The sequence below is a fragment of the Aromatoleum tolulyticum genome, from assembly GCF_900156155.1.
GTDB lineage: Bacteria > Pseudomonadota > Gammaproteobacteria > Burkholderiales > Rhodocyclaceae > Aromatoleum > Aromatoleum tolulyticum.
Window position 1 is genome coordinate 280,830 of record NZ_FTMD01000005.1, and the last position, 55,929, is coordinate 336,758.

The window sequence follows — 55,929 nt, forward strand, 5'->3', positions numbered from 1 at the left end:
TGGCCGAGAATTTCGCCATCGGGTTGTGGCAGTCGGTACAGGCCAGCCCGTTGGTCTGGTGCGTAGACGAGCGCCAGAAGATGCGCTGGTTGCCGTCATGGCACTGCAGGCATACCGCGTTGCTCTGGTCGGGGCCGTTGCTGTTGGCCGCCTCGCCGGGTTTCGTCGCCTCGCGGGTGAAACCGACGATCAGGGACTTGTCCTTTTGCTGCTCGCCGGCTTTCGTCGATTCGCGCGTAAAGCTGACGATGAGCGACTTGTCCATGTAGTTTTCGTTGGCGTGGCGCGAGCCGGGCCCGTGGCAGGCCTCGCAGCCGCGGCGCTCGAGATCGTTCTTCGGATTGAGGCGGAAAGCCTTGGCGTGAGTGGTGTGCGAGAACTTGTCGTTCTCGACGGTGTGGCATGCGAGGCAGCGCTCTTCACCGATGTATTCCGCACCTTCGGCAAAGCGGATCAGCGGGGCGTTGGCCGCGCTGGCCGGCGGTACGGCCGCCTGCGCGAGGCCTACGCCGAGATGGATGAGCAGCAGGCCCGCCGTGAGGCGGACGCCGCGACTTGCGAAAAGCCGCGTGAATCGTGTTCCCGTTTTCATTGAACTCCCCGATAGGCTGACCAGGCAGATCCGGATGGATACGCTTTGTTACATGCCTGGCGTCGGGCGGATTCTCGTGAATTCGGAGGTGCGGAAAAATGAAGCGCAGCGAAAGGGTATCCCCCGCAATTCGGGATGATCGGCGGATGCCCTTCACCTGCAGCCGTGGTGCTCCGGCCATTGGCCGGGGCGACAGGCGGGTGCCGTGCTTACGGGATGGCGTGCTCGAGGGTGACCGGTATCAGGCCCGAAGCCCGGCATCCGTCGAGCACCCGTGGGAGCGCTTCGAGGATCACCGCCCGCCCGCACGGCGTGCGCGCGGCGTTGCCGTCGTGCAGCAGCAGGATGTCGCCGCTGCGCATCTTCCCGTCGCGGCCGCCGAGCAGCCGGGACGCAACCGCATCGGCGTCGCCGTTGCGGGTGTCATACGCCCGGCGGGTCCACGATGCGAGTTGCAGGTCGAGCCGGGCGAGAACCGGCTCGAGGAAGGGATTACGCAGGCCTGCCGGGGCGCGGAAGAAGCGTGGCACCCGCCCGCAGACTTCCGCGATGGTGTCCTGCGCGGCGCCGATCTCGCGGGCGAGCCAGCGCGGGCCGCGCAGCGAGAAGGTCTTGAGGTGGTGTTCGCTGTGGTTCTCGACGGCGTGGCCGCGGGCGACGATCTCGCGGGCGAGCGCCGGATGTTCGCGCACCAGCCGGCCGATGACGAAGAAGGTTGCCCGCGCGCGATGGGCATCGAGGAGATCGAGCACGCGCGGCGTGACGTCCGGATCGGGGCCGTCGTCTATCGTCAGCGCAATCTCGCCCCGCGCGGCCGCGGTGCCGGGCAGCCGGGTCCAGTTCGTCCCGAGCAGCGCGCAGCGCGGCAGCAGCCCCGCCGCGGTGAGCAGGCCGTGGTTGGCGGCGAGGGCGCCCGCAGCCCACGGCCACGCTTCGGGGCGCAGGGCGATGCCCGCAGCCGCGGCGGCGTGAAGCGCGGCCGAGACGTGGATCAGCGCGCCGGGGTGCCAGCGACGGGGCATGGGGACGTGCGGGCGAAGGCGGCTGCGAAGACCAGGGCGAGAAGGGCGCCGGGGCCGACCGTGCCACCGATCGCCTGCAGTACCGGCACCGAGGAAAACGCGAGGACGCCGAAACCGGCGACCGTCGTGAGGTTCGCAAACAGCATCGAGGCGAGGGTGGCAGGTGGGGGGGGGGCGTTGCCGCCCCTGCCGTCGAAGAACAGGGCGTAGTTCGAGCCCACCGCGACGATCAGCAGCAGCCCGACGAGATGCAGGATCGTCAGCGCCACGCCGGCGAGCACGAGGCCGGCGACGACCGTCAGCACGGCGGCCGCGAGCGGCAGCAGGACGCGCATGACGCGTCGCGGCGAGCGCAGGGCGACCGCGAGCAGCGCGACGATTGCGGCCACCCCCGCGAGCGACAGCATGATCGCTTCGCGCAGGTAGCCCGCGTAGAGCCGCCCGGACTCGCCCTTCATGTCGATGAACATGGGGCTGGCATCCGCCGCCCTGTCGAGCGCGCGGCGGACGGCCGCGGGATCGATCTCCTTCGCGTGCCCCCCGGCTGCAGGTGCGCGCAGCGGCAGCAGCGCGGTCCACTGCTCGCCCTGACGCAGGAGCAGCGAATCGACGGCCATCGCGAAGCTCGTTCCGTCGAGGTCTGCGCGCGTCAGCGGCGCGCGCGCGCGGGCGGCGGAGATGTCGTCGAGGAAGGGCGCGAGTCGGCCGGCCGGCAGGGGCAGGCCCGCGGTTGCGGCGGCGAGCCGTTCGCGCAGCTCGCGTGGATCGGGCAGTGCGGCGCGGCGCTCGAGCTGTCGGCCCTGCGATGGCAGGTACAGCGACGGACTCTCGAAGCCGCCGATCTCGCCGGCGTCCACGAGCGCCTGCAACTGCGTGGATACCGATTCTGCGCGCTGCAGCGTCGTGTCCGCATCGGCAGCGCGCACGACGATCATGTAACGCAGGTCGGGTGCCCCGAGATCGCTGCGCAATGCCGCGTCGACCGCCTGGGCTTCGGGCGGGACCGGGCTCAGTGCCCCGAGCTCGTGGTTCCAGACGCGGTCGTGCTGTGCGAACACCAGGGCCCCGGCAAGCGCCGCCAATCCGGCGAGGAACCAGCGCAGCCTGCCGACTGCGACAACGACACGTTGCAGGCGCAGGCCGAACGGCGTCACATCGCGGATCGCGAAACCAGCAGGCAGCAGGTGCGGCAGGAGGTAACGGGTGACGAGCGCGGCGACGATCAAGCCCGCGATCGAATACAGGCCGAGCTGCGCCAGCCCCGGAAATCCCGAGAACATCAGCGCGCCGAAACCGCAGATGGAGGTCATCACGCCGAGGCGTATCGTCGGCCAGAAGGCGTTGCGCTCATCGCCTCCTTTCATGGGGCCGGACTGCACGAAAAGGTAGATGGCGTAATCGACGGCCTCTCCGATCAGGGTGGTGCCGAAACCGAGGGTAACCCCATGCATGACGCCGAACCCGAGGCTGACCGCGACAATGCCGGCCAATGCGCCGGATACGACCGGCAGCAGGCCGAGCACGAGAGCCGTCGGCGAACGGTAGATGAACAGCAGCAGCGCAGCGATGATCGCGGTCGAGACCAGCGCGAGCCGCGTCACTTCGCCCTCGATGGTAGAGCGAGAGTCGACCGCGAACACTGCGGCGCCCGAAATCAGCAGCTTCACATCCGCTCCGGAAGGCAACTTCGACGCCTCACCCGCAAACGCGTTACGCAGGGAGGCAATGGCCGCCTGCTGGCCGTCGAGATCCGAGCCCGAGGCGCGCGTCTGGGCGAGCAGCAAGGCGCGCTTGCCGTCCCGAGACGCCCATACGCCCTCCTGCATTGCTGGGCGCGCCCCGCCGTCGAGTCGTTCCAGCAGTTGCAGCAACTCGCCGGTGGGGTCGCGCGGCAGCAGCGTCTTCGTGAGCATGCCGAGGGGGGAGGCGAGGAGATCGACCGACTCTGCGATGGCTTGCCGCAGGCCCGTCGCCGTGAAGCGTTCCGCGCTCACGGCGGGGCTGAGGACATAGCGGTGCGTGAACAGCAGGGCGTGATCCCGCTCGCGATGGATGGGTTCGCCGTTCGCGACCATGCTGAAGGCCGCATCGGCGCGTAGCTTCCCGGCGAGATCGCGCGACAGTTGTGCCCGCTGTGCCGCGTCGCCGCCCTCGATGCCGACCAGCAGCAGGCGGGACACCATGCCGTCGCGCAACTGCTCGACGAGCACGCGCTGCTCGGCGGTGGGCGCTTCCGGCAGGAAAGCCGAGAGGTCGGCCGTGAAGCGCGTCTGGCTCACGACGGCGACGCAGGCCGCGACGAAGGCCAGCCACAGCAGCAGGGCCGGCACGAAACGGCGTGTCACCGCGCCTGTCCCATCGCCACGATCTCCATCACCGAGCGGTCGCCGTCCGCCTGAAGGATCTCGATTTCGCGCAGCAGTCCGCGCGTTCCGGCGATGTTGATGCGGGTGACGACCTCGGCCATGCGCGTGTCGCGCGGCAGCAGGGTCAGGGTCCAGCGTTCGGCGTTGCCCGCGAGGTGCAGCGCGTAGGTACGCTCCAGCGTGTTGCGGTCGCCGGCCAGCGTCGCCCGGATGCTGTCGATGAAACCGGCGACTTCGCCGTAGTCCGACAGGCGGACGTTGAACTGCTTCTTGCCGCGCGTCACGCTCAGGTTGTTGCCTTCGAGGACCAGCGATTCGGGGCGTGGCTTGAGCGTGATCTTCTCCAGCCGGTCCGGTGCCTGGAAACGCAATTCACCCGACGATTCGACGGGCTGGTCGAGGACCGCCAGATACTTCCGTTCCAGGAAGGTGGCCTGTCCGCTGCGATGCTTTCCCAGGGCCTGCATCAGCTGGGCGACCGTCCAGGCCTCGGCGGCGACCGCCTGCGGGCCGTGCAGCAGGGAAGCCGCCGCGAGCAGGGCGGCAACGAGCAGACGCGTGGAAGCTTTGAACACGGATACTCCAGGGTACGGTCAAGGCGCGGCGCGACGGCGCGCGCTCTGCCAGAAATCGAAAAAGTTGAACCAGTTGTACGGCGCCTGCCCGGCATAGTGCGCAAGGCGTGCGGCGTAGCGTTCGACTGCGGCGTGAATCAGGCGTGCCCGGTTCTCGCGCGTTGCCGCGGAGAAATCGGCGAGTTCCTCGAAGTGCACGTCGTAGCGGTTGCCCCCGCGATACAGGCCCACCATCAGGATCACCGGGCGCTTCAGCATCGCGGCGATGCGCCACGGGCCGACAGGGAAATCCGCGGGTTCGCCGAAGAATTCGACCGGTTGCGAAGGATCGTCGCCCAGGCTGCGGTCCGCGAGCACGCCCACGAGCGAACCGTCGTCGAGCCGCTCCTTCAAGTGCAGCATCGAATCCAGATGTCCCAACGGAATGATGTCCGCGCGTGCGGCCGGATTGATCGCAGCCAGCGTGTCGTTGATCTTGTGTGCGTTTTCCTGGTACATGACCATCGCTACGCGCATGCCCGGTTGCTGCCGAGCGATCGCGCGCATAACCTCGAAGCTGCCGAGGTGCGCGCCCATCAGGAACACGCCCTGACCGCCGGCCACCGCCGCCCGCACGAGTTCGCCGCCATGCACGCGGATGTCGAAGAGGTCGAAGCGGTCATTGACCAGATAGATGCGGTCGTGAATCGTGCTGGCGAAGCTGAACACGTGCCGGAACCGTTCGCTGACCGTGGGACGCCGGCGCAGGGCATGTCCGAGCCATTCGCGCGAGGCCCTTCGCGCGGCCGGCGCGAAGAGCAGGAAGTAGGCCGAAATCAACACCAGCACCGCACGTCCCACACGGCGACCGAGCCGCAGCGAGATCCAGGTCATCAGCCGCAGAGTCGCGTAATTGCTGCGCTCCGGCCGGCTCGCCCATTCGGCCGTGCCGCGCCGGGGCTTCGTGTGCGACGCGTCGCTCACGCCGGATCGACCCGCAGGGAGCCGGTCGCGACGCAGTCTTCGCCGGCGAAGATGTCGAACCGCCAGTTCGCGCCTGCTTCGGCAAGGCGGATACGCAGCTCGGTACCGGGGCCGACCGGGCGCAGGAATTTGGCCGATGCGACGCCGCACGGCGGCACGGCGCGCCCGATGGCGTCCCCGAGCGCACGCGTCGCGAGGCCCAGCAGCACCACGCCCGGCAGGATGGGACGGCCGGGGAAATGTCCCGCAAACGACGGATGCTCGGCGGGAATCCTGACGCTCGATTCGTGGATCATTCGCCGCCCAGCGTGCGCCGCAGTTCTTCCAGCGCCGCGCGCGGAAGCTTGCCGGTCGCGTTGCGCGGTAGCGCGTCCGCGAAGATCAGCGGGCGGGGCAGGAACAGCGGATCGATGCGCTCGCGCAGCGCCTGCAGCAGCGTGGCGCGGTCGAGGCCCGGCGCCACGACGACCGCCGTCAGGCGCGTCACCCCGTCGCTCTGTTCGTCGTCCGGCATGAAGAAACTGCCGTCGACGACGCCCGGGATCGCATTCAGCTGATGGTTCAGGTAGCCGAGCGAGCTGCGCTTGCCCGCAATATTCACGAGATCGGCCGAACGTCCGTGGAGCAGGAAGCGGTCGCCCGAGGTGGGCTCGATGATGTCGCCCAGCATGGTCGGCGTCTCGACATGGCCTCCGTGCGCCCACACCTTCCCGTCCTCGACGCTGAGCCTGAGGCCGCGCATCAGCTGCCATTCCGCAGTCTCCGCGGTGCGCCGGGTGGCCGTCTGTCCCGTCTCGGTGCAGCCGTAGATCTCGATCAGCGGGCACTGCAGCTGCGCCTCCACCGCCACGGCGAGATTGCCCGACAGCGGCGCGGTGGCGGACACGACGAGATCGGCCGGCGGCACCGCGGCATCGGCGGCCAGCAGGGTGCGCAGGTGGAACGGGGTGGATACCAGAACACGCGGGCGGGGAACGGCGTCCAGCGCTCCGGCGATGTCTGCCGGGTAGAACGGCCGCCCCGACCAGATCGAGCCGCCCGACAGCAGCGCCAGCAGCACGGTCGATTCGAATCCGTACATGTGCTGCGGCGGGACGGTGCCGATCAGCGTGAACGGCGTGCCGACCACCCCGAGCCTGTCCGCTTCGGCTGCGATATTACGCACGAGCGCGCCCCAGGTCTTCGGGTGCGGCATCGGAGCGCCCGTCGAGCCGGACGTGAAGACGTAGGCCACGGTCTGGTCCACGTCGATCATCGGCACCGCGCAGCCTTCCGGCGAAGGGGTCGCCTCCTCGAAATCGGGGAAACGATGTTGCGGCAGGTCGATGTCGCAGGCCGGGCTGTCGGTCAGGCAGAACGCGTCGGGTGCGAACACCCGCAGTTGCCGGACGGTCTCGGGCGTATGCGTCGAGGGCAGCAGGCTGATCTTGCCGCGCACCAGACTGGCGGCCAGCCCGACGGTGAAGCGGTAGCGGTCCGCGCACACGTTCAGGACGTGCTTGCCGTCCGGCAGTCCTGCGGCGAGGCGCCATACGTCGCCCAGGAAGCGCTCGACCGTCACCGGGCCGTCGTGCCGCCAGGCGACGACGGCGTCGGGTTGCGTGTGCGCGAGAAGCGGCAGCGTTGCGGGGCCGGGGTGCGTCATTGCTCGTTGACCGGGGTTGCGGTGGGCGAGGTGCGCCGGTACGCGCGGACGGCGTCGAGGATGCTGCTGCGATCTTCCGGGAGCAGCTTGAGGCGCACGAGATACTCGGCGAGGAACATCAGTCCGACCAGCGGCATGGTCAGGAGATTTGCGAAGGTCGACCACGCCCCGATGGTGCCGAACGCGAACAACAGACACGAAATCGCTACGGTTCCTGCAAAGAACATCGTCCATGCGGCCGTCACCTGCCGCGTATAGCGCGCGAGCGCCGGGCTGACGGTGCCGTGCATCGTGCGTGCGATGCGCGTGCACATCGGCTCGCGCCCAGCGGCGAGCGTGCGGCCGAAACCGAGCCCCAGCAGGGCATTGGTGCCGACATGCTGGACGAAATACAGCCAGCCGACGTTGCGTGCGAGCGTCGGCCAGGCGAGGGCGAGCGTCACGATTGCGGCGGCAAGCAGCGCGAGCATCAGGCCGCGGCGCGCCGATTGCCAGGCGAAGGCCGCGGCGATCATCGCGAAGGGCGCGATCGCGAGGAGCGCTCCCCAGGACGATTCATCGACGAGCGCGCTCGTGTAGTGCGCAGCCATCGCCCAGGCGACGACGGCGACGCCGATCGCCAGTCCGCGCCCGAGGCGGGCGACTGCGGGCCTCATTTCGTGCGGTTGGCCGCGACGTATTCGGTGAGGCTGCGCAGGGAGCGGAAGATCTTGACGTTGTCCTCGTTGTCGGCGCGCAGCTGGAAGCCGTAACGCTTCGAGACGACGAGCGCGACCTCGAGGATGTCGATCGAGTCGAGGCCCAAGCCTTCGCCGAACAGCGAATCGTCGGCCGGGATGGATTCGGGCGCGGTGTCCAGGTTGAGGGCTTCGACGACGAGGCCCGCTACTTCGAGACGCAGCGCGTCGAGATCGGCGGAAGAGGGAGTGGCGGCTTGGGTCATGAATCGGCGAGAAATGCGTTGAGGTCGCGGCGACGCGCGTTTCGCAGGGCGATGCGCGCGCGGGTCGCGAGACTGCCGAAGTGTCGCCCAAGGGCGCCCGACCGCGGTAGCGTCTCGCGATTGCAAGATGTTCGTGAAAACCCTGCAGTTTATCGGATTGAATCGATCCGTGCAGCCGCGAGCGGTCGTATCGTGCGCGGCCGAGGCACTTGTCCGTTATCATGAAGCGGCCACGGCGCGGCCGCGGACGCGGTTGCATACGGTGACAAAACGGGTAACGGGGCAGGTAACGGAACCCCCGCAACAGGATGGACTCGCAAGGTGAACAAGGCTTTTACGAAGGAAGGCGACGGCGAGGACGATGAGGACGACGTCCCCGCATCGGTACGCCTTCCCGCCGGGAGCAAGAACTACATGACGCGGCGCGGCTACGACGCGCTGCGGGTCGAACTCGACCAGCTGGTGCGCATCGAGCGGCCCAAGCTCGTCGAAACGGTCGCCTGGGCGGCGTCGAACGGCGACCGCTCCGAGAACGGCGACTACATCTACGGCAAGAAGCGCCTGCGCGAGATCGACCGCCGCATCCGCTTCCTGATCAAGCGCATCGAATCGGCCGAGGTCGTCGATCCCGAGCGCCAGCAGGGCATGGAACAGGTCTTCTTCGGCGCGACCGTGACCGTGCTCGACGTCGAGGACGAGGACGGCGAAGGCGAGCAGACCTGGCAGATCGTCGGCGTCGACGAGGCCGATGCCAGTTCCGGGCGCATCAGCTGGATCTCGCCGCTCGCACGTGCCCTGATGAAGGCGCGCGAGGGCGACGTCGTGCGTTTCCAGAGCCCGGCGGGGCCGCGCGAGATCGAGGTCGTCGAGATCCGCTACGAATGATTGCTGCGGGCGGTGCTTGAAATTCCCGGAACGCGCCCCATATGCAGGCGCGTTCCTGTGTAAATGGAGTTTCAATCGATGACCACCGCCGCCGGCGCCCAGACCCTCAATTTCCAGGCCGAGGTGAAGCAGCTGCTTCACCTGATGATCCACTCGCTGTACTCCAACCGCGAGATCTTCCTGCGCGAGCTCATCTCGAACGCGTCGGACGCCTGCGACAAGCTGCGCTTCGAGGCCCTCGACAGGCCCGAACTCTTCGAAGGCGAGGGCGATCTCGCGATCCGCATCTCGTTCGACAAGGACGCGAAGACCGTCACCGTCGCCGACAACGGCATCGGCATGAGCCGTGACGATGCGATCGCGCACCTAGGCACGATCGCCAAGTCCGGCACCAAGGAATTCTTCTCCCAGCTCACCGGCGACCAGAAGAAGGACGCCCACCTGATCGGCCAGTTCGGCGTGGGCTTCTACTCCGCGTTCATCGTTGCCGACAAGGTCACCGTCGTCACGCGCCGCGCGGGCCTCGCGGCCTCGGAAGGCGTGAAGTGGGAATGCTCGATGGTCGGCGATGCCGCCGGCGAATACACCGTGGAGCCCGTCGACAAGGCCGGACGCGGCACCGAGATCACGCTGCACCTGCGCGACGACCAGGGCGACCTGCTCTCCGGCTGGAAGCTGCGCAGCCTGATCCGCAAGTACTCCGACCACATCGTCCAGCCCATCCTGATGAAGAAGGAGGAATGGGACCAGGACAAGAACGAGCAGGTCACGACCGACGAGGACGAGACCGTCAACCAGGCCAACGCGCTGTGGACGCGCGCGAAGAGCGACATCACCGAGGACGAGTACAAGGCCTTCTACAAACACGTCGGCCACGACTTCGACGAGCCGCTCGCTTGGAGCCACGCGCGCGTCGAAGGCCGCCACGAATACACCCAGCTCCTGTACGTCCCGTCGCACGCGCCGTTCGACATGTGGGACCGCAACGCCCGTCACGGCATCAAGCTGTACGTGAAGCGCGTGTTCATCATGGATGACGCCGAGAAGCTGATGCCGATGTACCTGCGTTTCGTGCGCGGGGTCGTCGATTCGAGCGACCTGCCGCTCAACGTCTCGCGCGAGATCCTGCAGGAAAGCAAGGACATCGACACCATCCGCGCCGGCTGCACGAAGAAGGTGCTGGGTATGCTCGAAGACCTTGCGACCAGCGAAGATGCCGCCGAGAAGGAGAAGTACGCGACCTTCTGGAAGGAATTCGGCAAGGTGCTGAAGGAAGGCGTCGGCGAAGACCACGCCAACAAGGAGAAGATCGCCGGCCTGCTGCGTTTCGCCTCGACGCATAACGACACGCGCGACGAGACCGTCTCGCTTGCCGACTACATCGGCCGCATGAAGGAAGGCCAGGACAAGATCTACTTCGTCACTGCGGAAACCTTCAATGCCGCGAAGAACAGCCCGCATCTCGAGATCTTCCGCAAGAAGGGCATCGAAGTGCTGCTGCTCTCCGATCGCGTCGACGAATGGGTGATCGGCAACCTGACCGACTTCGACGGCAAGCCGCTCGTCTCGGTCGCCAAGGGCGGCCTGGACCTGGGCAGCCTCGAGGACGAAGCCGAGAAGAAGGAAGCCGAAAAGGCCGCCGACGAGTACAAGGAACTGCTCGAGAAGATGAAGGCGAGCCTCGGCGAGCGCGTCAAGGAAGTGCGCGTCACGCACCGCCTGACCGATTCGCCGGCCTGCATCGTCGCCGACGAGCACGACATGGGGATGAACCTCGCGCGCATCCTCAAGGCCGCGGGCCAGCAGGCGCCGGTGTCGAAGCCGATCCTCGAGATCAACCCGAACCACCCGGCGGTGATGCGCCTCAAGTACGAGGAAAAGCAGTTCGACGACTGGGCCGCGGTGCTCTTCGATCAGGCGCTGTTGGCCGAAGGCGGCACGCTCGACGACCCGGCGACCTTCGTCAAGCGCATCAACCAGCTGATGATGGCGATGAGCGGCAGCTGATTCGCACTCGCTGCCATTCAGACATCACCGAAGCCGCCCGCCTCGCGGGCGGTTTTTCGTTCACGCCTCGCCCGGTTATCCGCGGGCTGCGGAGCCTGTGCCGACCGCCACTTGGGCGCGGTCCAAGGCCGGTGCCGCAAGCGCATCGTAGAGGGCGCGAGGCGACACCGATTTGGAGAAGCCGTACGCGATCACCGATGCGGCCATCAGCGGGATCAGCATCTCGTGACTGGCGGTCATCTCCATCACGATCACGAATGATGTGATCGGGGTGAGCGTCATCCCTGAAAGGAAGGCGACCATCCCCAGGATCATCAGCGCCGGCGCAGCGTTCCCGGGACTCAGGCCGGCGAGGGCCGAACCCACCCCTGCCCCGACCGCAAGTGCCGGGGCGAAGACCCCACCGGGAATCCGGCTGACGAAGGCCAGCCAGATAACCAGCATTTTCGCCGCGAAGAAGTAGAACGGCAGCGGGGTGGTGCCCTCCAGCGCCGCCTTCGACTCCGCGTAGCCGGTCGCGTAGGTGGCGCCTCCCGTCACGAGTCCGACAAGCGCTGTCGCGAGTCCGCAGCCGGCCGCGAAGGCGATCGGGCGCGCCGCGGCGAAATTTCCCAAGCGGCCCGGCAGGCCGGGCGCCGAAGCAACGAGCAGCCGGCTGAACGTGCCGCCCAGGATGCCGCCCGCGGCGCCGCACATCAGTACCGGCCAGATGCCGCCGGGCCAGCTGAGAACGGCGGGAGTGCGGCCGAAGTACGTGTAGTTCCCCAGGATGCCGAGCGACATCAGGCCCGCGAAGATCACCGCCGTCAGCGTCGTGCTGTTCGCGCGGAAGGCGTGATGGCGGCACATCTCCTCGATGGCGAACATGATGCCGCCGAGGGGAGTGTTGAATGCAGCCGCGATGCCCGCCCCGCTGCCCGCGACGATCAGGTTTCGGCTGGACGCGATGCGGCCGAAACGTCGTCCGGCCAGCGAATGCATCACCGATGCGCCAATCTGGACGGACGGCCCCTCGCGACCGATGGAGGCCCCGGAGAGCAGGCCGCCCAGCGTCAGAATGACCTTGGCCAAGGCAATCTTCAGCGACAGCAGCCGGCCGCGTACCTCAGGATCGGGGCTGAGCGAAGCGGCAATCGTCTGCGGGATCCCGCTGCCCTGGGTTGCGGGGAAGAAGCGGCGGGCGACCCACGCCATGCCGGCAAAACCGGCAGGGGCGACCAGGAGCGACAGCCAAGGCGATGCCACAACGATCCGGGCGTGCAAGTCGATTGCATGCTCAGCCCCGATTGCGAAGACGATGGCGATGAGCCCGGCAAGCAGCGCCGCGCCGACGAGGAGGGCGCGTCTGCGCCAATGGCCCACCGAGACGAGTGGCTTAGTGTAGCGGCGGCCTGTGCGTGCGATCTGGCGGAACGTGCGAGAGGGGCGTTTCTCATCCGTTGGGGGGGTGGGGGGCGACACAGTCCTCCGTTGCGATCGAAGTTCGGAAGGTCCGGATTTGTTGGGAATGAGCGGCGTTTCCGCTACGATATCCGTAAAAGACGGTATGCGGGCATCGACCGTCCGCAAAAACATTTGCAAGAATATTTGCCGGGTTTCCCGGCATTGGGCAAAGGGGAGCTTCAAGCGTGAGCAAGCCGTCTGACCGCAAGCCGCAGGCACAAGTGTCGCCGCTCTCCGTGCTGCAACGATTCCGCGTGTTGATCCGCACGGCGCAGCGCCATTCCCAGTGGATCGAAAAACAGAGCGGTGTCACCGGTGCGCAACTCTGGGCGATGCAGGAATTGCTCGAAGAGCCCGGCCTGCGTGTCGGCGAACTCGCCAAACGGATGGCCCTGCATCAGTCGACCGCCTCGAACATGATCGACAAGCTCGAGACCAACGGCCTTGTCGCAAAGGCACGCAACAGCGCGGACCAGCGGGTCGTGCGCCTGTCGCTGACGGCGGCCGGGCGCGAATTGCTGGCACGGGCGCCGTCGCCCGCCCGCGGAGTCCTGCCGGAGGCCCTGCGGTTGCTCGATAGCGCGTCCCAGGCACGCCTTCAGGAAGAACTGGACGGCCTGCTGCAGCAGATCAAGGACCTCGACGAGGGCTTCGGCATGCAGCCCTTGCCCTTCACCGAGTAAGCCGCGCGTTCCGCTGCGCCGTCGATCTGGCCGTCAGGTCTTCTTCGACAGCTGCCGCATCGCGCGTTCGAGCCCTTCGAGCGTCATCGGGTACATGCGCTGGGCCATGATGCCGTTGATGATCTCGATCGACTGCCGATAAGGCCACAACCGCTCCGGTTCGGGATTGAGCCACGCCGCGGCCGGCCAGGCGTCGAGCAGGCGGCGCAGCCAGTCGGCGCCCGGTTCACGGTTCATGTGCTCGATCGATCCGTGCTGGTGCAGGATCTCGTACGGGCTCATCGTCGCGTCGCCGACGAAGATCAGCTTGTAGTCCGGCCCGTACTTGTGGATCAGGTCATGGACCGGGATCCGCTCCGCATGGCGACGGTGACTGTCGCGCCACACCGACTCGTACACGCAGTTGTGGAAGTAGAAGTGTTCAAGGTGCTTGAATTCGGCCCGGCAGGCGGAGAACAGCTCCTCACAGGCCTTCACATGGTCGTCCATCGACCCGCCGACATCCAGGAACAGCAGCACCTTGACCGCATTGTGGCGTTCCGGTCGCATCATCAGGTCCAGCCAGCCGGCATTGCGGGCAGTCGCCGCAATCGTGCCGTCGAGATCCAGCTCGTCCGCGGCGCCCTCGCGCGCGAAGCGCCTCAGCCGCCGCAGCGCAACCTTGATGTTGCGCGTGCCGAGTTCCAGCGAATCGTCCAGGTTGCGGTACTCGCGCTTCTCCCACACCTTGATCGCAGTGCGGTTGCCCGCGGACTCGCCGCCGACCCGGATCCCCTCGGGGTGATAGCCGCTGTTGCCGAACGGTGACTTGCCACCGGTACCGATCCACTTCGAACCGCCCTGATGGCGGCCCTTCTGTTCCTCGAGGCGCTTGCGGAACTCCTCCATCAGCTTGTCCCAGCCAAGCTTCTCGAGCTGCGCCTTTTCCTCGGGCGACAGGTGCTTCTTCATCATCGCCTGCAGCCACTCTTCCGGCAGCTCCTTCTCGAGGCCCGGAATCTCCGTCACGCCCTTGAAGTACGCGGCGAAAGCCTGGTCGAAGCGGTCGTAACGCGACTCATCCTTGACCAGACAGGTGCGGGCGTAGAAGTAGAAATCGTCGATCGCATGGCCGCACACGCCGTCGCGCAGGCCTTCCAGCAGCGTCAGGAACTCCCGCGTCGACACAGGCAGCTTGCTCGCCTTCAGATGCAGAAAAAAATCGATGAGCATGATCCTTGCCCTTCCTCAGGCCTTTCAGCCGTTGATCTCGAACGCCCAGGAGAACGCCTGAAAGGGCGCATCCTTCCTGTCGCCTGCGCCATCGCGCGCCTGCGACCCCAGCATCGCGCCGCGGACGACGGAGATGAGTCGCTCGAACATGGCCGACCGGCTGCCCGTCAACGGTTGTTGCGCGCCATGAATACGAGCCGCTCGAACAGATGGAGGTCCTGCTCGTTCTTCAGCAGCGCGCCGGCAAGGGGGGGTACGACCGCCCGCTGGTCCTGGGCGCGCAGCGCCTCGGGCGGGATGTCCTCTGCCACCAGCAGCTTGAGCCAGTCGATCAGTTCCGAGGTCGTAGGCTTCTTCTTCAGGCCCGGAACGTCGCGCAGGCCGAAGAACACCTCGAGTGCCTCGCGCAGGAGATCCTTCTTCAGGTCCGGGAAATGCACGTCCACGATCCGCTGCATCGTGTCGCGGTCGGGGAAGCGGATGTAGTGGAAGAAGCAGCGGCGCAGGAAGGCGTCGGGCAACTCCTTCTCGTTGTTCGAGGTGATGAAGACGATGGGCCGATGGCGCGCCTGGATCGTCTTGCGCGTCTCGTACACGTGGAATTCCATGCGATCGAGTTCGCGCAGCAGGTCGTTGGGAAATTCGATGTCCGCCTTGTCGACCTCGTCGATCAGCACCACGCACGGGCTTTCCGATTCGAAGGCCTGCCACAGCACGCCCTTGACGATGTAATTCGCGATGTCCTTGACCCGGTCGTCGCCAAGCTGCGAGTCGCGCAGGCGCGAAACGGCATCGTATTCGTACAGGCCCTGCTGCGCCTTGGTGGTCGACTTGATGTGCCACTGCAGCAGCGGCAGGCCGAGCGCTGCGGCCACCTCTTCGGCCAGCATGGTCTTGCCCGTGCCGGGCTCGCCCTTGATCAGGAGCGGTCGCTGCAGCTTGATCGCCGCGTTCACCGCGAGCATCAGGTCGGGGGTGGCAACGTAATCGCGTGATCCTTCGAAGCGCATGGGGGTTCCTCTCGTTGGCGAACCCCGATTATATGGGCTCCACCAACTCAGGACACCAGGTCTTCAGTAGTATCGGCCGGTATCGGCCATTCGAGATGGAAGGTTGCGCCCTGTCCGGGAGTGCTTTCGGCCCAGCAACGTCCCTGCATGCGCGCGGCTGCCTTGCGCACGATCGCCAGTCCGATCCCCGTGCCGGGGTACTCGTCGTCGCGGTGAAGCCGATGAAATAGCTCGAAAATGCGCTCGTGGTGACGCATGTCGAAGCCGATGCCGTTGTCGTGCACGGAGATGCGGCACCGGCCGGCCTTGCTGGCGCACGTGATCACGATGCGTGGACTCGCCGCCCCGGCCGAAAATTTCAGCGCGTTGCCGAGCAGGTTGCGCAACGCATGCATCAGGCCGCTGCGGTCCGCCACGATCGAGGTGCAGGAAGGCGCAAGCTCCACCACGGCGCCGCTGCGGCCGATTTCGTCGCTGAAGTCCGCGATCAGCCATGACGTCAGTTCCCGCACGTCGATCTTCTCGAAGGCCGCCGGAGTGCGTTCGACGCGCGAGTATTCGAGCAGATCGTCGATCAGGAGGCCCATGCGCTCGGTACCCTCCAGGATTCTTTCCAGAGAGGACCGGCCATCCGCGGAAAGCCGCGCGGCTTCGCTCGAAGCAAGCAGGCTGCCGTAGCCGTTGATGGCGCGAAGCGGCGACTTGAGATCGTGCGCGACGGCGTAGGTGAAACTCTCCAGCTCGCGATTGGCCCCACGCAGTGCCGCGTTGGTGCGCTCCAGTTCGTCGCGCGATCTTTCGAGATCGCGGTACAAGCCCAGCGTGCGCATCGCCGACCGAAGCTTCGCCTCGAGAATCTCGAACTCCACTGGTTTCACGAGGTAATCGTCGCCGCCGGCGTGAAGTCCTTCGACCAGATTGGCGCAACCGCCGAGTACGGTCATGTAGATCACGGGCACCCAGCGGCCACCGCACATCGACTTGATCCGCCGCGTCGTCTCGAAACCGTCGATGCCCGGCAGCATGACGTCCATGAGCACAAGATCCGAGGGCGCGGTGGCGAACAGGTCGAGCGCCATTTCCCCGGTTGCCGCGAGCTGGACCTTCTGCCCGAGGCTCTGCAACAGCATGACCATGCGTTCGCCCTGGAGCGGATCGTCTTCCACGAGCAGGATCGAAAGTTCCGGTAGCGCTTCCATGTCCGGCAGGACTCCTCGGGAACGCGCCCGTGAGCTGGGCTGCGTCAGCGCAGTCTACACCGCATCAACCGGCGCGACGAAGCACGCAGCTGACATATGCCTCGCCGTCGGGTTGCCGGTTGTTCCGCTGTGCATCGAACATCGTCTCGCCGAGGCACTCGAGGACGTCGTGCAGGGCAGCGTGGCGATCGCCGCGGCGCGCCTGGCAGGACTCGAACGCGGCGCGCAAGCCGGGGGGCTGGTCGATAGAGAGCTGTTCCTCGATTGCGAGATGCAGCGAGAGATGCAGGAAGGGATTGAGCTGTCCGCCTTCCGGTGGAAACTCCTTGCTGACTGCGTCGGGATCCTCGAGCAGCGCGTGGTATTCCGGGTGGAGCAGGACAAGGTCGTTGGCCATGTGCTCGATCGGCGTCAGGACCTCCTTCGCGCGGTATTTCCGCCAGCTGTCGATGAAGAAGGTACGGACCTGATCGCGGGATGGATTGAACATTTGGTCTCGGTCGGTGGGGGGTTAGACGGTCTTGTCGCGGTACTCGCACAAGTCGCGCACGAGGCACTCGCCGCATTTGGGCTTGCGCGCGGTGCACACGTAGCGGCCGTGCAGGATGAGCCAGTGGTGGGCGTCCCGCAGGTAGTCCTTGGGCACGCGTCGCATCAGCGCGTGCTCCACGGCCAGAACATCCTTGCCGGGCGCCAGCCCGGTGCGGTTGGCAAGGCGGAAGATGTGCGTATCGACAGCCATCACCGGCTCGCCGAATACCGTGTTCAACACCACGTTGGCAGTCTTCCGCCCGACGCCGGGCAGCGCCTCCAGCGCGGCGCGGTCGCGCGGCACCTCGCCGCGGTGGCGTTCGAGCAGCAGGTGCGACAGCGCGACCACGTTCCTTGCCTTGTTGCGATACAGGCCGATGGTGCGGATATGCGCGGCGACGCCTTCCTCGCCCAGGGTGATGATCGCCTCCGGCGTCGGCGCATCCGCGAACAGCCCTCGCGTCGCGAGGTTCACGCTCTTGTCGGTCGCCTGGGCGGACAGGACCACGGCCACCAGCAGCTGGAACGGCGATCCATATTCGAGTTCGGTCGTCGGATGCGGATTTGCTTCGGCGAGACGGCGAAAGAACTCGCGAATGGACTCCCGCTTCATGCCCGCTGCCGGATTCAGGCCGCGGACGCCGGCTGGTCGGCTGCCGGAGCCATGGGGCCCTGTGCTGCGGACTTCCGTTTCGCGGCGCGAGTGCGGATCACGTTCGACAGCGCGATCAGGCACGCGAGAGTGAAGAACGCGCCGGGAGGAAGGATGCCGATCAGGAAGCCCGGATAGTCGGGGCCGAACACGGAAATCGGGGAAAGGCCCGGAAAGAGCATCTCGATACCGGAGAACAGGGTGCCGTTGCCCGCCAGTTCGCGCAGTCCGCCGAGGACGGAAAGAAGGCAGACGAGGCCCAGGCCCATCATGATGCCGTCGACGGTGGACGAAACCGGATCGTTTTTCGCTGCATAGGCCTCGACGCGCGCAAGGACGATGCAGTTCGTCACGATCAGCGGGATGAAGATGCCCAGCACGAGATAGAGATCGTGGAAGTACGCATTGAAGGCGAGGTCGACGACCGTCGTCAGAGCCGCGATGATCAGGATGAAGACCGGGATGCGGATCTCGTAGGGGATGAAGTTCCGCAGCGACGCGACGGCAAGGTTCGATACCGCCATCACCATCACGGTGGCCAGTCCCAGGCTCGCCGCATTCACGATACTCGTGCTCACGGCGAGAATGGGGCACAGGCCGAGCAACTGCACGAGGCCGGTGTTCTGGCGCCACAGGCCGTTCCAGGCCGCTTCGCGAAAGCTTTGCAGATTCATTGAGCGTTCTCCGTCAGAGTCTTCCGCCCGCCTGTACGGCGAACAGCGCATCGCGTTGGCGGATTGCGTAGTCGACGGCCCGTGCGGTCGCGTTCGTCACTGCGCGGGCGCTGATCGTGGCGCCGCTGCGGTAGGTGAAGGTTCCGCCGTCGCGCTTGACCTTCCATTTTTCCGTCCCGACGTCCGTGAACGACACGCCGCTAAACTGTCCGATCCACGGTTGCGATTTGTTGCGGTCCTTGTTCGGATCGATGTAGTCGCCCAAGCCCGGTGTTTCTCGGTGTCCCGTGACACGGACGCCGCTCACGCGTCCATCGACGCCGACCGCGATCACCAGCTGGATCCGTCCCGCGTAACCGTCGGGTGCCACAACCTCCATCACCAGTGCGGCGGGCTGGTCGGCCAGGCGCGCACGATAGATATGTCCGCCCTGATCGAGGCCGAGTTCCGGGGTCGGGCCGAGCGTGACGGAATCGTCCAGCAGCATGTTGTCGTAGGAGGAGGGCGGCAGCACCTCCCTGATCAGGCGCATCTTCCCTTCCAGCGCAGAGGCCTCGATCGCCGGACGGGTGAGTTCGAAGGTCGCCGACATGAGCGCCGTGAACACGACGGTGAACAGCACCATGATGCCGGCCGTTCGCACGGAAGTCCGCGCTGCAGTGTAACGGGCGCTCATCGTGCCTTGTCTCCCCTGTGGCCGAAGACCCGCGGTTGCGTATTCATGTCGATCAGCGGTACGCAGATGTTCAGCAGAAGCACCGCGAAGGCGACGCCTTCGGGGAAGGCGCCGAAGCTGCGGATGATATAGGCCACCAACGCAATGCAGGCGGCGAAGATCAGCTTGCCGCGCGGCGTGGTCGCGCCCGAGACCGGGTCGGTGACGATGAAGAACGCACCCAGCATGGCGCCGCCGCTCGCGAGATGGAACAGCGGGGACGCGTAATGCGCGGGATCGGTGAGCCAGAATGCCGCCGAGATCGCCGCGAGCGTGCCGAGGAAGGCCGCGGGCATGTGCCACGTGATGATTCCCCGTGCCAGCAGATACAGCCCGCCGAGCGCATAGGCCGGTGCCAGCCATTCCCACCCGCGACCACTGACGAGGCCGAAGTTTCCGCCCTGGCTCATGATGGATTGAACCGTCGCCCCTGCAGTCCGCAGGCCGGTCTTGATCGTGTCGAGCGCAGTGGCGCTCGTAATGGCGTCGAGTTCGCGTGCCCCGCCGAGCACCAGCCCCAGCTGCGTCGCGAAGTCCAGCTGGCCGGCGGCCGGCCACTGCGACATGAGGGCAGGGAAGGCGACAATCATCGCGCAGTACGCGACCATCGCGGGGTTGAACGGGTTCTGTCCGAGTCCGCCATAGAGATGCTTGACCGCAATGATCGCGATCAGTACGCCGAGCACGGTTGCCCACCAGGGCAGGATGGGCGGAAAGCACAGCGCAAGCAGCCATGCGGTGACCACGGCCGATAGATCGGACAACGCGGGTGCGAGGGGCCTGCCGCGCAGCTTGAGCACCAGTGCCTCGCCGGCCAGTGCCGCGATCGTCGCGATTGCGAGGTTGACGAGCACGACCGCGGCGATCTGTGACGCATATACGATGATTGCGGGAATCAGCGCGGTGAGGACCGCCAGCATGACCCCCTGGACGCTGGCCGGTTTGCGGATATACGGAGAATTGATCATGTCACGGCGCCTTGTCGGCGTCTTGCGGGTTGAGCTTCTCGCGGCGCGCCTCGATATCGGCGATCTCCGCCTGCACGTCGGCGCTCAGGCCATCGGTGTTCTTGGGCATCACCGCGGCCTGTTGTTGCTTGGCGCGGGCCAGCGCCGCAGCGACCAAGGCCTTCTTGGGGTCTTCGGCCTCGGCTGGCGGGGCCGGAGCCTCCCCCGATTCGGCGAGTTTCGCGCGCGTTTCTGCGGCCTTCGCCGCCAGCTTGGCGGCCTTTTCCTCCTTTTCGCGTTCCTGGCGGTAATTGCGGAACTCGAAACGCTCGCGCGCCTGGTCGGAAGCCTGCCGTTCGCGCTCGCGGGCCCAGATCTCGCCCTTGGCGAAGCGGTAGTAATCGACCAGCGGAATGCGCGAAGGGCACACGAATGCACAGCAGCCGCACTCTATGCAGTCGAACAGGTGGTACTCCTGCGCCTTGCCGAAATTTTTCGCACGCGAGAACCAGTACAGCTCGAACGGCTGCAGGTCGGCGGGGCAGGCGCGCGCGCAGGCGCCGCATCGGATGCACGGCAGTTCGGGCGGCGGCGGCGGAAAGAGCGCCGGCGAGGCGGCGATGATGCAGTTCGTGCCTTTGGTGACCGGAACGGAGAGGCTCTGCAGCTCGGTTCCCATCATCGGGCCGCCCATGATGTAGCGGTCCGTATCCGCCTTCGGGCCGGCCAGCGCCAGCAGCTCTGAAACCTGGGTGCCGAGCAGCACTTCATAGTTCCCGGGACGCGCGACGTTGCCGGTCAGTGTGACCACGCGGGAAACGAGCGGCTCGCCGAAGCGGATGGCGCGGTGCACGGCGTTGGCGGTGCCGACGTTGAAGCACTGCACGCCGAAATCGGTGCCGAGCTTGCCTTGCGGGATCTCCACGCCGGTCAGGACCCGGATCAGCTGCTTTTCACCTCCCGCCGGGTAGAGCGTGGGCACCGGCACTACCGCGACGTCGTCGCCCAGGCCGCTCGCCGCCGTCTGCATCGCGGCGATCGCCTCCGGCTTGTTGTCCTCGATGCCCACCAGCACCCGCTTCGCTCCGATCAGTTCGCGCAGGATCATCGCGCCCGACAGCACGTCGGGCGCACGCTCGCGCATCAGGCGGTCGTCGCAGGTGATCCAGGGCTCGCATTCCGCACCGTTGATGACCAGCGTGTCGATTCCCCGTCCGCCTCCGAGCTTCACGTGGGTCGGAAAACCCGCGCCGCCCATGCCGACGATGCCGCAGCCGCGCAACCAGGCGAGGGCCTCCTCGCGCGACACAGTGCGCAAATCGAGCGACGTATGGTCGATCCAGCGATCCTCCCCGTCCGGTTCGATCACGACCGAAAGGGTTTCCAGACCCGACGCGTGTGCCATCGGATATGACGCGATCTCCACGACGGTACCGGAGGTGGATGCGTGCACGCTCGTTCCGAGGCCGCCTTCGCCTTCGCCGATATGCTCGCCCTTGAGCACCTTTTGCCCCGGTTCGACGAGGCAGCGCGCGGTCGAGCGGATGCTCTGGCGCAGCGGAATGACGAGGCGCTTCGGCAGCGGCGCCGTCAGGATGGGCGTCCCGGACGATTCGTTCTTGTGCGATTCGGGCTTGACCCCGCCCTTGAAGCTGAAAAGGCGGGTGATCATGCCGCGGACCTCAGTTCGTGCACCGGATATTTCCATTTCCACGTTTCAACGGTCGCCGCGACCGGCACCATCGAGATGCAGTCGACCGGGCAGGGCGCCACGCACAACTCGCACCCGGTGCAAAGCGGCGCCACCACCGTGTGCATCTGCTTTGCGGCACCGACGATCGCATCCACGGGACAGGCTTGAATGCACAGCGTGCAGCCGATGCACACCTGCTCGTCGATGCGCGCGACCGATTTCGGCTTTTCGGTGCCATGCTCTTCCGATAGCGGCTTGACCTCGCGGCCCAGCAGGTCGGCGAGCTTGCGGATGCCCTCTTCGCCGCCCGGCGGACACTGATTGATGTCGGCCTCCCCGTTGGAGATGGCTTGCGCGTAGGGCTTGCAACCCGGGTAGCCGCACTGGCCGCATTGCGTCTGCGGAAGAATCGCGTCGATCTTCTCGACCAGCGGATCGCCTTCGACCTTGAAGCGGATCGAGGCATAGCCAAGTGCCGTGCCGAGCACGATGGCTATGCCTGTCATGACGAGGATGGCGGTCAACATTGAGTGAGTGCCGGGTTGGAGGCGCCGGGAAACAATCCGCTGCCGGAATGCCCCGCTTGCGCCGGATCAGATGGGGACAAGGGTTCGACGACCGGTCCTAATGAAAACGGTCCAGTCCGGCGAAGCCCATGAAGGCCAGGCTCATGAATCCCGCCGTGACCATTGCGATGGCCGTACCGCGGAACGGTACGGGAACGTCAGCGCCGTCGAGACGTTCGCGAATGCCCGCGAACAGTATCAGGGCCATGGTAAAGCCGATCGACGAACCGAAGCCGAACAGAAGGGATTCCAGCAGATCATGCCGGAGGCCGACGTTCAGCAGCGGAATGCCCAGCACCGCGCAGTTCGTCGTGATCAGCGGAAGATAGATGCCGAGAACCTGGTGAAGAACCGGGCTGGTCTTCTGGATGACCAGTTCGGTGAGCTGCACGATCGCTGCGATGACGACGATGAACGCAAGCGTGCGCATGAACGCGAGATCGAACGGTTCCAGCAGGTAATGATCGATCAGGTAGCTCGTTCCGCACGCCAGCGTAAGCACGAACGTCGTCGCCGCGCCCATGCCGATCGCCGTCTCCAGCTTCTTGGACACGCCCATGAACGGGCACAGTCCGAGAATCCGGACGAAGACGACGTTGTTCACCAGAACAGCGCCGATGATGATGAAGATATAGCTGGTCATGTTCGAGAACCGGTTGGTATCCGCGGAATTATGTCCCGCCGTTATGTCCCGCTCAACCCTGAACGGGTTATAGGCATATGCCCTGGGGGGCCATCAAGCGGCGTCCTCAGCGGTCCGCGCCGAAATCGGCGGTAGCCCGCACACACTCCTGCACGAGTGCCGGTCCGCGATATATCAGGCCGCTATACAGCTGTACCAGTTGCGCCCCGGCTTCGAGCTTGGCCCGCGCGCCACGCCCGTCCAGCACGCCGCCGGCGGCGATGATCGGGAGCTCGCCGGCGAGCGCCTGCGCAAGCTGGGCGACGACCGCCGTCGAGGCTTCGAACACCGGCGCGCCGGACAGGCCGCCCTGCTGCTCGCCGTAACGCACGCCCTGGACCTTTTCGCGCGAGATCGTCGTATTGGTAGCAATCACCCCGTCGATGCGATGGCGCCGCAGCGCGTCGGCGATGTTGATCACCTGGGCGGGCTCCAGGTCAGGGGCGATCTTCAGGGTCAGTGGCACGTATCGGCCATGTTTGTCCGCCAGCCGCGCCTGCCGCTCCTTCAGTCGTCCAAGCAGGTCGTCCAGTTCCGATTCGCCCTGCAACTGGCGCAGGTTCTTGGTGTTCGGCGAGGAAATATTGACCGTCACATAGCTCGCCAGCGCATACACCTTGTCGAGGCAGGCCAGGTAGTCGTCGGCGGCATTCTCGATCGGCGTGTCGAAATTCTTGCCGATATTGATTCCCAGAACGCCCTTGAATTTCGCCGCACCGACGTTCGCGACCAGCGCGTCGACGCCATGGTTGTTGAAGCCCATGCGGTTGATGATGCCGCGCACTTCGGGGAGGCGGAACAGCCGCGGACGGGGATTCCCCGGCTGCGGGCGCGGGGTGACCGTGCCGATCTCGATGAAACCGAACCCGAATCGCGCGAGACCGTCGATGGCTTCGCCGTTCTTGTCCAGTCCGGCGGCAAGGCCGATGCGATTGGGGAAGCTGAGTCCCATGACCTCGACCGGATCGGACGGGGCCGGCTTGCCTGCGGGAAGGAAGCGGCCGGCGAGGTTGAGGGTGGCAAGGGAAAATTCGTGAGCGGTTTCCGCGTCGAGCGAGAACAGGATGGGGCGGGCGATATCGTAGAGCATCCGCGAATTCTACCGTTTCGCGCGGGACCTCGCCCCCCGGATTTCCGAATCAGGCGCCCGCCCGCGGCGGGCATGCATCCCGTTCGCTATTCCGATTCCGAATCCGTCAGCGGATCGAGGGGGCGCCATTCGCCCCGGATGCGCCCTTCGAGGGGCCTGAAGCGGATCTTGTACGTCATCTTCCGGCTGTCCTTGATCCAGTATCCCAGGTAGAGATAGGGGAGGTGCAGCCGGCGGCACACTTCGATCTGCCAGAGCACGCCGAAGGTTCCGTAACTGGCCTTGGGGTCGTCTGGATCGAAGAACGTATACACGCTGGACAGGCCGTCGCTCAGGCGGTCGATCACGCTGACCATGCGCAGGACGCCCTGTTCGCGGAATTCGACGACGCGCGTATCTACCTGGCTCTGCAACAGGAAGTGCGCGTACTGCTCGCGGTTGTCCTGATCCATCCCCCCGCCGGCGTGCCGCGAACCCTGGTAGCGCTGGTAGAGGGCGTAGTGCTCTTCCGAAAACGAGAGATCCCGCTCGCGCGCCTCCAGCGTACAGTGCCGCGCCCAGCTTCGCCGCTGGCTGCGGTCGGGAACAAACGCGTCCACCGGAATCCGCACCGGCACGCAGGCACGGCAATGGTCGCAGTAGGGCCGGTAGGTGAACATGCCGCTGCGCCGGAAGCCGTTCCGGACGAGCTCGCTGTATACGGCTGTGTCGATGAGGTGCCCGGGCGTCGCGACCTGGGAGCGCGCCACTCGTTCCGGAAGGTAAGAGCAAGCATAAGGCGCCGTCGCGTAGAACTGGATGAGTGCGTACGGGTAGTCTTTCTGCATGTCTGCGAGTGTGTGCTCAGAACAATCCCCGGCCCGCGTGTTCGGGCCAGCGTCCCGGTCCGTCACCCTGCCGCGTCCAGATTTCCAGACCGGCGCGGAATTCGGCGCGAGCCATTTCGAAGGCGCCGAGCGATAGCAGATGCGCGGTCGTCATCTGGCAATCGATCACCGCAAAATTCCTCGATTCGAGATAGCGGGCCAGGAAGGCAAGGGCGACCTTTGATGCATCCGCGCGGCGGCTGAACATCGATTCCCCGAAGAATGCCCTCCCGAGCCCGATGCCGTAAAGCCCCCCCGCAAGCGAGCCTTCGTACCACGCTTCGACACTGTGTGCATAGCCGAGTTCGTGCATGCGACGGTAGGCTGCCTGCATCTCCTCGGTGATCCACGTACCCCCTCCGGGTTCCCGCGGTGCCGCGCATGCGGCGACGACTTCGGAAAACGCCGTATCGAAACGCATCTCGAAGCGCTGCTGGCGCAAGGTCCGGCCCAGCGAGCGGGAAATCTTCATCCTCGACGGGGCGAGCACCAGTCGGGGATCCGGGCTCCACCAGAGTATCGGCTCGCCTGCGCTGTACCACGGAAATATCCCCTGGCGGTAGGCGGCGAGCAGCCATTCCGGGTCAAGCGCGCCGCCCGCGGCGAGCAGGCCTGGCGGATCGTCAAGTGCCGACTCGACCGGGGGAAACCGCGGAGTACCCGTGAGCCAGGGAATCATCGCTTGCGATTACTGCGTCCGGAGTGGGCCGATCAGTGGCCGCTCCTGCACCGCGTCGTCCGACCCCTCGTGAAAGGTCACCACGTGATCGACATCCAGCCGGATACCGATCCGCTCGCCGAGTGCATGGTTGTGGTGGCTCGGCACCAGTGACAGTACCTTTGAGCCGCTTTCGAGTTTCAACGTGTACAGGATGTCCGCGCCGCGGAAGGCCTTGTGCACCACCTCGGCCTGCAAGGCGCTCGTGTCGTCGTGCACGATGTCGTCCGGCCGCAGGAGCACCGACACGGTGCAGTCACGGTCGCAGTTGCCGCAACCGATACCGCATTCCACCGGAATGGCGCTGTTCAGCGTGCCGAGCTCGACCTTGACCTGGTGGTCGTTGAGTACCAGCCCCTGGAGAAACACCCCCTGTCCGACAAAATCCGCGACGAAGCGATTGGCGGGGCGGTGATAAAGGTTATACGGCGTATCCCATTGCTGGATGCGCCCTTCGTTCATGATTCCGATCTCGTCCGCGACCGCGAACGCTTCGTGCTGATCGTGGGTGACCAGAATCGCCGTTGTGTTCGTCGCCTTGATGATGTCGCGCACCTCGAACGACAGGCGTTCGCGCAACTCCACATCGAGATTCGAGAAGGGTTCGTCGAGCAGGAGAAGGCTGGGGCGCGGGGCAAGCGCGCGCGCGAGAGCGACCCGCTGCTGCTGGCCTCCGGACATCTCGTGCGGATACTTGTGCCCCTGGCCGGCCAGTCCCACGACACGCAGCAACTCGGCGACGCGGTCACGACGCTGCTGTGTGTCGAGATGGCGCAGGCCGAACCCGATGTTTTCTGACACCGAAAGATGCGGGAACAGCGCGTAATCCTGAAACACCATTCCGATGCGCCGGCTCTCGGGCGGAACATGCAGGTCGCTCCTGCTCACCACCTTGCCGTCGAGCCGGATCTGCCCGGCCGTGACGGGTTCGAACCCCGCGATGCAGCGCAAGACAGTGGTCTTGCCGCAGCCGGACGGGCCCAGCAGACAGCCGATGCTGCCCTGTTCGAGACGGAATGAAAGCTTGCGGACGACCTGATGGCCGCCGTACGCCAGATCGATGCCGGCGAGCTCGAGATGGGACATGGGGAATCCGATACTGCGTTGAAAAGTGCGATGGCCATTATTGCATCGCGGTAACCGAAATGGGATGAATTATAATTCTCGATAGCCTGCCGCGTGGAATGGACCTAGCGGCGTGACCCCGTCGGGAGCGAGATGAGATTTCTGGAAGGGCTGGAAAAGTTGCGCGAGCGCTGGTCGTCCTTGACGGCCGGGTCACTGCTGATCTCCGTTCTGATCGCGATGCCGGTGATTTCCGTGTTCTCGAACGTGTTCGTCGGAGGAACCTCTGGAACCTGGAGTCACCTGTCGTCCACCGTCCTGCCGGAGTTCATCCGTAACACGCTGATCCTGTGTGCGGGTGTCGGTCTGGGCGTGTCGACCATAGGGGTGGCGACGGCCTGGCTGACCACCATGACCGAGTTTCCGGGGCGCCGCTTCTTCCAGTGGGCCCTGGTCCTGCCCCTCGCCGTCCCGGCCTACGTGATGGCCTATGTCTACACGGATTTCCTCCAGTTCGTGGGTCCCCTGCAAAGCGGGCTGCGCGAGCTCTTCGGATGGAAGGCGGGTGACTACTGGTTCCCGGATGTCCGGACCGCGGGCGGTGCGGTTGCGATGTTCATGTTCGTCCTGTACCCGTACGTTTACCTCCTGGCACGAACAGCGTTTCTCGAGCGGGCGTCCGGAATGCTCGAAGCAGGACGCTCGCTGGGCCTCGGCCCCTGGGGCAGCTTTTTCCGTGTCTCGCTGCCTTTGGCCCGACCCGCCGTGGTAGCCGGTTCCGCGCTGGCGCTGATGGAAACGCTTGCGGATTTCGGCACGGTCTCGTACTTCGGCGTGCAGACGTTCACGACCGGCATCTACCGTGCCTGGTTTTCCCTCGGCGATCGCGTCGCCGCCGCACAGCTTTCCGCGATGCTGCTGGCTTTCGTCGTGCTGGTGCTCGTTCTCGAACACGCCAGCCGGGGGCGGGCGCGGTTCAACAACACCTCGCGCCAGCAGATGGTGCCGACGCCGGTCCGGCTGTCGCGTCCGATGGGCCTTATTGCCACACTCGCCTGCCTGCTGCCGCTCCTTCTCGGATTCCTGCTGCCGGCCTTTCTGCTGGTGCGCATGGCGCTCGTGGAGGGCGATGCGCAGTTCGGCGCGCGCTTCGTGCAACTGGCGCGCAACAGTTTCGTGCTCGCTCTGGTAACGGCGCTGCTCGCCGTGCTGCTGGCGATCCTGCTCGGCTATGCTGCGCGGCTGGCACGCACGCGCCTGCCGCGAGTGCTGAATCGCATCGTCGGGCTCGGTTATGCCGTTCCGGGATCGGTCATCGCGGTCGGGGTGCTGATTCCGGTGACGAGACTCGACCATGTGATCTCGGCTTGGTGGCAGGGCGTGACCGGCGTGAATCCAGGCCTTGTGCTCACCGGGGGAATCGCCGCGCTCGTGTATGCTTATTTGGGCCGTTTTCTTTCCGTCGCGCTTCATACGGTCGAAACCAGTCTGGGCAAGATCACGTCGAGCATGGATGATGCGTCCCGCAGTCTCGGTGTCGGAAAGTGGGCCACGCTGCAGCGCGTCCATGTCCCGATCCTGCGGGGCAGCCTGCTCACTGCCAGCCTGCTCGTCTTTGTCGACGTGATGAAGGAATTGCCGGCGACCCTCGTGATGAGACCGTTCAATTTCGACACCTTGGCGACGCAGGCTCACACGCTCGCATCGGATGAACGGCTGGCCGAGGCATCCACGGCTGCCGTGACGATCGTCGCGGTCGGCCTGCTGCCGATGTTCATCATCTCGCGCCAGATTGCGCGCGGAAACCGGCGCACAGTCGAGGAGACGGAAGTCTAGAGTGCAGTTCGAATGCGAAATACGGCCGAGGAGGCGGGATGACAATCAAAATATTATTGTGGTGCGACGATCTGATGAACCGCATGCGGCTCGAGTCGGAGTGGAAGGCAGCCGGTGCGACGATGCTCAAGAAGCGAGGTACGGAAACACCCGACTGCATCGTGGTGGATCTTGCGGTGCGTAAAGCGTGTGATCACATTGCACAGTTGCGCGCGACCTTTCCCCAGGTCGATATCATAGTTTTCGGTCCGCAATACGACCCCGACGCGTTCGAGGCGGCAAAGCGGGCCGGAGCAACCGAGGTGGCAGCGCGCGGATCGATCGTGGAGCGAGTGTCGCGTCGTTTTCCGAAGTAAGGAGTTCGCTTCGTTGGATCTGCGTCCCCGTCACCCGCTGAACACACGACTTTTTGAGCAAGAACAGGAGCGGGCACGCCCAAACGATGGGATAATTCGACCATGAATGCACCGCAATCGACTTCTCCGCGTCGTCGCCTGCAGGAACTGCTGGCGATTCCTGACAATCAGCGCACCGACGCCGAATGGGACGAACTCAACGAACTCGAGATCAGTCTTGCTCCGGGAAATCGTGAAGGCGCTCCCGATCCCAACCTCAGGCGTCCGACGCCCTCGACGGGACTGGGCCCCAAGCCCTCCCGTGGCCCGCGGCCAGGGGGGCGCCAGCAAAAATCTGGCGGACAAGGCAAGACTCCCCCGCAGCAGAAGCCGCCAGTCCAGCCGAAGAGCGCTGCTGCTGCGCCGGCACTGGCGGGCGAAGATGTACCGGCCAAGAAGCCGGCGCGGAAATTCCGCAAGCGTTCCCCGAAGCCGAACACGACGCCTACCCCTCAGTCGGAGTAGGTGCGCTGTCCGTAGCGGGTTCCTCCTGAAGTCGCTGCCAGGCTTGCATGAAAGGACGACGCCTTCCGGGTAAACCGGAAGGCGTCGTCCTTTTCCTGCGGGGGCTCTGACCTACACTGGTGTGCGGCGGGGCGGTCGCCCCGACGCAGACCGAACGATCAACGGAACCCGGCGCGGTCGTAGATCTTTTGCGCTTCGGCAGCGGTGTTGGCGAGTTCGCCGACGGGCAGGCTGTCCGCCTTGAATTTGCCGAGCGTGTCGAGCGCGGGGTTGGTGACTTTTACGTTCGCCACGACCGGCCATTCATTGTTTCCATTGGCGAAGTAGCCCTGCGCCTCGTCCGATGCGAGGTACTCGAGGAACTTGACCGCGGCACCCTTGTTCGGGGCGTTCTTCAGCATGCCCGCGCCCGAAACGTTGATGTGCGTGCCCCATGTCTTCTGGTTCGGCCAAACGGTTCCGATCTTCGCGACGACGGCCTTGTCCTCGGCCTTGTCCGAGTTCATCAGACGCGCAAGATAATAGGTATTGGCGATCGTCACGCCGCACTCGCCAGCTGCCACCGCCTTGATCTGGTCGGTATCGCCGCCTTTCGGCGCGCGAGCAAAATTCGCAACCACGTTCCTGGCCCAGGTCTCCGTCGCTTCGGCTCCATTGTGTTTCACGAGAGCCGCCCCGAGGGAAATGTTGTACGGGTGGCTACCGGAGCGCGAGCAGACCTTTCCCTTCAGTGCAGGAGCCGCAAGGCTCTCGTAAGTCTGCACATCTTCCGCCTTGACCGAATCCTTGTTGTAAATGATCACGCGGGCGCGCGTCGAATATGCGTACCAGTTTTCGGCGCGCAGATTCGCGGGAATGCGCTCTTCGAGAACCTTCGACTTCACCGGCGCGAAGATCCCGAGCTCGTCCGCCTTGGCCAGGCGCGACGCATCGACGGTGATGAAGACGTCGGCCGGGCTGTTCGCACCCTCGTTGCGGATGCGCTCGAGCAGTTCGTCTTCCTTGGCCTCGATTCGGTTGATCTTGATGCCGGTCTGTTTCGTGAAGTTCGAATACAAGGCCTCATCGGTCTGATAGTGGCGGGCCGAATACAGATTGAGCTCCGTGTCCGCTGCGATTGCGTGAGTGGAGAGCGCACCGATACTGGTGACGATGGAGGCGATAAGCGTCTTGTTCATGTGGTTCCCTTGCGTTGTCATGGGGCGATGGCGCAATACTATCGAGAACAATTCTTACTTGCAAATGGTTCCCATTGCAGGCAGTATAGTTGCGAATGATTCGCAATACCGATGAGGGATGATATGGATGCACTGATTGTGGGAGCAGATCGCCTCGGCAACATTCCGAATGTCTTGTCGGAGTTCGGCATTCGCATTGCGGGGCACGTAAGCGGCCGTGAAACCGCGCATCAGCGCCGCACGGCGACTCTGCCTGCCGGTATCGGCATGGTGATTCTCTTCACGGATTTCCTTGGCCACAACGTGATGCAGCGCTTCCGCGAAGCGGCCAGCAAGGAGGGGGCAGCGGTGGTGTGCTGCAGGCGGTCCGTATGCGCACTCCAGCAGGCGCTCGGAAAGCGCGTGGACAGGAGCGACTGCGCGGCGTGCCGTGCCGACTGCGCCAGGCACTGAGGTGGCGCGGAGGAGGGGCGTCAGCGCTCGAACGAGAACCTTACAGGCAGGCGAATTCGATGACGTCGTGGCTTTCCGAGGACGATCGGCCCAATGCAATCTGGCCGCGTTTTCTCAGGACCACTTCCTCGTGCGACAGAACGAATTCACGTTCTCCGTCAATGGCGACAAAGGTGCCGTTGCTGCTCCGGTCGACCAGAACGAACTTGTCGCCGCGCAGTTCGATGTAGGCGTGTTCGCGGGAAGCCCGCGTGTCTGTAACGCGTATCTCCGCGGAAGCCGCACGGCCCAGCCGGGCGCTCGGCATCTGGGCGTTCAGGGTCAGCCAGCGATTCGCAATGCTCAGCCGCAACTCGGGCGCGTCTTCGGCGTCGAGTTTCACGCTCTGTACTACTGTCAGATCGCCCGCTGATTCACAAACGAGCTCGAACGGGGCAGTCAGACGCGACACGCCCCGCAGGCTTCTGCTCTGGAGCGGATGCAGGAGATTGCGCCATTCGGGCTTCAACTCCTGGACGCATTGTTCGGATGCTATCGCACGGCCCGGAGTCGCCAGTTCGAGCAGACGGGCCGCGACATTCACCGTATCACCGAAGACGTCTTCTTCGCTGACGATCACCGTTCCGGTGTGGAACGCGACGCGAACGGCCATTTTCTGTCCGGATACGCGCGGAAGATCCTGAACGACGTTGTGGATCCTTATCGCCGCCTCGGGCGCGTCGTTCGGATCGGAAAAAACCGCGAGCAGTCCATCTCCGGTGTTCTTGATGACTCTGCCGCCGCAGGCCTGGATCTCCTGTCGCATCCCGAGCAGGCATTGCTCGACAAGACGGTAGGCGGCGGCGTCCCCCGCACTCTCGTAAAGCCTGGTGCTGCCGGCCAGGTCGGCAAAAAACACCGTGCAAGTGTCGGGGAAGGTTTCGGAGACCGTCATCTTTTCATTATAAGGAAACCCGGGCGGTACAGCGCACGTACGTCCCGGGAATGGGTCGATTTGGGGCCCGGTGATGCATTCCGCTATAATTCATGTATTGGAGTTCCCGGCCGGACCGGATCGTCTTTCCGGCTCATTCTCCGCCGGTTGTGCCGGTCATTCCCGACGTCACAGCGAAAACATCATCGCCCTCTCGGCCTTGCATATTTCCGTTTGTCCGGATCGTTCCGGTGTCTCCTGAGTGCAGTCGTGCGCAATGGGGGGCCATGTCGCCATGCCGAGGACGATCGCGGAGCGGAGTGTGGCGCCGGAAGTTCTCGCGATGGATCGTCGTGCAGCCGGATATTGCCTGTTTTCGAGGAGTTGAAATGGCGAAGGAAGAACTGCTGGAAATGGAAGGTGTTGTGAACGAGGTGCTTCCCGATACACGGTTCCGAGTGACGCTCGAGAATGGCGTGGAAGTCCAGGCATACGCGTCAGGCAAAATGCGCAAGCACCGCATCCGGATTCTTGCCGGCGACAAGGTGAGTGTCGAGTTGTCACCCTACGATCTGACAAAGGCTCGCATCAGTTTTCGCCACAAGGAAGAGCGGAGCGACGCGCCTGCCGCGCGCCCCCGCCAGTTTCGCAGTCGCTGAGTTCTCGTTGTCAGCGAAAGAAGCGCTGTTCGGCTTCGTCCCCGATGGTCATCCCTGTCGCCTTGGCCCTGGATAGCAGCTCCCAGAAATAGCGATACGAGGCCCGATCGTGGAGTTTTCCCTCGTGCTGGGTCGGACCCCAGCCAACCGCCTGCGCGTTGACGAGGATCTCGACGGCGGCCTCCACCTCGGAAAAGTCCGGGCGCATCGCCTCGACGATGGGCCGGATCTGGTTCGGGTGGATGCTCCACATGCGCAGGTAGCCGAATTCGCGGCGCGCGCGTTCGGCGTCCCGGCGGATGTAATCGAGATCCTTGAGTTCCGTGGTGACGTTGTGAGACGGGACGACGCCGTTGCCGAGCGCCGCCGCAGCGATCTCCGTTTTCGCCCGGACGACCAGCGGGTGAGTGAACTGGCCCGGACTGGTCATCGCGTTTCCCGGGATTGCTCCGTGGTGCCCGGACACGAAATCCATGAGCCCGAAATCGAGCGACTCGACGCTGTCCAGGGCTGCGATTTCCCATGCTTCGCGCAGTGCGCCGTGTGTTTCGATCAGCACGTGCACGGGAATGGCCTTGTCGATTCCGTGTGATCTCTCGATCGCGCGCAACGCCTGAATCTGTTCCGCCGCGTCCGTCGCAGAGCGCACTTTGGGCAGGGTGATGAAAGCAAGGTTCCGGCCCGCCCGTCCGACCAGAATGTCGAGATCTTGCCTCCAGTGACTGTGCGTGATGTCGTGAATGCGCGCCCCAACCCGTCCGAAACGATTGTCCGCTGACAGGATCATTTCGGCTGCCATCGCGGCGTGTTCCGCCTCGGCTCCGGCATGTGCACCGTCCTCGCAGTCGCATGTCACATCGAAGATCGGCCCGAACTCCTGTTGGAGTTGCAAGGCCTTTCGCATCAGCTTCTCCGAGCCGGCATAGTGGTCGACAGCGGGCAGGGCCGGGAAGGGTTTCTCCCCGGCGAAAAGAACGTCGGCAGGGTGTTGCATGAAGTTGTCCATAAACGTGTCGGGAGCCCGATTTTGCTGAAACTCGCGGGCAAAAAAAAGCCGCGGCGCACTGCCGCGGCTTTCCGTAGACGTCTTGCGTCGTCCGGTTACTTCAGCATGTCGGCAACTGCAGCGCGCTCGTCTTCGAGTTCGGCGAGGGTCTTGTTGATCTTCTCGCGCGAGTACTCGTCGATCTCGAGGCCCTGGATGATCTTGAATTCGCCGTTCTTGCACTCGCACGGGAAGCCGAACACGACGCCGACCGGAATGCCGTAGGAACCGTCGGACGGAACACCCATGGTGACCCAATCGTCGGAGCCGAGGGCCCAGTCGTGCATGTGGTCGATCGCCGCGTTTGCAGCCGAGGCGGCCGACGACAGACCGCGTGCGTCGATGATGGCAGCGCCGCGCTTGCCGACCGTCGGCAGGAAGACGTCGTTGTTCCAGGCGTGATCGTTAACGAGCGCCTTGACGGAGTCGCCGTTCGACGTGCAGAAGCGATAGTCGGCGTACATCGAGGGCGAGTGGTTGCCCCACACTACCATCTTCTTCAGGCTCGACACCGGGCGGCCGGTCTTGGCAGCGAGCTGGGACAGCGCGCGGTTGTGATCCAGGCGCAGCATGCCGTGGTAATTGTTCGGGTTGGTGCGACCAACCTTCTTGGCAGCGGCAGCGGCGATGTAGGCATTGGTGTTGCACGGGTTGCCGACGACGAGGACCTTGACGGTCTCCTTGGCGTTCTCGGCAATCGCCTTGCCCTGGACGGTGAAGATCGCGCCGTTCGCGGTCAGGAGGTCAGCACGCTCCATGCCGGGGCCGCGCGGGCGGGCGCCCACGAGCAGGCAGTAGTCCGCGTCCTTGAAGGCGACGTTCGGGTCGTCGGTCGCAACCATGCCGGCGAGCAGCGGGAAGGCGCAGTCTTCCAGCTCCATCATCACGCCCTTGACCGCCTTCTGGGCTTGCGGCAGATCGAGCAGTTGCAGGATCACGGGCTGATCTTTGCCCAGCATTTCGCCGCTGGCGATGCGGAACAGCAGGCTGTATCCGATCTGGCCGGCAGCGCCGGTGACGGCGACACGGACGGGGGCTTTGCTCATCTGAGTACTCCCTCTAAAGCGAATTGAAGAGAAGACGGTTTTGATTGTAGATCTTGCGCCCGCGATTGCAGCTCGGCGTTCGACGTTGGCAAACCGGAAAACGGTTTCCGGGGCGGGAGGATGGTAGAAGCAAGTCCGATGCGTGTCAATTAATGTCACTTGTCTTATATAAGACAACAGACCGATAATGGACGCTGAAAAAAATTTGTGATGAAATGCGCCCATGGCACAGGAATCCCCAACCTTCAGTCCGCTTTACCGGCAGATCAAGAGCTTGATTCTTCAGGCACTTGAGTCGGGTGAATGGCGTCCCGGGCAGGTGATTCCGAGCGAGCAGGAGCTCGCCTCGCGATTCAGTGTTTCCCAGGGGACGGTTCGCAAGGCGATCGACGAGATGGCAGCCGAGAACCTTCTCGTGCGCAAGCAGGGCAAAGGCACCTTCGTTGCGTCGCATAACGATCCGCGTGCGCTGTTCCGGTTCCTGCGTCTCGTTCCGATGGATGGCGATCTCGCCCATCCCCAGAGCGTGCCGATGGACTGCTGGCGCGCCAAGGCGGGGCAAGAGGCATCGCGCATGCTCGGTATCGAGCAGGGCGAGCCCATCATCATCGTGCGGCGTCTTCTCAGGTTTGCGCAAAAACCGGTGGTGATCGACGAGATCTATCTCCCGGGAGAGATTTTCCAGGGCTTGACGCTCGAGGTGCTGCAGAGCTGGAACGGCTCGCTCTACAGCCTGTTCGAGACGCGCTTCGGGTTGCGCATGATCCGTGCCCAGGAGCGGATTCGTGCCGTCGCGGCCGATCGGTCGACGAGCGAGACGCTGCGGGTGCAGGAAGGTACCCCGCTTCTCTCGGTCGAGCGGGTGACCTACACCTATGGCGATAAACCGGTTGAGTGGCGGCGTGGCCTGTATTCCACCGCCGAGCATTTTTATCTGAATGAATTGAATTGAGCGCGCGGGGCGGCGGAATGAATACGTTCCGCGTATATAATTCTCGCGCTTTGCAAGTTGGGAGAACCGCGTCGGGAAACCGTCGCCAAACTAGGGGTAAAACAATATGTCAGAAGCCATAGTGCGAAAGCAGCGGCCCAAATTCCTGGCCCTGCACGAAATCCGGCTCCCGTTGCCGGGAATCGTTTCCATTCTTCATCGGGTCAGCGGGGCGGGGCTGTTCCTGATGCTGCCTTTCCTCTTGTACCTGCTCGACCGCAGCCTCGCTTCGCCCGAGTCTTTTGCGGCGTACAAGAGCGTTGTCGGCAACCCTCTCGTCAAAATTCTCCTGCTGGGCCTTCTCTGGGCCTACATGCATCACTTCTGCGCGGGCATTCGCTTCCTTCTGCTCGATCTTCACAAGGGCATCGACCTCCAGTCTGCCCGTAACAGCTCGCGCATCGTGCTGGCTGTCAGCATCGCGCTGACCGTGATCATTGGAGTGAAGCTATGGTAAATCGTATTGTCGTCGGTGCTCACTACGGGCTGCGTGACTGGATTGCGCAGCGCGCAACGGCGCTGTTCATGGTGGTGTTCACCATCTTGTTCGCTGCGGCTGCACTCGGTCTGCCCGAGATGAGCTATCAGACATGGTCCGGCCTGTTCCGTAACGGCATCGTGCGGTTCTTCGCATTCCTGTTCTTCCTGGCGCTCTTTTATCACGCCTGGATCGGGGTGCGTGACATCTACATGGACTACATCAAGCCGGTCGGCGTGCGTCTGGCCCTGCATCTTGTAACGATTTTCCTGCTCGTCGGCTACGCCGGCTGGGCTGCGCAGATTCTTTGGAGGCTGTGAGCGTGACTGTCGCTAAGCGTACTTTTGACGCAGTTATCGTTGGCGCCGGCGGTGCCGGTTTGCGTGCGGCCCTGCAACTTTCCGAGTCCGGTCTGAAGACTGCCGTGCTTACCAAGGTCTTTCCGACCCGTTCGCATACCGTCGCCGCGCAGGGCGGTGTTGCCGCGTCGCTGGGCAACTCGACCGAGGATAACTGGCACTGGCACATGTACGACACCGTCAAGGGGTCGGACTGGCTGGGCGACCAGGATGCCATCGAATTCATGTGCCGCAAGGCTAACGAAGTGGTCGTCGAGCTCGAACATTACGGCATGCCCTTCGATCGCACCGACAACGGCAAGATCTACCAGCGTCCGTTCGGCGGTCACTCGCAGAACTACGGCCAGTCGCCCGTGTCGCGCTCCTGTGCCGCCGCCGACCGTACCGGCCACGCCATGCTGCATGCGCTGTATCAGCGCAACGTGCGCGCCAACACGCAGTTCTTCGTCGAGTGGATGGCGCTTGATCTCATCCGCAACGCGGACGGCGACGTCCTCGGCGTCACCGCGCTGGAAATGGAAACGGGCGAAGTCTCGATCTTCCACGCCAAAGCAACGATCTTCGCCACTGGCGGCGCCGGTCGCATCTTCCACAGCTCGACGAACGCGTTCATCAACACCGGCGACGGCCTCGGGATGGCTGCGCGGGCCGGCGTTCCGCTCGAGGACATGGAGTTCTGGCAGTTCCACCCGACCGGTGTGTTCGGTGCGGGCGTGCTGATCACCGAAGGCGTGCGCGGCGAAGGCGGCATTCTGCGCAACGCGTCCGGCGAGCGCTTCATGGAGCGCTATGCGCCTAACCTCAAGGATCTCGCATCGCGCGACGTCGTTTCGCGTTCGATGGTCACCGAGATCAATGAAGGTCGCGGCTGCGGTCCCGACAAGGATCACGTGCTGCTGGATATCACGCACCTGTCGCCGGAAACGATCATGAAGCGGCTGCCGGGTATCCGTGAAATCTCGATCCAGTTTGCCGGCGTCGATCCGATCAAGGCCCCGATCCCGGTCGTGCCGACCGCGCATTACCAGATGGGCGGTATCCCGACGAACTACAAGGGCCAGGTCGTAGCACCGAAGGGTGGCAATGTGAACGCACCGGTCACTGGTTTCTACGCAGCCGGCGAATGTGCCTGCGCATCCGTGCATGGCGCGAACCGGCTCGGTACCAACTCGCTGCTCGATCTGCTGGTGTTCGGCAAGTCGGCGGGCGAGTCGGTCGTTGAGGATTTGAACAGCGGGAATCTCAGCCTCAAGCCCCTGCCGGCCGATGCCGCTGACGTGTCCCTCGCGCGTCTCGCGCGCCTCGAAGGGCAGACGAACGGCGAGAGCGTGTTCGACGTCGGCCTCGACATGCGCCGCACGATGCAAAAGCACGCGGGCGTGTTCCGGTTCGACAACCTGCTGAAGGAAGGCGTCTCGCAGATCCTGTCAGTGGCTGAACGGGCCAAGCGTACCGAGATCAAGGACAAGTCGAAGGTCTGGAATACGGCACGTACCGAAGCGCTCGAACTCGACAACCTCATCGAAGTCGCGAAGGCGACGATGGTGTCGGCAGAGGCGCGGAAGGAGTCCCGCGGCGCCCACGTGCGCGATGACGCACCCGATTCGCCGGAATTCCCGAATGGCCGTAACGACAATGAATGGCTCAAGCACACGCTGTGGTTCAGCGAGGGGAACCGGCTCGAATACAAGCCGGTGACGATGCGGCCGTTGTCGCAAGATGTCGAGCCGATTGCGCTCGCGAAGCGCACCTACTGAGCGCGGGAGAAATACTGAAATGACCAAGCGCACCATTCAATTGAAGATGTACCGCTACGATCCGGACAAGGACGACAAGCCGTACATGCAGGACTACACCCTCGAACTGGAGCCGTCGGACAAGAAGCTGCTCGACGCGCTGGTTCGCCTGAAGTCGAAGGACGATTCGCTGTCGTTCCGTCGCTCTTGCCGCGAAGGCGTTTGCGGTTCGGATGCAATGAACGTGAACGGCAAGAACCGGCTCGCGTGCCTCACCGACATCGACAGCTTGCCGCAGCCGATCGTGCTGCGTCCGCTGCCGGGGTTGCCGGTGATCCGCGATCTGATCGTCGACATGACTCAGTTCTTCAAGCAGTACCACTCGATCAAGCCGTACCTGATCAACGATGCGCCGGCGCCCGAGCGCGAGCGCCTGCAGTCGCCGGAAGACCGTGAGGAACTCAACGGTCTCTACGAGTGCATCCTGTGCGCCTGCTGCTCGACGTCGTGCCCGTCGTTCTGGTGGAACCCCGACAAGTTCGTCGGTCCGGCGGGCTTGCTTGCAGCGTACCGCTTCCTCGCCGACACGCGCGACGAGGCCACGACCGAGCGTCTGGATAATCTTGAGGATCCGTATCGCCTGTTCCGCTGCCACAGCATCATGAACTGCGTCGACGTGTGTCCGAAGAGTCTGAATCCGACGCGCGCGATCGGCAAGATCAAGGACATGATGGTCAGCCGGGCAGTATGAGCATCAACCGGGGACGCGTGCGCTGGCAGTGTCGTCGGGCTCTTCTGGAGCTCGATCTCGTCTTCGCACGCTTTCTGGAAAGGGACTTCGACCGTCTTACCGACGGTCAGTTGGCGGACCTCGAGGATTTGCTCCGTTGCGAGGATCATGACCTGTGGGCCATGGTCAACGGGAGCAATCCTTGCGAGGTCGACCGCTGGAAGGAGATGATCGGACTGCTGAGTCAACGCTGACTCGGCAGGACGGTCGTCACAGGGAGCTAGTAGTTAATACGGGCACGCATAAGGGATGACCTATGAGCACTGAACGCACCGCAACGCTTACCGTCGATGGCAAGACCGTCGAATTCCCGGTGATGACCGGTACCCACGGGAACGATGTCATCGACATCCGCACGCTGGGTGCCAAGACCGGTCTCTTCACCTACGACTCCGGGTTCCTTTCGACCGCGAGCTGCAAGTCCACGATTACCTTCATCGACGGTGACAAGGGCGAGCTGCTGTATCGGGGTTATCCCATCGAGCAACTGGCGGAGAAGTGCAACTTCCTCGAAGTTGCGTATCTCCTGAAGAACGGCGAGCTGCCGAACGCCGTGCAGAAGGGTGAGTTCGAGACGACGATCAAGAACCACACGATGCTGCACGACCAGATGACGAAGTTCTACTCGGGCTTCCGTCGTGACGCGCATCCGATGGCGGTCATGGTCGGCGTGGTCGGCGCCCTGTCGGCGTTCTACCACGAGGCGATGGACTTCTCGGATGCTGCACACCGCAACATCTCGATCAACCGTCTGATCGCCAAGCTGCCGACGATCGTTGCGATGGCCTACAAGTACAACATGGGCCAGCCGTTCATGTACCCGCGCAACGACCTGGACTACACGGCGAACTTCATGCACATGATGTTCGGTACGCCGTGCGAGAAGTACGAGCCGAACCCGGTGCTCGTGCGTGCGCTCGACGTCATCTTCACGCTGCACGCCGACCACGAGCAGAACGCCTCCACCTCGACGGTCCGTCTGGCCGGCTCGTCGGGCGCAAACCCGTTCGCCTGCATCTCGGCGGGTATTGCCTGCCTGTGGGGCCCGGCACACGGCGGCGCGAACGAAGCCTGCCTGAACATGCTGGAACAGATCGGCGACGTGTCGCGCGTCGGCGAGTTCATCAAGCGCGCGAAGGACAAGAACGACAGCTTCAAGCTGATGGGCTTCGGTCACCGCGTGTACAAGAACTTCGACCCGCGCGCGAAGCTGATGGGCAAGGTCTGCGCCGATGTCCTCGGCGAACTGGGTCTCGAGAACGATCGCCTGTTCAAGCTGGCGAAGGAACTGGAGAAGATCGCGCTGGAAGACGAGTACTTCGTCGAGAAGAAGCTGTACCCGAACGTCGACTTCTACTCCGGCATCGTCCAGAAGGCGTTGGGCATCCCGACGTCGATGTTCACGTGTATCTTCGCGCTGGCCCGTACGGTGGGTTGGATCACCCAGTGGGAAGAAATGATCACTGATCCCGAGTACAAGATCGGTCGCCCGCGCCAGCTGTACATCGGTGCGGCGCGCCGGAGCGTTCCGGACCTGGCCCAGCGTCCGTAACTGATGATCAAGGGCGGGAGAGAATCCCGGCAATGATCTCCGCGGGATGGTCGTTCGACGCGGCCATCCCGTTTTTGTTCGGAGATGCCGGGCATGTAGCGTCGAGTAGCCCAAGCAATGCAATAAGACTACAGGTGGCATAACAATGACCATTCAACAACGATCCACTTCTCACTTGTTCGGCAGCAATGCGCCGTTCATCGAGGAGCTCTACGAGAATTACCTGTCCGATCCGGCGTCGGTGCCGGAATCGTGGCGTGCCTATTTCGACAACCTTCAGTCGCAGAGCGGTGCAGCATTGCGCGATGTGGCGCATGGCCCCGTGATCGCGGCGTTCGCCGAGATGGCCAAGCGCGGCCCGGTCCGCGCGGTTACCTCTGAGGGTGACGACAAGCGTCAGGTGAGCACGCTCCAGCTCATCAACGCCTACCGTTTCCTCGGCAACCGCTGGGCAAATCTCGACCCGCTGCGTCGTACCGAACGGCCCCACATCGCCGAACTGGAGCCGTCGTACTACGGCTTTACCGAGGCCGACCTGTCCCGCAGCTTCAATACGGGTTCGTTCCACGGTTTTTCGACCGACCACGCCACGCTGCGCGAGATCCTCGAAGCGGTGCGCCAGACCTACTGCGGTTCGGTCGGCTCGGAATACATGTACATTTCCGACATTTCGCAGAAGCGCTGGATCCAGGCGCGCCTCGAGAGCGTGCGCGCGACCCCGCGTTACGACGCTGCGAAGAAAAAGCGCATCCTGGAGCGCACGACTGCTGCGGAAACTCTCGAGCGTTATCTGCACACGAAGTATGTCGGACAGAAGCGCTTCTCGCTGGAAGGCGGCGAGTCGGCGATTGTCGCGATGGATGAGCTGATCAGCGTGGGCGGTTCCCTTGGCGCGCAGGAAATCGTCATCGGCATGGCTCACCGCGGCCGTCTGAACGTGCTCGTGAATACGCTGGGCAAGTCGCCGTCGATGCTGTTCTCGGAATTCGAGGGCAAGGCTGCTGCGGACCTGACCGCGGGCGACGTGAAATACCACATGGGCTTCTCCAGCGACGTCATGACGTCGGGAGGTCCGATGCACCTCACGCTGGCGTTCAATCCGTCGCACCTCGAGATCATCAATCCGGTGGTCGAAGGTTCCGTATACGCCCGTCAGGTTCGTCGCAACGACGAGGCCAAGAGCCAAGTCATTCCCGTCTTGATCCATGGTGACGCTGCGGTGGCGGGGCAGGGCGTGAACCAGGAAATGCTGAATTTCTCGCAGACCCGCGGCTATGGCACGGGCGGCACCGTTCACATCGTCATCAACAACCAGATCGGCTTCACAACCTCGGACCCGCGCGACTACCGCAGTTCGCTGTATTGCACGGACATCTTCAAGATGGTCGAAGCACCGATCTTCCACGTGAATGGTGACGATCCCGAAGCCGTTGCGTTTGCCACTCAGCTGGCCGTCGAATTCCGCCAGGAATTCAAGAAGGACGTGGTCGTCGACATCATCTGCTTCCGCAAGCTCGGCCACAACGAGCAGGACGAGCCGATGGTGACGCAGCCGCTGATGTATCGCACCATCCAGAAGCATGTGGGCACCCGCAAGCTGTATGCCGACCGTCTCGTCGCCGAGGGTACGTGCCAGGCGGATGAACCCGAGCGCATGATCGCCGAGTATCGCGAGCATCTCGATCGCGGCGAACTTCTGTCCAATCCCGTTCTGCCCGGTCACAATCGCCAGTTCTCGGTGGACTGGACGCCGTTCCTCAAGAAGGCGTACAGCGACGAATGCGACACCGCGATCCCGGTCAGCGAGATCAAGCGCCTTGGCGAGCGGCTGGCGACGATTCCGCAGACCTTCACGCTGCACTCGCGCGTGAAGAAGATCATCGACGACCGTGCGGCAATGGCCAGCGGCGAGCAGGCGCTGGACTGGGGCATGGGCGAGAACCTCGCTTACGCGAGTCTGCTGGCTCAGGGTTTCCCCGTGCGGCTCTCCGGTGAAGACGTCGGTCGTGGCACTTTCTTCCATCGGCACGCCGTGCTGCACGACCAGAAGCGCGAGCGCTGGGACGAGGGTATCTATAAGCCGCTGGATCACATCCAGGACGGGCAGGCTGGCTTCCAGTGCCATGACTCGGTGCTCTCGGAAGAGGCGGTGCTGGCCTTCGAATACGGTTATTCGACGACCGAGCCGAACGAGCTGGTCGTCTGGGAAGCCCAGTTCGGTGATTTCGTGAACGGTGCGCAGGTCGTGATCGACCAGTTCATCAGCTCCGGTGAAGCGAAGTGGGGCCGGTTGAGCGGCCTCGTGATGATGCTTCCGCACGGTTATGAGGGACAGGGGCCCGAGCATTCGTCGTGCCGTCCCGAGCGCTTCATGAGCCTCGCTGCCGAGAACAACTGGCAGATCTGCGTTCCGACGACGCCCGCCCAGGTCTTCCACCTGCTGCGTCGCCAGATGCTGCGCAAGCTGCGCAAGCCGCTCATCATCGTCACCCCGAAGTCGCTGCTGCGTCACAAGGAAGCGATCTCGACAATCGACGAACTGGCCACCGGCAGCTTCCAGACCGTGATCCCCGAGGTCGAGAAGCTCGATCCGAAGAAGGTCAAGCGCGTGGTGCTGTGCCAGGGCAAGATCTATTACGAACTGCTCGCTCATCGTCGTGAGAACAAGATCACCGACACGGCGCTTGTCCGTATCGAGCAGATCTATCCGTTCCCGACGGAAGCCTTCGCTGCGGCGATCAACCAGTTCCCGAACGCCAAGGAAGTCGTCTGGGTTCAGGAAGAGCCGCGCAATCAGGGGGCGTGGTACTGGCTGGCTTCGCGCCAGCACCTGGTCAACGTCTTGGGCACCAAGCGCAAACTGCTGCTCGTCAGCCGTCCGGCATCGGCTTCGCCGGCGGTGGGCTACTACGCCAAACACAACGCGCAGCAGAAGGCCGTCATCGAGAATGCATTCGGTCCCATTCAGGACACGACGCAACAATCACCCAACTAATAAGCAAAAGCTCGAACTTCGGGAGAAGGATACATGCTGATTGAAGTGAAAGTTCCGCAACTGTCGGAATCGGTTTCTGAAGCCACGCTGGTTTCGTGGCACAAGAAGGAAGGCGACGCAGTGTCGCGGGATGAGAACCTGATCGACATCGAGACGGACAAGGTGGTCCTCGAGACCCCGGCTCCGGCCGATGGCGTGCTCGTCAAGATCGTCAAGGCAAACGGCGAAAACGTGACGTCGGGCGAACTGATCGCCCAGATCGACACCGAAGCCAAGGCCGCCGCCGGTGCGGCGGCTCCTGCGGTTGCCCCGGCTGCTGCGGCGCCCGCCGCGGCACAGGCGGCCGCTGCGGCCGGAGCGGCCAGCCCGGCTGCACGCAAGATTCTCGAAGAGAAGGGCATCGCGAGCTCCGACGTTGCCGGTTCCGGCCGCGGCGGGCGCGTGACGAAGGAAGATGCGGTCGCGGCTCAGCCGCGCGCTGCCGCTCCGACCGCGGCACCGGCCTCGCTCACTCTGACCGGTGATCGTCCCGAAGAACGCGTGCCGATGACGCGTCTGCGCGCGCGCATCGCCGAACGCCTGATCCAGTCGAAGAACGAAAACGCGATCCTGACGACGTTCAACGAAGTGAACATGGCCCCGGTCATGGCACTGCGCAAGCAATATGGCGACAAGTTCGAAAAGGCGCACGGCGTCCGTCTCGGCTTCATGGGCTTCTTCGTCAAGGCTGCGGTTGCGGCACTCAAGAAGTTCCCTGTCCTGAACGCGTCGGTTGACGGCACGGACATCATCTACCACGGCTACATCGACATCGGCATTGCCGTCGGTTCGCCGCGCGGTCTGGTAGTGCCCATCCTGCGTGATGCGGACCAGATGTCGATCGCCGACATCGAGAAGAAAATTGCCGAGTTCGGCCAGAAGGCGAAGGACGGCAAGCTGTCGCTTGAGGAGCTCTCCGGCGGAACGTTCTCGATTTCCAACGGTGGCGTGTTCGGCTCGATGCTGTCGACGCCGATCATCAACCCGCCGCAGTCAGCCATCCTCGGAATCCACGCGACCAAGGACCGCCCGGTGGTCGAAAATGGCCAGATCGTGATCCGTCCGATCAACTACCTGGCTATGTCGTATGACCACCGCATCATCGACGGCCGTGAAGCTGTGCTCGGCCTCGTGACGATGAAGGAAGCTCTGGAAGATCCGGCCCGTCTGATCCTCGACGTGTAATCGACATAGTGCGTGGTGCCCCGCCGGACCGGCGCGTCCGGCGGGGCACCACGCCATTTCCTTTTTCCGGAGTAAATGATGGCTGACAAGCAATTCGACGTACTCGTCATCGGCGGCGGGCCTGGCGGGTACGTGGCGGCGATTCGTGCCGCACAACTGGGTTTCAAGACGGCGTGCGCCGAGTCGCATCCGTACGCCGATCCGAAGGGCGAGCCGCGTCTCGGCGGTACCTGCCTGAACGTCGGGTGCATCCCCTCCAAGGCCTTGTTGCATACCTCGCACCTGTTCGAAGAGGCGGAACACGCATTCGAGGGCCAGGGCATCAAGGTGAGCGGTGGCGTGAGCATCGACGTGCCGACGATGATCGGCCGCAAGAACAAGGTCGTGGACCAGCTTACCCAGGGCATCAAGGGCCTGTTCAAGAAGAACAAGGTGACCTTCCTGGCAGGGCACGGCAGCTTCGAAAGCGCCGGCGCCGGCGGTTATGTCGTCAAGGTCGGCAACGAAACGGTCGAGGCCAAGCACGTCATCATCGCGACGGGCTCCAAGCCCCGTCATCTGCCCGGCATTCCGGTCGATAACAAGATCGTTTGCGACAACGTCGGTGCGCTGGACTTCGATGCGGTGCCGAAAAAGCTGGGCGTCATCGGCGCCGGCGTGATCGGCCTGGAAATGGGGTCGGTGTGGCGTCGCCTGGGCGCGGAAGTGACCGTGCTCGAAGCGTTGCCTGACTTCATGGGTTTCGCCGACGTGGATGTGGCCAAGGAAGCGCTGAAAGTCTTCGCGAAGCAGGGGCTGAAGATCCAGACCGGCGTGACCATCGGCGACACGAAAGTGACCAAGAAGGGCGTGTCGATCGCCTACACCGACAAGGACGGCAAGGAAGCGAAGCTGGACTGCGATCGCCTGATCGTGTCCGTTGGCCGTGTCCCGAATACCGATGGCCTGAACGCAGCGGCAGTCGGTCTGAACGTGAATGAACGCGGCCAGATCGTCGTCGACGGACACTGCAAGAGCAACCTGCCGAACGTCTACGCGGTTGGCGACGTCGTCCGCGGGCCGATGCTTGCGCACAAGGCGATGGAAGAGGCCGTCATGGTGGCTGAAATCATCGCGGGCCAGGCCGGGCACTGCAACCTCGACATGGTTCCGGGCGTGATCTACACGTCTCCCGAGATCGCCTGGGTCGGCAAGACCGAGCGGCAACTGAAGGCCGAAGGCGTCGCTTACCGGGCCGGCAAGATCCCGTTCATGGCCAACGGCCGTGCGCTCGGTTCGGGCGACCCCACGGGTTTCGTCAAGATGCTGGCCTGCGCCTCGACTGACCGTATCCTCGGTGTGCACATCATCGGCGCCAATGCCTCCGAGCTGATCTCGGAAGCCGTCGTCGCGATGGAGTTCGGCGCGGCGTCGGAAGACCTGGCGCGCATCTGCCACGCCCACCCGACCCTGTCGGAAGTGGTGCACGAGGCGGCACTCGCGGTGGACAAGCGTCCGCTGCATTTCTGATCGGCCTTCCGGCTGGTCGCTCATGGGGTGGACCGGGATAGTCCCCGGCCACCCTTGTTTTTTCGCATTATGGTTTCAGGCAGGTTCCATGCCCCATCGCGTCCTGAATGTCCCGCAGTACGGGATGCTCGAGGCCTACGAGGCCCAACTCGCTGCTCGTGGTTACAAGTCGGATCCGGAGCAGCGCACCGCTGCACAGCGATTGCAGACACTCTATACGGATCTCGTAGGGTTCAAGGCGGCACGGCGCAGTGCCCTGCGCAAGCTTTTCGCGCGACCGCAGATGCCGCGCAGCGTGTATTTCTGGGGTGGAGTGGGGCGCGGAAAGAGCTTCCTGATGGATTGCTTTTACGATTCGGTGCCGTATCAACGCAAGCGGCGGGTGCACTTCCATGCGTTCATGCAGGAGGTGCAGAACGACCTGAAGGAGTTCAACAACGAGCCGGATCCCTTGCAGCGCGTTGCAGACCGTGTCGCGAAGGAAACGCGGTTGTTGTGCTTCGACGAATTTCATGTGTCCGACATCGCTGACGCGATGATTCTCGGGCGCCTGCTCGATGCGCTGTTAGCCCGCGGGGTCATCTTCGTGATGACTTCGAACTATCCGCCGGATGGGTTATATCCGAACGGGTTGCAGCGCATCAACTTCGTGCCGACGATCGAGATGATCAAGCGGCGCTTCGACGTATTCGAGGTCGATCACGGCACCGATTACCGGCTGCGAACCCTCGAACAGATGGAAATCTACCTCGTGCCGGCCGACGGGGCGGCGGAACGCAAGATGCGCGACGATTTCTATCATCTGGCGGCAAGCGAGCCGGCCGCGGGAGAGATAGACCTGTTCGAGCGCAGGCTGCCGGTTCTCGGTCATGCGACCGGCGTGATCTGGTTTGATTTCGCGACCCTCTGCGGGGGGCCCCGCTCGCAAAATGATTACCTCGAGATCGCGCGGGAGCACCACACGCTGATCCTGTCGGGTATCCCGCGAATGAACGCGGGCAACGCCTCGGAAGCGCGGCGTTTCACCTGGCTTGTCGACGTCTTGTACGACCACCGGGTGAAACTGATCGCCAGCGCCGAGGTCGACGCTGCGGAACTGTACACGCAGGGGCATAACGCGCATGAATTCGTACGCACGGTAAGCCGTCTGATCGAGATGCGTAGCCGTGAATACCTTGCTCAGGGCCACCGCGTAGATTGAGCCCGAGACCGGCCAATCGGGGAGCCGTGGATCAACGATGACCGATCTGGAAACCGCCTTTTCGCCGGACGGCCCTCTTGCAGAGGCTATTCCGTCGTTTCGTCCGCGAGCGCAGCAGCTCGAGATGGCGCGCCATATCGCCGATGCGCTGCGGGAGAATCGCGTCCTTGTGGCCGAAGCGGGCACCGGCACCGGAAAGACTTATGCCTATCTTGTACCGGCCTTGCTTTCCGGCGGAAAGATCATCCTGTCCACCGGGACCAAGACGCTGCAGGACCAGCTTTTCAATCGCGACCTTCCGACCATTCGGGCCGCCCTGAAGGTCCCCGTCACGATCGCGCTGCTGAAGGGACGCGCGAATTACGTGTGTCCCTATCATCTGGAGCGCAACGCGCGTGACGGACGTTTCCTCACGGCCCAGGATGCCGCTGATTTGCGCGCGATCGCGAGATTCGCCCAGGTCACCCAGAGCGGTGACAAGGCCGAATGCAGCGAAGTGCGGGAGGATTCTCCCGCGTGGTTTGCCGCGACATCAACACGGGACAATTGCCTGGGGCAGGAATGCCCCGATGTGAAGGAATGTTTCGTGCTGGCTGCCCGGCGCGCAGCGATGGATGCGGACGTGGTGGTCGTGAATCACCACCTCTTCTTCGCCGACGTGATGTTGCGCGACGAGGGGATGGGGGAACTGCTGCCTTCCTGCAACGCGGTGATTTTCGATGAGGCTCACCAGCTTCCCGAGACTGCCAGCCTGTTTTTTGGCGAGAGCGTGTCGACTGCACAAATCCTCGAGCTCGCGCGCGACACTCGATCGGAAACGCTTGCCGGCGCACGTGATTGCCGCGATCTGATCGACGCGACGCGCGCGCTCGAGAAGGCTGCGCGCGATTTCCGGCTGGCGTTCGGAAGCGAGCCCGCGCGTCTCTCGGCGGCACAGGTCGCGGCGCTGCCGGATTTCGACAAGTGCCTGGACGCGCTGAACGGAGAAATCGACGCATTCGCCGCGGTGCTCGAAACGCAGGCCGAACGCAGCGAGGGGCTCGCGAACTGCCTGCGTCGCACAGGCGAGATCGGCGAGCGGGTTGTCCGGTGGCGCTCGCCGGACGCGGGCGAGTTCATTCGCTGGGTCGAGGTGTTTCCGCAGTCCGCAGCGCTCAACGCGACCCCGCTTCATGTTTCGGGCGTCTTTCGGCGTCAGTTGGAGAGCCACCCTCGGGCGTGGATCTTCACGTCTGCCACCCTCGCTGTCGGACAGAATTTCACTCATTACTGCAACGAGATGGGGTTGAGCTGGATGGATCCGCCGCCAGTCACCGCCGTTTGGGGGAGCCCCTTCGACTATGCGAAGCAGGCGCTGCTGTATGCACCGGCCGGCATGCCCGATCCGAACCACCCCGAGTACGCCGAGGCTGTCGCGCGCGTCGCCTTGCCCCTGATTCGCGCCGCGCGCGGACGGACCTTTGTGCTGTGCACGTCTCTGCGCGCGATGAAGCGCATTCACGGACTGATCGGTGACGGACTGGAACGCGCAGGGGAAAAGCTGCCTCTGTTGCTGCAGGGCGAGGGGTCGCGTACCGAGTTGCTCGATCGCTTCCGACGTATGGGGAATGCGGTGCTCGTTGCAAGCCAGAGCTTCTGGGAGGGCGTCGATGTGCCCGGTGACGCCTTGTCGGTGGTCGTGATCGACAAGCTACCCTTCGCTCCGCCGGACGACCCCGTGCTCGCTGCGCGGGTGGAGCATCTGCAGAAGAGCGGGCACAATCCGTTCATGCACTACCAGCTGCCACGTGCAGTGATCAACATGAAGCAGGGGGCAGGTCGCCTGATTCGCAGCGAGCGCGATCTCGGCGTGCTGTGCATCTGCGACCCGCGGATGATCGACAAGCAATACGGCAAGATCGTCTGGCGGAGCCTGCCGCCGATGCGGCGCACTCGCGTGGAACCGGAGGCCGTCGCCTTTCTTGAGCAACTCCCGCCCCCAGGCGGGGCCTGATCTGCTTTCGATGCGAGAACACCCATGACTGCGACATCGGCACTGGCAAGAGATCCCCTCATCCAGGCGATTGCAGAGGGCGATTGCGAGGACATCGTCGAACGCATGAATCGTGGTTGCCAGTGCGTCTCGCTGGATCATGCCCGTTTGAAAACCGAGCTCGAACGCGATCCGCGCGATGGTGCGTTGCTCGCGACGATCAATGCGACCCGACCCCACCTTTTCGCCGATTCCGTCGCGTTCGTTGCCGAGCGCCATCTCGACGCGGCGGCTGCACTCGTCGAGGCGGTCGAGCACGTCGTCAGTTTGCCCGGCTGGCAGTCCGCGGTGCTGGAACACGCACCGGCGAGCGCGCGTGTCGATTGCGCGGCGAGTGGCGTGTTTCTCGGCTTCGATTTCCATCTCGGGGCGGACGGCCCGCGACTCATCGAAATCAACACCAATGCCGGCGGCGGCTTGCTGAACGTTGCACTTGCGCGTGCGCAGCGCGCATGCTGTGCCGAAGTAGTGCCGTTGGCGGCGCGTGGCGAGGAAGATCCGGAGCGCGCCTTCCTCGAGATGTTCATTTCCGAGTGGCGCGCTGTCCGCGGCAACGCACCGCTGCGCACGGTTGCGATCGTCGATCGTGATCCGCAGAGCCAGTATCTCCTGCCCGAATTCCTGCTGTTCCAGCGACTGTTCGAGCGCCACGGGTTGAAGGCATGGATCTGCGATCCGGCCGCACTGCGCTTTGTCGGGCGGCGACTCCTGCTCGACGGCGAAGAAGTGGACCTCGTATATAACCGGCTCACCGACTTCAGCCTCGACGAGCCCGTCTCGGCGGCCCTCTCCGACGCGTGGCATGCGCAGGCCTCCGTGATCACGCCGCACCCGCGCGCGCATGCGCTGTATGCAGACAAAGGCAATCTGGCGCTGTTGTGCGACGACGGTTTCCTTCAGTCGCTGGGTATCGACGCCGCCACGCGAAGCGTCCTCGTCGCAGGAATCCCGCGCACGGTGCGCGTGCGGGCGGAGGATGCCGATTCATTGTGGAAACACCGGCGCGAACTGTTCTTCAAGCCGGCGACGGGTTACGGCAGCCGGGCCGCGTACCGTGGCGACAAGCTGACCCGCAGCGTGTTCGCAAGCATCCTTGCAGGCGACTACATCGCTCAGGAGCTCGTTCCCCCGAGCGCCCGGCGCCTGTCCGTGGAAGGTGTGGCGACGGATCTGAAGATGGACCTGCGGGTCTACGCTTATCGAGGTGCGGTGCAATTGGCGGCTGCGCGCCTGTACCGCGGGCAGACGACCAACTTCCGTACGCCGGGGGGCGGTTTTGCAACGGTCGTTGCCTTGCCGTGCGCGCAGCGCGGCGCTTGAGTTATTCTTTGTTTCCGCCAATGGAAGACGCAACACGATGATCGTATTCGGTATCGCCGGCTGGTCCGGCTCGGGCAAGACGACCCTCATCGAAAAGCTGATTCCCGGCTTCAACGCCCGGGGACTCGCCGTGTCGGTGATCAAGCACGCCCATCACGGTTTCGATCTCGACAAACCCGGCAAGGACTCGTACCGCCATCGGGAAGCTGGTGCGAGTCAGGTGCTGATGCTGTCCAACGACCGATGGGTGTTGATGCACGAGCTGAGGGGTGCGCCGGAGCCGACGCTGGAAGAGCAGTTGCGCGTCTTGTCGCCGTGCGACGTCGTCCTGATCGAAGGCTTCAAGGCCGCGCCGGTGCCGAAGGTCGAAGTCCATCGCCCTGCTCATGGCAAGCCGCCCTTGTGGCAAGAGAATCCTCACGTCGTCGCGGTCGCTGCAGACGCCCCGCTGGACTGTCCCTTGCCCCTCCTGCCGCTCAACGAACCGGACGATATCGTCCGCTTCATCATCGAATACTCGTCCCGTCATGAATCCTGACATGCTGCCGTTCGACGAAGCACTTTCGAGCCTGCTTGCGAAAGTGCGGCCGATCCGTGAGATGGAGATGGTCGACACGCTGGTGTCGCACGGGCGCGTGCTCGCCGTCGATGTCCGGTCCCCGATCGCAGTGCCCGCGCTCGACACCTCGATGATGGACGGCTACGCGGTGCGCACTTGCGACGTGGTCGCTGCCGGAACGCGTCTGCCGGTATCGCAGCGCATACCCGCGGGTAGCGTGGGGACCACGCTGCAGCCCGGTACGGCGGCGCGCATCTTTACCGGGGCCCCGTTGCCGCCCGGAGCGGACGCTGTGGTGATGCAAGAGCTGTGCGAGCATTCCGGCGACGAGGTGATCATCAACCACGCTCCGCGCGCCGGAGAGGCGATGCGCGCCGCCGGCAGTGAAATCGCCGACGGTGACGTGGTCCTGCCCGCAGCGACCCGCATGCGCGCCCAGGAGATCGGGCTTGCCGCATCGGTCGGCATCGCCCAGCTTGCCGTCTTACGCCGGATGCGGGTCGCGCTGTTTTCCACCGGTGACGAACTCGTGATGCCGGGTGATTCGCTGCCGCCCGGCGGGGTCTACAACTCCAACCGCTTTCAGCTGCGCGTGCTTCTCGAACAGTTGGGCTGCGCCGTGACCGACTTCGGCATCGTTCCCGACCGGCTGGATGCGACGCGCGCCGTCCTGCGCGAGGCGGCGGAAGGTCACGACCTGATCCTGACCAGCGGCGGCGTATCGGTCGGCGAGGAAGATCACGTCAAACCTGCGGTGCAGGCCGAGGGGGCGCTGGATCTGTGGAAAATCGCGATGAAGCCGGGCAAGCCGCTCGCCTACGGTCACGTGGGGGCCGCGGCCTTCATCGGCCTGCCCGGCAATCCGGTGTCCAGTTTCGTCACTTTCCTGCTGATGGTTCGTCCCTTCATCCTCGCAACCCAGGGGGCGGCGTCGGTGATTCCCAAGGCGCTGATGCTGCGGGCGGATTTCGACTGGCCGAGACCCGATCGGCGGCGCGAATTCCTTCGCGCGCGCATCAACGATTCGGGGGGAGTGGAGATCCACGGCAACCAGGGCGCGGCAGCGTTGTCTTCCATCGTGTGGGCCGACGGGCTGGCCGATGTCCCTGCCGAAACTCCCATCCGGAAAGGTGAGATGATCCGTTTCTTGCCATACGGCCAACTGCTTTGCTGACACCATGACCGTAAAGATCCTGTACTTTGCCTCTCTCAAGGAAGCACTCGGGTGTGCCGAGGAGAGCTTTGTCCTTCCGTCGGGTGTATCGACCGTCGGCGAACTGCGTTCCTTCCTCGCCGACCGTGGCGAGAAGTGGAAAGCGCTCGGCGAGGGGCGGAACGTCCGCGCGGCGCGCAACCAGCGCATGGCGGCGGCGGCCGACCCGGTGTTGCCCGGCGATGAGATCGCCTTCTTTCCCCCGGTGACCGGAGGCTGAATCATGACGGTGAGCGTGCAGGCTGAAGACTTCGACGTCGGGGCGGAAATCGCGGCCTTGTCGGCCGAACGCAACGAGGTCGGTGCGGTCGCGACCTTCGTAGGCCTCGTGCGCGACGTGAGCGGCGGGTCAAGCGTCGGCGCGATGACGCTCGAACACTATCCGGGAATGACCGAGAAGTCCCTCGAGGAGATCGTCGAGCAGGCGTGCACGCGCTGGTCGCTGCACGGCGTCCGGGTGATCCACCGATTCGGACGGTTGGAACCTGGCGACCGGATCGTGTTCGTCGGCGTCGCGGGCGCCCACCGCGGAGAGACCTTCGCAGCGTGCGAATTCATCATGGATTACCTGAAAACGCGTGCGCCGTTCTGGAAGCTCGAAGAGACCCCCGAAGGCGCGCATTGGGTCGATGCCCGTGACAGCGACGACTCCGCCGCAGCGCGCTGGGAGCAGGGCAGCCGCTAGGCATTTCCCGCACCCGGAAACGAAAACGGCGCCCACGGGCGCCGTTCTGCTTGATGAGGGCCGGATTACTTTTTGCCCTTGCCTTGTTGGCTGAAGAGCTGGAAGGCCTCGGTCGAGGCGCGGGTCATCTGCTCGAAGGCAGCACGCGTCGTGTCCATCGCATTCTGGATCGCGGACATGGCGTTCTGGTCGGTGATCGGCATGCCCGAGAACATCTTCTGCATGGATTCGAACACGTCCTTGCTGCCGGTCGACAGCTGCTCGCCGACGAGCTTGCCGACTTCGGCCTGGGTACGGCTGGCCAGCTCGGCCATTTCGCGGGCACAGGCGAGCATCTTCTCGGTTGCGCTCTGGGTGTAGTGCGAACGCAGCTCCAGAACTTCCTTCGGATCCTTCGCCGAGGACAGCGCCTTGGCATTCTGGACGCCCTCTTCGAAGAGGCTCTTGGCGGTCGCGACCTGCAGCTCCATGATGCGTTGCGAGTTCTCGATCGACATCTGCGCGAGGCGCATCGCCGCTTCGAAGTTCTTCTTCTGGATTTCGTTGAACTGTTCCTGCTTGATCGCCATGTTCTTCCTCCACGAGCGCTGAAAAATTATCGAGGCTTTCGCTGCCCCTGCTGAATTCTTTCAACATAGCACGTCCGACAGGAGAAGCCGTGCAAGTGAAAGCTTATCCAAGGTATTTGATCACGAATGCTGCAACGCAGCAAGCGCGCCGGTGCCGAATTCGGGTGCAAGCGCCTGACGGCCGACCATAATGGAGCGTATCCCGGCAGTCTGAAGGTTGAATTGCCTGCCGAAGGCCCCATATCTCGGTCAACCCCAATCGGATAACGGATGGTCACATGCGCTTCGAAAAGCTCACCACAAAATTCCAGCAGGCCCTTTCCGATGCACAGAGCATCGCCAACGGCGGCGACCAGCAGTTCATCGAACCGGTCCACCTGCTCCTCGCAATGCTGGGCCAGGAAGATGGAGGAACGGTTTCGTTGCTCCAACGTGCGGGAGTGAACGTCCCGCCGCTCAAGACCGCGCTGGACAAGCTCCTCACGCGCTTGCCCAAGGTCGAAGGCCACGGGGGTGAGGTGCAGATCGGCCGCGACCTGTCCAATCTCCTGAACGTCGCCGACCGGGAGGCGCAGAAGCGCGGCGACCAGTTCATCGCGAGCGAAATGTTCTTGCTCGCCTTGTCCGAAGACAAAGGCGATACCGGTCGCCTGCTCAAGGAGCACGGACTCTCGCGCAAGCCGCTCGAAGCGGCGATCGAGGCGGTGCGCGGCGGTGCGTCCGTGGGTAGTCAGGATGCCGAGGGGCAGCGCGAGTCGCTGAAGAAATACTGCCTCGATCTTACCGACCGCGCGCGGGCCGGCAAGCTGGATCCCGTCATCGGCCGTGACGACGAAATCCGGCGGGCGATCCAGATCCTGCAGCGGCGCACGAAGAACAACCCGGTCCTGATCGGCGAGCCGGGCGTGGGCAAGACTGCGATCGTCGAAGGTCTTGCGCAGCGCATTGTCAACGGCGAAGTACCCGAAACGCTCAAGGGCAAGCGCGTGCTGTCGCTCGACATGGCCGCGCTGCTCGCGGGAGCGAAGTATCGCGGCGAATTCGAAGAGCGCCTCAAGGCGGTACTGAAGGAGATTGCCCAGGAAGAGGGGCGCATCATCGTCTTCATTGATGAACTCCATACCATGGTCGGTGCCGGCAAGGCCGAGGGCGCCATCGATGCGGGGAACATGCTGAAGCCGGCGCTCGCGCGCGGCGAGTTGCACTGCATCGGCGCCACCACGCTCGACGAGTACCGCAAGTACATCGAGAAGGATGCCGCCCTGGAGCGTCGCTTCCAGAAAGTGCTCGTCGACGAGCCTTCGGTCGAATCCACGATCGCAATCCTGCGCGGATTGCAGGAAAAATATGAACTTCATCATGGCGTAGACATCACCGATCCGGCGATCGTCGCAGCGGCTGAGCTGTCGCACCGCTACATCACCGACCGCTTCCTGCCCGACAAGGCGATCGACCTTATCGACGAGGCGGGCGCACGGATCAAGATGGAGATCGATTCGAAGCCGGAATCGATGGACAAGCTCGAACGCCGGCTCATCCAGCTCAAGATCGAGCAGGAGGCCGTCAAGAAGGAAACCGACGAGGCCTCGCAGAAACGTCTCCTTCTCATCCGCGAAGAAATCGAAAAGCTTGAGCGTGAGTACGCCAGCTTCGACGAGATCTGGCGTGCAGAGAAGGCAAGTGTCCAGGGCAGCCAACACATCAAGGAAGAGATCGAGAAGCTACGTGCACAGATGGCCGAGATGCAGCGCAAAGGTCAGTACGACAAGCTCGCCGAACTGCAGTACGGCAAGCTTCCCCAGCTGGAGGCGCAACTCAAGGCTGCCGAGACGGCAGGCAGTGGCGAGCGCAAGTTCAAGCTGCTCAGGACGCAGGTTGGAGCCGAGGAGATCGCCGAGGTCGTGTCGCGGGCAACCGGTATTCCGGTCAGCAAGATGATGCAGGGCGAACGCGAGAAGCTGTTGCACATGGAAGAGCGCCTG

Annotated in this window: 57 protein-coding genes (2 of these 57 running past the window's edge); 26 read left to right on the forward strand and 31 right to left on the reverse strand. The window is 64.0% G+C overall.

Translation table 11 applies throughout. The features are described from left to right. From BW991_RS09925 to BW991_RS09965, 9 genes are all read right to left on the reverse strand, one after another. Positions 1-592, reverse strand: partial view of a DmsE family decaheme c-type cytochrome gene (locus tag BW991_RS09925; RefSeq protein WP_076601929.1) — the 5' portion only. 488 nt of this gene lie to the left of the window's left edge; 592 of the gene's 1,080 nt are visible here — the first part of the coding sequence; it begins with the start codon at positions 590-592; its stop codon lies off the left edge, out of view. Positions 593-801: 209 nt separating this feature from the next. Beyond that, on the reverse strand, positions 802-1,614 hold the full coding sequence (locus tag BW991_RS09930; protein WP_076601930.1) for a polysaccharide deacetylase family protein: 813 nt from the start codon (positions 1,612-1,614) through the stop codon (positions 802-804). Then, complete coding sequence (locus BW991_RS09935) at positions 1,584-3,959, reverse strand: MMPL family transporter (RefSeq protein ID WP_076601931.1); 2,376 nt, start codon at positions 3,957-3,959, stop codon at positions 1,584-1,586. Before BW991_RS09935 ends, BW991_RS09930 begins: the two co-directional genes overlap by 31 nt. Continuing rightward, a complete protein-coding gene (locus BW991_RS09940) occupies positions 3,956-4,555 on the reverse strand; it encodes an outer membrane lipoprotein carrier protein LolA (protein ID WP_076601932.1) in 600 nt (199 codons plus the stop codon). The genes BW991_RS09935 and BW991_RS09940 overlap by 4 nt, the downstream gene beginning before the upstream one ends. Positions 4,556-4,573: 18 nt before the next feature. Then, a complete protein-coding gene (locus BW991_RS09945) occupies positions 4,574-5,518 on the reverse strand; it encodes a lysophospholipid acyltransferase family protein (protein WP_076601933.1) in 945 nt (314 codons plus the stop codon). Then, positions 5,515-5,814 carry an ApeI family dehydratase gene (locus BW991_RS23855; protein WP_076601934.1) on the reverse strand — a complete coding sequence of 100 codons (300 nt, stop codon included), beginning with the start codon at positions 5,812-5,814 and terminating at the stop codon, positions 5,515-5,517. Before BW991_RS23855 ends, BW991_RS09945 begins: the two co-directional genes overlap by 4 nt. After that, entirely contained in the window at positions 5,811-7,163 is a 1,353-nt protein-coding gene (locus BW991_RS09955; RefSeq protein ID WP_076601935.1) for an AMP-binding protein, read from the reverse strand. Before BW991_RS09955 ends, BW991_RS23855 begins: the two co-directional genes overlap by 4 nt. After that, positions 7,160-7,819, reverse strand: coding sequence for a COG4648 family protein (locus BW991_RS09960; RefSeq protein ID WP_076601936.1), 660 nt, complete (start codon positions 7,817-7,819; stop codon positions 7,160-7,162). The genes BW991_RS09955 and BW991_RS09960 overlap by 4 nt, the downstream gene beginning before the upstream one ends. Next, on the reverse strand, positions 7,816-8,106 hold the full coding sequence (locus BW991_RS09965) for a phosphopantetheine-binding protein (RefSeq protein WP_050415653.1): 291 nt from the start codon (positions 8,104-8,106) through the stop codon (positions 7,816-7,818). The genes BW991_RS09960 and BW991_RS09965 overlap by 4 nt, the downstream gene beginning before the upstream one ends. Before the next feature lie 321 nt (positions 8,107-8,427). Here BW991_RS09965 and greB point away from each other — a divergent pair, with 321 nt between their 5' ends. Further along, on the forward strand, positions 8,428-8,991 hold the full coding sequence (greB, locus tag BW991_RS09970; RefSeq protein WP_076601937.1) for a transcription elongation factor GreB: 564 nt from the start codon (positions 8,428-8,430) through the stop codon (positions 8,989-8,991). A 78-nt stretch (positions 8,992-9,069) separates the two neighbouring features. Continuing rightward, positions 9,070-10,998, forward strand: coding sequence for a molecular chaperone HtpG (gene htpG / locus BW991_RS09975; RefSeq protein ID WP_076601938.1), 1,929 nt, complete (start codon positions 9,070-9,072; stop codon positions 10,996-10,998). A 75-nt stretch (positions 10,999-11,073) separates the two neighbouring features. Here htpG and BW991_RS09980 read toward each other — a convergent pair whose 3' ends face one another. Further along, complete coding sequence (locus BW991_RS09980; protein WP_084205036.1) at positions 11,074-12,573, reverse strand: chloride channel protein; 1,500 nt, start codon at positions 12,571-12,573, stop codon at positions 11,074-11,076. A 53-nt stretch (positions 12,574-12,626) separates the two neighbouring features. Here BW991_RS09980 and BW991_RS09985 point away from each other — a divergent pair, with 53 nt between their 5' ends. Beyond that, entirely contained in the window at positions 12,627-13,124 is a 498-nt protein-coding gene (locus tag BW991_RS09985) for a MarR family winged helix-turn-helix transcriptional regulator (RefSeq protein WP_244551660.1), read from the forward strand. A gap of 33 nt (positions 13,125-13,157) precedes the next feature. Here BW991_RS09985 and BW991_RS09990 read toward each other — a convergent pair whose 3' ends face one another. The 16 genes from BW991_RS09990 to BW991_RS10060 form a co-directional block, all read right to left on the reverse strand. Beyond that, positions 13,158-14,336: a vWA domain-containing protein gene (locus BW991_RS09990; protein WP_076601940.1), complete on the reverse strand. Its 1,179-nt coding sequence runs from the start codon at positions 14,334-14,336 to the stop codon at positions 13,158-13,160. A gap of 24 nt (positions 14,337-14,360) precedes the next feature. Beyond that, a complete protein-coding gene (locus BW991_RS24345) occupies positions 14,361-14,486 on the reverse strand; it encodes a hypothetical protein (protein ID WP_280174119.1) in 126 nt (41 codons plus the stop codon). A gap of 17 nt (positions 14,487-14,503) precedes the next feature. After that, entirely contained in the window at positions 14,504-15,346 is an 843-nt protein-coding gene (locus tag BW991_RS09995; protein ID WP_076601941.1) for an AAA family ATPase, read from the reverse strand. 47 nt (positions 15,347-15,393) lie between these two features. Beyond that, positions 15,394-16,545 carry a sensor histidine kinase gene (locus BW991_RS10000; protein WP_076601942.1) on the reverse strand — a complete coding sequence of 384 codons (1,152 nt, stop codon included), beginning with the start codon at positions 16,543-16,545 and terminating at the stop codon, positions 15,394-15,396. 64 nt (positions 16,546-16,609) lie between these two features. Next, complete coding sequence (locus tag BW991_RS10005; protein WP_076601943.1) at positions 16,610-17,035, reverse strand: DUF1841 family protein; 426 nt, start codon at positions 17,033-17,035, stop codon at positions 16,610-16,612. Positions 17,036-17,056: 21 nt separating this feature from the next. Beyond that, positions 17,057-17,689 (reverse strand): endonuclease III, encoded by a 633-nt coding sequence (gene nth, locus BW991_RS10010; protein ID WP_076601944.1) that lies wholly within the window; start codon positions 17,687-17,689, stop codon positions 17,057-17,059. A 14-nt stretch (positions 17,690-17,703) separates the two neighbouring features. Beyond that, the gene (locus BW991_RS10015; protein WP_076601945.1) at positions 17,704-18,402 is read right to left on the reverse strand and encodes an electron transport complex subunit E; all 699 of its coding nucleotides are present in this window, start codon (positions 18,400-18,402) and stop codon (positions 17,704-17,706) included. A 13-nt stretch (positions 18,403-18,415) separates the two neighbouring features. Further along, positions 18,416-19,078 (reverse strand): RnfABCDGE type electron transport complex subunit G, encoded by a 663-nt coding sequence (locus BW991_RS10020; protein WP_076601946.1) that lies wholly within the window; start codon positions 19,076-19,078, stop codon positions 18,416-18,418. Beyond that, on the reverse strand, positions 19,075-20,085 hold the full coding sequence (locus BW991_RS10025; protein WP_076601947.1) for an RnfABCDGE type electron transport complex subunit D: 1,011 nt from the start codon (positions 20,083-20,085) through the stop codon (positions 19,075-19,077). The genes BW991_RS10020 and BW991_RS10025 overlap by 4 nt, the downstream gene beginning before the upstream one ends. A 1-nt stretch (position 20,086) precedes the next feature. After that, on the reverse strand, positions 20,087-21,736 hold the full coding sequence (rsxC, locus tag BW991_RS10030) for an electron transport complex subunit RsxC (RefSeq protein ID WP_076601948.1): 1,650 nt from the start codon (positions 21,734-21,736) through the stop codon (positions 20,087-20,089). Further along, a complete protein-coding gene (gene rsxB, locus BW991_RS10035) occupies positions 21,733-22,284 on the reverse strand; it encodes an electron transport complex subunit RsxB (protein ID WP_076601949.1) in 552 nt (183 codons plus the stop codon). Before rsxB ends, rsxC begins: the two co-directional genes overlap by 4 nt. Before the next feature lie 97 nt (positions 22,285-22,381). Then, positions 22,382-22,966: an electron transport complex subunit RsxA gene (gene rsxA / locus BW991_RS10040; RefSeq protein WP_076601950.1), complete on the reverse strand. Its 585-nt coding sequence runs from the start codon at positions 22,964-22,966 to the stop codon at positions 22,382-22,384. A gap of 106 nt (positions 22,967-23,072) precedes the next feature. Next, positions 23,073-24,095 (reverse strand): quinone-dependent dihydroorotate dehydrogenase, encoded by a 1,023-nt coding sequence (locus BW991_RS10045; RefSeq protein ID WP_076601951.1) that lies wholly within the window; start codon positions 24,093-24,095, stop codon positions 23,073-23,075. Between the two features lie 86 nt (positions 24,096-24,181). Beyond that, on the reverse strand, positions 24,182-24,922 hold the full coding sequence (locus BW991_RS10050) for an arginyltransferase (RefSeq protein ID WP_076601952.1): 741 nt from the start codon (positions 24,920-24,922) through the stop codon (positions 24,182-24,184). 16 nt (positions 24,923-24,938) lie between these two features. Next, the gene (gene aat, locus BW991_RS10055) at positions 24,939-25,640 is read right to left on the reverse strand and encodes a leucyl/phenylalanyl-tRNA--protein transferase (RefSeq protein ID WP_076601953.1); all 702 of its coding nucleotides are present in this window, start codon (positions 25,638-25,640) and stop codon (positions 24,939-24,941) included. 9 nt (positions 25,641-25,649) lie between these two features. Next, entirely contained in the window at positions 25,650-26,765 is a 1,116-nt protein-coding gene (locus BW991_RS10060; protein ID WP_076601954.1) for an ABC transporter ATP-binding protein, read from the reverse strand. A 132-nt stretch (positions 26,766-26,897) separates the two neighbouring features. Between BW991_RS10060 and BW991_RS10065 the strand changes: the two genes are divergently transcribed. From BW991_RS10065 to BW991_RS10075, 3 genes are all read left to right on the forward strand, one after another. Beyond that, positions 26,898-28,580 carry an ABC transporter permease gene (locus tag BW991_RS10065; RefSeq protein WP_076601955.1) on the forward strand — a complete coding sequence of 561 codons (1,683 nt, stop codon included), beginning with the start codon at positions 26,898-26,900 and terminating at the stop codon, positions 28,578-28,580. 38 nt (positions 28,581-28,618) lie between these two features. After that, positions 28,619-28,936 (forward strand): response regulator, encoded by a 318-nt coding sequence (locus BW991_RS10070; RefSeq protein ID WP_076601956.1) that lies wholly within the window; start codon positions 28,619-28,621, stop codon positions 28,934-28,936. Positions 28,937-29,038: 102 nt separating this feature from the next. Continuing rightward, positions 29,039-29,440 carry a hypothetical protein gene (locus BW991_RS10075; RefSeq protein WP_076601957.1) on the forward strand — a complete coding sequence of 134 codons (402 nt, stop codon included), beginning with the start codon at positions 29,039-29,041 and terminating at the stop codon, positions 29,438-29,440. Positions 29,441-29,598: 158 nt separating this feature from the next. On the opposite strand, the gene BW991_RS10080 is transcribed toward BW991_RS10075, so the two are convergent. Further along, positions 29,599-30,618: an extracellular solute-binding protein gene (locus tag BW991_RS10080; protein WP_076601958.1), complete on the reverse strand. Its 1,020-nt coding sequence runs from the start codon at positions 30,616-30,618 to the stop codon at positions 29,599-29,601. A 123-nt stretch (positions 30,619-30,741) separates the two neighbouring features. On the opposite strand from BW991_RS10080, the gene BW991_RS10085 reads away from it, so the two are divergent. Beyond that, on the forward strand, positions 30,742-31,071 hold the full coding sequence (locus tag BW991_RS10085; RefSeq protein WP_076602012.1) for a DUF2325 domain-containing protein: 330 nt from the start codon (positions 30,742-30,744) through the stop codon (positions 31,069-31,071). A 40-nt stretch (positions 31,072-31,111) separates the two neighbouring features. Here BW991_RS10085 and BW991_RS10090 read toward each other — a convergent pair whose 3' ends face one another. Continuing rightward, positions 31,112-32,005 carry an adenylate/guanylate cyclase domain-containing protein gene (locus BW991_RS10090; protein ID WP_084205037.1) on the reverse strand — a complete coding sequence of 298 codons (894 nt, stop codon included), beginning with the start codon at positions 32,003-32,005 and terminating at the stop codon, positions 31,112-31,114. Positions 32,006-32,373: 368 nt separating this feature from the next. On the opposite strand from BW991_RS10090, the gene infA reads away from it, so the two are divergent. Then, entirely contained in the window at positions 32,374-32,643 is a 270-nt protein-coding gene (gene infA / locus BW991_RS10095; RefSeq protein ID WP_076601959.1) for a translation initiation factor IF-1, read from the forward strand. Positions 32,644-32,653: 10 nt separating this feature from the next. Here the strand turns inward: infA and BW991_RS10100 are convergent, their stop codons facing one another. Together BW991_RS10100 and BW991_RS10105 are read right to left on the reverse strand one after the other, a co-directional pair. Continuing rightward, entirely contained in the window at positions 32,654-33,649 is a 996-nt protein-coding gene (locus BW991_RS10100; RefSeq protein WP_244551661.1) for an HpcH/HpaI aldolase/citrate lyase family protein, read from the reverse strand. A 95-nt stretch (positions 33,650-33,744) separates the two neighbouring features. After that, positions 33,745-34,734 (reverse strand): malate dehydrogenase, encoded by a 990-nt coding sequence (locus BW991_RS10105; protein WP_076601960.1) that lies wholly within the window; start codon positions 34,732-34,734, stop codon positions 33,745-33,747. A 223-nt stretch (positions 34,735-34,957) separates the two neighbouring features. Here BW991_RS10105 and BW991_RS10110 point away from each other — a divergent pair, with 223 nt between their 5' ends. From BW991_RS10110 to moaE, 17 genes are all read left to right on the forward strand, one after another. Beyond that, entirely contained in the window at positions 34,958-35,686 is a 729-nt protein-coding gene (locus BW991_RS10110) for a GntR family transcriptional regulator (RefSeq protein ID WP_050415629.1), read from the forward strand. A 106-nt stretch (positions 35,687-35,792) separates the two neighbouring features. Then, entirely contained in the window at positions 35,793-36,182 is a 390-nt protein-coding gene (sdhC, locus tag BW991_RS10115) for a succinate dehydrogenase, cytochrome b556 subunit (protein WP_076601961.1), read from the forward strand. Beyond that, the gene (gene sdhD / locus BW991_RS10120) at positions 36,176-36,523 is read left to right on the forward strand and encodes a succinate dehydrogenase, hydrophobic membrane anchor protein (protein WP_076601962.1); all 348 of its coding nucleotides are present in this window, start codon (positions 36,176-36,178) and stop codon (positions 36,521-36,523) included. Before sdhC ends, sdhD begins: the two co-directional genes overlap by 7 nt. Before the next feature lie 2 nt (positions 36,524-36,525). Continuing rightward, on the forward strand, positions 36,526-38,319 hold the full coding sequence (sdhA, locus tag BW991_RS10125) for a succinate dehydrogenase flavoprotein subunit (RefSeq protein ID WP_076601963.1): 1,794 nt from the start codon (positions 36,526-36,528) through the stop codon (positions 38,317-38,319). 19 nt (positions 38,320-38,338) lie between these two features. After that, positions 38,339-39,049: a succinate dehydrogenase iron-sulfur subunit gene (locus BW991_RS10130; RefSeq protein WP_076601964.1), complete on the forward strand. Its 711-nt coding sequence runs from the start codon at positions 38,339-38,341 to the stop codon at positions 39,047-39,049. Beyond that, positions 39,046-39,282 (forward strand): FAD assembly factor SdhE, encoded by a 237-nt coding sequence (locus tag BW991_RS10135; RefSeq protein WP_076601965.1) that lies wholly within the window; start codon positions 39,046-39,048, stop codon positions 39,280-39,282. Before BW991_RS10130 ends, BW991_RS10135 begins: the two co-directional genes overlap by 4 nt. A 62-nt stretch (positions 39,283-39,344) precedes the next feature. Further along, positions 39,345-40,640 (forward strand): citrate synthase, encoded by a 1,296-nt coding sequence (gene gltA / locus BW991_RS10140; RefSeq protein WP_076601966.1) that lies wholly within the window; start codon positions 39,345-39,347, stop codon positions 40,638-40,640. Between the two features lie 145 nt (positions 40,641-40,785). Further along, positions 40,786-43,635, forward strand: coding sequence for a 2-oxoglutarate dehydrogenase E1 component (locus BW991_RS10145; RefSeq protein ID WP_076601967.1), 2,850 nt, complete (start codon positions 40,786-40,788; stop codon positions 43,633-43,635). Between the two features lie 33 nt (positions 43,636-43,668). Next, positions 43,669-44,859 (forward strand): 2-oxoglutarate dehydrogenase complex dihydrolipoyllysine-residue succinyltransferase, encoded by a 1,191-nt coding sequence (gene odhB, locus BW991_RS10150; protein WP_076601968.1) that lies wholly within the window; start codon positions 43,669-43,671, stop codon positions 44,857-44,859. 78 nt (positions 44,860-44,937) lie between these two features. Continuing rightward, entirely contained in the window at positions 44,938-46,368 is a 1,431-nt protein-coding gene (gene lpdA / locus BW991_RS10155; protein ID WP_076601969.1) for a dihydrolipoyl dehydrogenase, read from the forward strand. An 88-nt stretch (positions 46,369-46,456) separates the two neighbouring features. Then, positions 46,457-47,569, forward strand: a complete 1,113-nt coding sequence (gene zapE, locus BW991_RS10160) for a cell division protein ZapE (RefSeq protein ID WP_076601970.1) — start codon at positions 46,457-46,459, stop codon at positions 47,567-47,569. A 37-nt stretch (positions 47,570-47,606) separates the two neighbouring features. After that, entirely contained in the window at positions 47,607-49,562 is a 1,956-nt protein-coding gene (gene yoaA / locus BW991_RS10165; RefSeq protein WP_076601971.1) for a DNA repair helicase YoaA, read from the forward strand. 24 nt (positions 49,563-49,586) lie between these two features. After that, positions 49,587-50,921, forward strand: a complete 1,335-nt coding sequence (locus tag BW991_RS10170; RefSeq protein ID WP_076601972.1) for a hypothetical protein — start codon at positions 49,587-49,589, stop codon at positions 50,919-50,921. Positions 50,922-50,958: 37 nt separating this feature from the next. Continuing rightward, positions 50,959-51,459 carry a molybdopterin-guanine dinucleotide biosynthesis protein B gene (gene mobB, locus BW991_RS10175; RefSeq protein ID WP_076601973.1) on the forward strand — a complete coding sequence of 167 codons (501 nt, stop codon included), beginning with the start codon at positions 50,959-50,961 and terminating at the stop codon, positions 51,457-51,459. Further along, positions 51,449-52,654, forward strand: coding sequence for a molybdopterin molybdotransferase MoeA (locus BW991_RS10180; RefSeq protein WP_076601974.1), 1,206 nt, complete (start codon positions 51,449-51,451; stop codon positions 52,652-52,654). Before mobB ends, BW991_RS10180 begins: the two co-directional genes overlap by 11 nt. A 4-nt stretch (positions 52,655-52,658) precedes the next feature. After that, the gene (gene moaD, locus BW991_RS10185; protein WP_076601975.1) at positions 52,659-52,913 is read left to right on the forward strand and encodes a molybdopterin converting factor subunit 1; all 255 of its coding nucleotides are present in this window, start codon (positions 52,659-52,661) and stop codon (positions 52,911-52,913) included. 3 nt (positions 52,914-52,916) lie between these two features. Next, positions 52,917-53,378, forward strand: a complete 462-nt coding sequence (gene moaE, locus BW991_RS10190; protein ID WP_076601976.1) for a molybdopterin synthase catalytic subunit MoaE — start codon at positions 52,917-52,919, stop codon at positions 53,376-53,378. 65 nt (positions 53,379-53,443) lie between these two features. Here the strand turns inward: moaE and BW991_RS10195 are convergent, their stop codons facing one another. Continuing rightward, entirely contained in the window at positions 53,444-53,947 is a 504-nt protein-coding gene (locus tag BW991_RS10195) for a phasin family protein (protein WP_076601977.1), read from the reverse strand. 278 nt (positions 53,948-54,225) lie between these two features. On the opposite strand from BW991_RS10195, the gene clpB reads away from it, so the two are divergent. Further along, on the forward strand, positions 54,226-55,929 hold the 5' portion of the coding sequence (gene clpB / locus BW991_RS10200; protein WP_076601978.1) for an ATP-dependent chaperone ClpB. The gene runs 876 nt beyond the window's last position; only the first 1,704 of its 2,580 coding nucleotides appear in the window; its start codon is at positions 54,226-54,228; its stop codon lies beyond the right edge, outside the window.

What these genes read in the sequence shown, in the direction of transcription:
- BW991_RS09930 (WP_076601930.1), bottom strand. Translation starts at nt 1,614, where the DNA reads ATGCCCCGTCGCTGGCACCCCGGCGCGCTGATCCACGTCTCGGCCGCG.
- BW991_RS23855 (WP_076601934.1), bottom strand. Translation starts at nt 5,814, where the DNA reads ATGATCCACGAATCGAGCGTCAGGATTCCCGCCGAGCATCCGTCGTTT.
- BW991_RS09955 (WP_076601935.1), bottom strand. Translation starts at nt 7,163, where the DNA reads ATGACGCACCCCGGCCCCGCAACGCTGCCGCTTCTCGCGCACACGCAA.
- BW991_RS09960 (WP_076601936.1), bottom strand. Translation starts at nt 7,819, where the DNA reads ATGAGGCCCGCAGTCGCCCGCCTCGGGCGCGGACTGGCGATCGGCGTC.
- BW991_RS09965 (WP_050415653.1), bottom strand. Translation starts at nt 8,106, where the DNA reads ATGACCCAAGCCGCCACTCCCTCTTCCGCCGATCTCGACGCGCTGCGT.
- htpG (WP_076601938.1), top strand. Translation starts at nt 9,070, where the DNA reads ATGACCACCGCCGCCGGCGCCCAGACCCTCAATTTCCAGGCCGAGGTG.
- BW991_RS09980 (WP_084205036.1), bottom strand. Translation starts at nt 12,573, where the DNA reads ATGTTTTTGCGGACGGTCGATGCCCGCATACCGTCTTTTACGGATATC.
- BW991_RS09990 (WP_076601940.1), bottom strand. Translation starts at nt 14,336, where the DNA reads ATGCTCATCGATTTTTTTCTGCATCTGAAGGCGAGCAAGCTGCCTGTG.
- BW991_RS24345 (WP_280174119.1), bottom strand. Translation starts at nt 14,486, where the DNA reads ATGTTCGAGCGACTCATCTCCGTCGTCCGCGGCGCGATGCTGGGGTCG.
- BW991_RS09995 (WP_076601941.1), bottom strand. Translation starts at nt 15,346, where the DNA reads ATGCGCTTCGAAGGATCACGCGATTACGTTGCCACCCCCGACCTGATG.
- BW991_RS10000 (WP_076601942.1), bottom strand. Translation starts at nt 16,545, where the DNA reads ATGGAAGCGCTACCGGAACTTTCGATCCTGCTCGTGGAAGACGATCCG.
- BW991_RS10005 (WP_076601943.1), bottom strand. Translation starts at nt 17,035, where the DNA reads ATGTTCAATCCATCCCGCGATCAGGTCCGTACCTTCTTCATCGACAGC.
- nth (WP_076601944.1), bottom strand. Translation starts at nt 17,689, where the DNA reads ATGAAGCGGGAGTCCATTCGCGAGTTCTTTCGCCGTCTCGCCGAAGCA.
- BW991_RS10015 (WP_076601945.1), bottom strand. Translation starts at nt 18,402, where the DNA reads ATGAATCTGCAAAGCTTTCGCGAAGCGGCCTGGAACGGCCTGTGGCGC.
- BW991_RS10020 (WP_076601946.1), bottom strand. Translation starts at nt 19,078, where the DNA reads ATGAGCGCCCGTTACACTGCAGCGCGGACTTCCGTGCGAACGGCCGGC.
- BW991_RS10025 (WP_076601947.1), bottom strand. Translation starts at nt 20,085, where the DNA reads ATGATCAATTCTCCGTATATCCGCAAACCGGCCAGCGTCCAGGGGGTC.
- rsxC (WP_076601948.1), bottom strand. Translation starts at nt 21,736, where the DNA reads ATGATCACCCGCCTTTTCAGCTTCAAGGGCGGGGTCAAGCCCGAATCG.
- rsxB (WP_076601949.1), bottom strand. Translation starts at nt 22,284, where the DNA reads ATGTTGACCGCCATCCTCGTCATGACAGGCATAGCCATCGTGCTCGGC.
- rsxA (WP_076601950.1), bottom strand. Translation starts at nt 22,966, where the DNA reads ATGACCAGCTATATCTTCATCATCATCGGCGCTGTTCTGGTGAACAAC.
- BW991_RS10045 (WP_076601951.1), bottom strand. Translation starts at nt 24,095, where the DNA reads ATGCTCTACGATATCGCCCGCCCCATCCTGTTCTCGCTCGACGCGGAA.
- BW991_RS10050 (WP_076601952.1), bottom strand. Translation starts at nt 24,922, where the DNA reads ATGCAGAAAGACTACCCGTACGCACTCATCCAGTTCTACGCGACGGCG.
- aat (WP_076601953.1), bottom strand. Translation starts at nt 25,640, where the DNA reads ATGATTCCCTGGCTCACGGGTACTCCGCGGTTTCCCCCGGTCGAGTCG.
- BW991_RS10060 (WP_076601954.1), bottom strand. Translation starts at nt 26,765, where the DNA reads ATGTCCCATCTCGAGCTCGCCGGCATCGATCTGGCGTACGGCGGCCAT.
- BW991_RS10065 (WP_076601955.1), top strand. Translation starts at nt 26,898, where the DNA reads ATGAGATTTCTGGAAGGGCTGGAAAAGTTGCGCGAGCGCTGGTCGTCC.
- BW991_RS10070 (WP_076601956.1), top strand. Translation starts at nt 28,619, where the DNA reads ATGACAATCAAAATATTATTGTGGTGCGACGATCTGATGAACCGCATG.
- BW991_RS10075 (WP_076601957.1), top strand. Translation starts at nt 29,039, where the DNA reads ATGAATGCACCGCAATCGACTTCTCCGCGTCGTCGCCTGCAGGAACTG.
- BW991_RS10080 (WP_076601958.1), bottom strand. Translation starts at nt 30,618, where the DNA reads ATGAACAAGACGCTTATCGCCTCCATCGTCACCAGTATCGGTGCGCTC.
- BW991_RS10085 (WP_076602012.1), top strand. Translation starts at nt 30,742, where the DNA reads ATGGATGCACTGATTGTGGGAGCAGATCGCCTCGGCAACATTCCGAAT.
- BW991_RS10090 (WP_084205037.1), bottom strand. Translation starts at nt 32,005, where the DNA reads ATGACGGTCTCCGAAACCTTCCCCGACACTTGCACGGTGTTTTTTGCC.
- infA (WP_076601959.1), top strand. Translation starts at nt 32,374, where the DNA reads ATGGCGAAGGAAGAACTGCTGGAAATGGAAGGTGTTGTGAACGAGGTG.
- BW991_RS10100 (WP_244551661.1), bottom strand. Translation starts at nt 33,649, where the DNA reads ATGGACAACTTCATGCAACACCCTGCCGACGTTCTTTTCGCCGGGGAG.
- BW991_RS10105 (WP_076601960.1), bottom strand. Translation starts at nt 34,734, where the DNA reads ATGAGCAAAGCCCCCGTCCGTGTCGCCGTCACCGGCGCTGCCGGCCAG.
- BW991_RS10110 (WP_050415629.1), top strand. Translation starts at nt 34,958, where the DNA reads ATGGCACAGGAATCCCCAACCTTCAGTCCGCTTTACCGGCAGATCAAG.
- sdhC (WP_076601961.1), top strand. Translation starts at nt 35,793, where the DNA reads ATGTCAGAAGCCATAGTGCGAAAGCAGCGGCCCAAATTCCTGGCCCTG.
- sdhD (WP_076601962.1), top strand. Translation starts at nt 36,176, where the DNA reads ATGGTAAATCGTATTGTCGTCGGTGCTCACTACGGGCTGCGTGACTGG.
- BW991_RS10130 (WP_076601964.1), top strand. Translation starts at nt 38,339, where the DNA reads ATGACCAAGCGCACCATTCAATTGAAGATGTACCGCTACGATCCGGAC.
- BW991_RS10135 (WP_076601965.1), top strand. Translation starts at nt 39,046, where the DNA reads ATGAGCATCAACCGGGGACGCGTGCGCTGGCAGTGTCGTCGGGCTCTT.
- gltA (WP_076601966.1), top strand. Translation starts at nt 39,345, where the DNA reads ATGAGCACTGAACGCACCGCAACGCTTACCGTCGATGGCAAGACCGTC.
- BW991_RS10145 (WP_076601967.1), top strand. Translation starts at nt 40,786, where the DNA reads ATGACCATTCAACAACGATCCACTTCTCACTTGTTCGGCAGCAATGCG.
- odhB (WP_076601968.1), top strand. Translation starts at nt 43,669, where the DNA reads ATGCTGATTGAAGTGAAAGTTCCGCAACTGTCGGAATCGGTTTCTGAA.
- lpdA (WP_076601969.1), top strand. Translation starts at nt 44,938, where the DNA reads ATGGCTGACAAGCAATTCGACGTACTCGTCATCGGCGGCGGGCCTGGC.
- zapE (WP_076601970.1), top strand. Translation starts at nt 46,457, where the DNA reads ATGCCCCATCGCGTCCTGAATGTCCCGCAGTACGGGATGCTCGAGGCC.
- yoaA (WP_076601971.1), top strand. Translation starts at nt 47,607, where the DNA reads ATGACCGATCTGGAAACCGCCTTTTCGCCGGACGGCCCTCTTGCAGAG.
- BW991_RS10170 (WP_076601972.1), top strand. Translation starts at nt 49,587, where the DNA reads ATGACTGCGACATCGGCACTGGCAAGAGATCCCCTCATCCAGGCGATT.
- mobB (WP_076601973.1), top strand. Translation starts at nt 50,959, where the DNA reads ATGATCGTATTCGGTATCGCCGGCTGGTCCGGCTCGGGCAAGACGACC.
- BW991_RS10180 (WP_076601974.1), top strand. Translation starts at nt 51,449, where the DNA reads ATGAATCCTGACATGCTGCCGTTCGACGAAGCACTTTCGAGCCTGCTT.
- moaD (WP_076601975.1), top strand. Translation starts at nt 52,659, where the DNA reads ATGACCGTAAAGATCCTGTACTTTGCCTCTCTCAAGGAAGCACTCGGG.
- moaE (WP_076601976.1), top strand. Translation starts at nt 52,917, where the DNA reads ATGACGGTGAGCGTGCAGGCTGAAGACTTCGACGTCGGGGCGGAAATC.
- BW991_RS10195 (WP_076601977.1), bottom strand. Translation starts at nt 53,947, where the DNA reads ATGGCGATCAAGCAGGAACAGTTCAACGAAATCCAGAAGAAGAACTTC.